53 protein-coding genes and 1 riboswitch (1 of these 54 running past the window's edge) are annotated in these 57,671 nt (G+C 67.2%); of the genes, 30 read left to right on the plus strand and 23 right to left on the minus strand.

Annotated elements, in window-relative coordinates:
- The first annotated feature begins 19 nt into the window (after positions 1-19).
- Positions 20-694 (plus strand): HU family DNA-binding protein, encoded by a 675-nt coding sequence (locus NV2_RS19585; protein WP_067876337.1) that lies wholly within the window; start codon positions 20-22, stop codon positions 692-694.
- Positions 695-791: 97 nt separating this feature from the next.
- Here NV2_RS19585 and NV2_RS19590 read toward each other — a convergent pair whose 3' ends face one another.
- The 3 genes from NV2_RS19590 to cofC all read right to left on the minus strand — a co-directional run bounded on the left by NV2_RS19590 (position 792) and on the right by cofC (position 4,814).
- On the minus strand, positions 792-1,691 hold the full coding sequence (locus NV2_RS19590) for an NUDIX hydrolase (protein ID WP_084475144.1): 900 nt from the start codon (positions 1,689-1,691) through the stop codon (positions 792-794).
- A 74-nt stretch (positions 1,692-1,765) separates the two neighbouring features.
- Positions 1,766-3,982: an RNA degradosome polyphosphate kinase gene (locus NV2_RS19595; protein ID WP_067876340.1), complete on the minus strand. Its 2,217-nt coding sequence runs from the start codon at positions 3,980-3,982 to the stop codon at positions 1,766-1,768.
- A gap of 70 nt (positions 3,983-4,052) precedes the next feature.
- Entirely contained in the window at positions 4,053-4,814 is a 762-nt protein-coding gene (gene cofC / locus NV2_RS19600) for a 2-phospho-L-lactate guanylyltransferase (protein WP_067876343.1), read from the minus strand.
- A 113-nt stretch (positions 4,815-4,927) separates the two neighbouring features.
- On the opposite strand from cofC, the gene NV2_RS19605 reads away from it, so the two are divergent.
- Together NV2_RS19605 and NV2_RS19610 are read left to right on the plus strand one after the other, a co-directional pair.
- Positions 4,928-5,923 (plus strand): NAD(P)H-dependent glycerol-3-phosphate dehydrogenase, encoded by a 996-nt coding sequence (locus NV2_RS19605; RefSeq protein WP_067876637.1) that lies wholly within the window; start codon positions 4,928-4,930, stop codon positions 5,921-5,923.
- The gene (locus tag NV2_RS19610; protein WP_373863591.1) at positions 5,920-7,065 is read left to right on the plus strand and encodes a D-alanine--D-alanine ligase family protein; all 1,146 of its coding nucleotides are present in this window, start codon (positions 5,920-5,922) and stop codon (positions 7,063-7,065) included. The genes NV2_RS19605 and NV2_RS19610 overlap by 4 nt, the downstream gene beginning before the upstream one ends.
- Positions 7,066-7,096: 31 nt before the next feature.
- Here NV2_RS19610 and NV2_RS19615 read toward each other — a convergent pair whose 3' ends face one another.
- Entirely contained in the window at positions 7,097-7,942 is an 846-nt protein-coding gene (locus NV2_RS19615) for a DUF3515 domain-containing protein (protein ID WP_084475146.1), read from the minus strand.
- A gap of 227 nt (positions 7,943-8,169) precedes the next feature.
- Between NV2_RS19615 and NV2_RS19620 the strand changes: the two genes are divergently transcribed.
- The 3 genes from NV2_RS19620 to NV2_RS19630 all read left to right on the plus strand — a co-directional run bounded on the left by NV2_RS19620 (position 8,170) and on the right by NV2_RS19630 (position 10,263).
- On the plus strand, positions 8,170-9,153 hold the full coding sequence (locus NV2_RS19620; RefSeq protein WP_281198546.1) for a thiamine-phosphate kinase: 984 nt from the start codon (positions 8,170-8,172) through the stop codon (positions 9,151-9,153).
- Between the two features lie 121 nt (positions 9,154-9,274).
- Positions 9,275-9,952, plus strand: a complete 678-nt coding sequence (locus tag NV2_RS19625) for a uracil-DNA glycosylase (RefSeq protein ID WP_067876346.1) — start codon at positions 9,275-9,277, stop codon at positions 9,950-9,952.
- Positions 9,953-9,990: 38 nt separating this feature from the next.
- Positions 9,991-10,263, plus strand: coding sequence for a hypothetical protein (locus NV2_RS19630; protein WP_067876349.1), 273 nt, complete (start codon positions 9,991-9,993; stop codon positions 10,261-10,263).
- Here NV2_RS19630 and NV2_RS19635 read toward each other — a convergent pair.
- Both NV2_RS19635 and rpmB read right to left on the minus strand, forming a co-directional pair.
- Positions 10,247-10,843, minus strand: a complete 597-nt coding sequence (locus NV2_RS19635) for a GNAT family N-acetyltransferase (RefSeq protein WP_084475109.1) — start codon at positions 10,841-10,843, stop codon at positions 10,247-10,249. The genes NV2_RS19630 and NV2_RS19635 overlap by 17 nt on opposite strands.
- A gap of 142 nt (positions 10,844-10,985) precedes the next feature.
- Positions 10,986-11,177 (minus strand): 50S ribosomal protein L28, encoded by a 192-nt coding sequence (rpmB, locus tag NV2_RS19640; protein WP_011210730.1) that lies wholly within the window; start codon positions 11,175-11,177, stop codon positions 10,986-10,988.
- 295 nt (positions 11,178-11,472) lie between these two features.
- Between rpmB and fakA the strand changes: the two genes are divergently transcribed.
- Both fakA and recG read left to right on the plus strand, forming a co-directional pair.
- A complete protein-coding gene (fakA, locus tag NV2_RS19645; protein ID WP_067876646.1) occupies positions 11,473-13,170 on the plus strand; it encodes a DAK2 domain-containing protein in 1,698 nt (565 codons plus the stop codon).
- Positions 13,171-15,462, plus strand: a complete 2,292-nt coding sequence (gene recG / locus NV2_RS19650) for an ATP-dependent DNA helicase RecG (protein WP_067876354.1) — start codon at positions 13,171-13,173, stop codon at positions 15,460-15,462.
- Positions 15,463-15,465: 3 nt separating this feature from the next.
- Here recG and NV2_RS19655 read toward each other — a convergent pair whose 3' ends face one another.
- Entirely contained in the window at positions 15,466-16,887 is a 1,422-nt protein-coding gene (locus NV2_RS19655; protein WP_084475148.1) for a short-chain fatty acyl-CoA regulator family protein, read from the minus strand.
- Between the two features lie 282 nt (positions 16,888-17,169).
- Positions 17,170-19,440 carry a 5-methyltetrahydropteroyltriglutamate--homocysteine S-methyltransferase gene (gene metE / locus NV2_RS19660; protein ID WP_067876358.1) on the minus strand — a complete coding sequence of 757 codons (2,271 nt, stop codon included), beginning with the start codon at positions 19,438-19,440 and terminating at the stop codon, positions 17,170-17,172.
- Positions 19,441-19,575: 135 nt separating this feature from the next.
- Positions 19,576-19,794, minus strand: a riboswitch (cobalamin riboswitch).
- A 214-nt stretch (positions 19,795-20,008) separates the two neighbouring features.
- Between metE and NV2_RS19665 the strand changes: the two genes are divergently transcribed.
- Positions 20,009-23,422, plus strand: a complete 3,414-nt coding sequence (locus NV2_RS19665) for a pyruvate carboxylase (protein ID WP_067876361.1) — start codon at positions 20,009-20,011, stop codon at positions 23,420-23,422.
- Positions 23,423-23,450: 28 nt separating this feature from the next.
- Positions 23,451-24,020 carry a 16S rRNA (guanine(966)-N(2))-methyltransferase RsmD gene (gene rsmD, locus NV2_RS19670; RefSeq protein ID WP_067876365.1) on the plus strand — a complete coding sequence of 190 codons (570 nt, stop codon included), beginning with the start codon at positions 23,451-23,453 and terminating at the stop codon, positions 24,018-24,020.
- Between the two features lie 33 nt (positions 24,021-24,053).
- Here the strand turns inward: rsmD and coaD are convergent, their stop codons facing one another.
- The 3 genes from coaD to NV2_RS19685 all read right to left on the minus strand — a co-directional run bounded on the left by coaD (position 24,054) and on the right by NV2_RS19685 (position 26,371).
- Complete coding sequence (coaD, locus tag NV2_RS19675; protein ID WP_067876367.1) at positions 24,054-24,539, minus strand: pantetheine-phosphate adenylyltransferase; 486 nt, start codon at positions 24,537-24,539, stop codon at positions 24,054-24,056.
- A 42-nt stretch (positions 24,540-24,581) separates the two neighbouring features.
- Complete coding sequence (locus NV2_RS19680) at positions 24,582-25,592, minus strand: hypothetical protein (protein WP_157102981.1); 1,011 nt, start codon at positions 25,590-25,592, stop codon at positions 24,582-24,584.
- 293 nt (positions 25,593-25,885) lie between these two features.
- Positions 25,886-26,371, minus strand: a complete 486-nt coding sequence (locus tag NV2_RS19685; protein WP_245662683.1) for a GtrA family protein — start codon at positions 26,369-26,371, stop codon at positions 25,886-25,888.
- 288 nt (positions 26,372-26,659) lie between these two features.
- Here NV2_RS19685 and NV2_RS19690 point away from each other — a divergent pair, with 288 nt between their 5' ends.
- The 7 genes from NV2_RS19690 (at position 26,660) to NV2_RS19720 (ending at position 31,691) form a co-directional block, all read left to right on the plus strand.
- Positions 26,660-27,406, plus strand: a complete 747-nt coding sequence (locus NV2_RS19690; protein ID WP_067876371.1) for a DivIVA domain-containing protein — start codon at positions 26,660-26,662, stop codon at positions 27,404-27,406.
- 115 nt (positions 27,407-27,521) lie between these two features.
- The gene (locus tag NV2_RS19695; protein WP_084475113.1) at positions 27,522-28,184 is read left to right on the plus strand and encodes a YceD family protein; all 663 of its coding nucleotides are present in this window, start codon (positions 27,522-27,524) and stop codon (positions 28,182-28,184) included.
- A 2-nt stretch (positions 28,185-28,186) separates the two neighbouring features.
- Positions 28,187-28,369, plus strand: coding sequence for a 50S ribosomal protein L32 (gene rpmF, locus NV2_RS19700; RefSeq protein WP_067876374.1), 183 nt, complete (start codon positions 28,187-28,189; stop codon positions 28,367-28,369).
- Between the two features lie 23 nt (positions 28,370-28,392).
- Positions 28,393-29,148: a ribonuclease III gene (gene rnc, locus NV2_RS19705; RefSeq protein WP_067876376.1), complete on the plus strand. Its 756-nt coding sequence runs from the start codon at positions 28,393-28,395 to the stop codon at positions 29,146-29,148.
- Positions 29,148-30,005, plus strand: coding sequence for a bifunctional DNA-formamidopyrimidine glycosylase/DNA-(apurinic or apyrimidinic site) lyase (gene mutM / locus NV2_RS19710; protein ID WP_067876379.1), 858 nt, complete (start codon positions 29,148-29,150; stop codon positions 30,003-30,005). The genes rnc and mutM overlap by 1 nt, the downstream gene beginning before the upstream one ends.
- 64 nt (positions 30,006-30,069) lie before the next feature.
- Positions 30,070-30,651: a dihydrofolate reductase family protein gene (locus NV2_RS19715; RefSeq protein ID WP_067876382.1), complete on the plus strand. Its 582-nt coding sequence runs from the start codon at positions 30,070-30,072 to the stop codon at positions 30,649-30,651.
- Positions 30,651-31,691 carry a PHP domain-containing protein gene (locus tag NV2_RS19720; protein WP_067876385.1) on the plus strand — a complete coding sequence of 347 codons (1,041 nt, stop codon included), beginning with the start codon at positions 30,651-30,653 and terminating at the stop codon, positions 31,689-31,691. Before NV2_RS19715 ends, NV2_RS19720 begins: the two co-directional genes overlap by 1 nt.
- A gap of 16 nt (positions 31,692-31,707) precedes the next feature.
- Here the strand turns inward: NV2_RS19720 and NV2_RS19725 are convergent, their stop codons facing one another.
- The 8 genes from NV2_RS19725 to NV2_RS31490 all read right to left on the minus strand — a co-directional run bounded on the left by NV2_RS19725 (position 31,708) and on the right by NV2_RS31490 (position 38,673).
- Positions 31,708-32,160: a DUF350 domain-containing protein gene (locus tag NV2_RS19725; protein WP_067876388.1), complete on the minus strand. Its 453-nt coding sequence runs from the start codon at positions 32,158-32,160 to the stop codon at positions 31,708-31,710.
- 34 nt (positions 32,161-32,194) lie between these two features.
- Complete coding sequence (locus NV2_RS19730; RefSeq protein WP_067876391.1) at positions 32,195-33,361, minus strand: glutathionylspermidine synthase family protein; 1,167 nt, start codon at positions 33,359-33,361, stop codon at positions 32,195-32,197.
- Entirely contained in the window at positions 33,362-34,237 is an 876-nt protein-coding gene (locus NV2_RS32305; RefSeq protein ID WP_245662684.1) for a hypothetical protein, read from the minus strand.
- A 25-nt stretch (positions 34,238-34,262) separates the two neighbouring features.
- Positions 34,263-34,544 carry an acylphosphatase gene (locus tag NV2_RS19740; protein ID WP_067876393.1) on the minus strand — a complete coding sequence of 94 codons (282 nt, stop codon included), beginning with the start codon at positions 34,542-34,544 and terminating at the stop codon, positions 34,263-34,265.
- Complete coding sequence (locus NV2_RS19745; protein ID WP_084475114.1) at positions 34,541-35,047, minus strand: OsmC family protein; 507 nt, start codon at positions 35,045-35,047, stop codon at positions 34,541-34,543. The genes NV2_RS19740 and NV2_RS19745 overlap by 4 nt, the downstream gene beginning before the upstream one ends.
- 61 nt (positions 35,048-35,108) lie before the next feature.
- On the minus strand, positions 35,109-35,834 hold the full coding sequence (locus tag NV2_RS19750; RefSeq protein ID WP_067876659.1) for a response regulator: 726 nt from the start codon (positions 35,832-35,834) through the stop codon (positions 35,109-35,111).
- Positions 35,835-36,004: 170 nt separating this feature from the next.
- A complete protein-coding gene (locus NV2_RS19755) occupies positions 36,005-38,521 on the minus strand; it encodes an ATP-binding protein (RefSeq protein WP_067876398.1) in 2,517 nt (838 codons plus the stop codon).
- Positions 38,518-38,673, minus strand: a complete 156-nt coding sequence (locus NV2_RS31490; RefSeq protein ID WP_157102982.1) for a hypothetical protein — start codon at positions 38,671-38,673, stop codon at positions 38,518-38,520. The genes NV2_RS19755 and NV2_RS31490 overlap by 4 nt, the downstream gene beginning before the upstream one ends.
- Positions 38,674-38,959: 286 nt before the next feature.
- On the opposite strand from NV2_RS31490, the gene NV2_RS32310 reads away from it, so the two are divergent.
- The 5 genes from NV2_RS32310 to NV2_RS19770 all read left to right on the plus strand — a co-directional run bounded on the left by NV2_RS32310 (position 38,960) and on the right by NV2_RS19770 (position 43,910).
- Positions 38,960-39,070, plus strand: coding sequence for a potassium-transporting ATPase (locus NV2_RS32310; RefSeq protein ID WP_245662704.1), 111 nt, complete (start codon positions 38,960-38,962; stop codon positions 39,068-39,070).
- Positions 39,067-39,153, plus strand: a complete 87-nt coding sequence (locus NV2_RS32710) for a potassium-transporting ATPase subunit F (RefSeq protein ID WP_281198548.1) — start codon at positions 39,067-39,069, stop codon at positions 39,151-39,153. Before NV2_RS32310 ends, NV2_RS32710 begins: the two co-directional genes overlap by 4 nt.
- The gene (gene kdpA, locus NV2_RS19760; RefSeq protein ID WP_067876401.1) at positions 39,154-40,824 is read left to right on the plus strand and encodes a potassium-transporting ATPase subunit KdpA; all 1,671 of its coding nucleotides are present in this window, start codon (positions 39,154-39,156) and stop codon (positions 40,822-40,824) included.
- Positions 40,825-40,924: 100 nt separating this feature from the next.
- The gene (gene kdpB / locus NV2_RS19765) at positions 40,925-42,988 is read left to right on the plus strand and encodes a potassium-transporting ATPase subunit KdpB (protein ID WP_245662699.1); all 2,064 of its coding nucleotides are present in this window, start codon (positions 40,925-40,927) and stop codon (positions 42,986-42,988) included.
- 16 nt (positions 42,989-43,004) lie between these two features.
- Positions 43,005-43,910: a potassium-transporting ATPase subunit C gene (locus NV2_RS19770; RefSeq protein ID WP_067876661.1), complete on the plus strand. Its 906-nt coding sequence runs from the start codon at positions 43,005-43,007 to the stop codon at positions 43,908-43,910.
- Positions 43,911-43,996: 86 nt separating this feature from the next.
- Here NV2_RS19770 and NV2_RS19775 read toward each other — a convergent pair whose 3' ends face one another.
- The gene (locus NV2_RS19775; RefSeq protein ID WP_067876405.1) at positions 43,997-45,250 is read right to left on the minus strand and encodes a L,D-transpeptidase; all 1,254 of its coding nucleotides are present in this window, start codon (positions 45,248-45,250) and stop codon (positions 43,997-43,999) included.
- A gap of 348 nt (positions 45,251-45,598) precedes the next feature.
- On the opposite strand from NV2_RS19775, the gene NV2_RS19780 reads away from it, so the two are divergent.
- Genes NV2_RS19780 through thpD form a run of 6 tightly spaced genes read left to right on the plus strand, consistent with a single transcriptional unit; the run spans position 45,599 to position 50,531 of the window.
- Entirely contained in the window at positions 45,599-46,309 is a 711-nt protein-coding gene (locus NV2_RS19780; protein WP_067876408.1) for a response regulator transcription factor, read from the plus strand.
- Complete coding sequence (locus NV2_RS19785; RefSeq protein WP_084475118.1) at positions 46,296-47,333, plus strand: HAMP domain-containing sensor histidine kinase; 1,038 nt, start codon at positions 46,296-46,298, stop codon at positions 47,331-47,333. Before NV2_RS19780 ends, NV2_RS19785 begins: the two co-directional genes overlap by 14 nt.
- Positions 47,334-47,382: 49 nt before the next feature.
- Complete coding sequence (gene ectA, locus NV2_RS19790; RefSeq protein WP_084475120.1) at positions 47,383-47,934, plus strand: diaminobutyrate acetyltransferase; 552 nt, start codon at positions 47,383-47,385, stop codon at positions 47,932-47,934.
- Positions 47,935-47,964: 30 nt separating this feature from the next.
- Positions 47,965-49,227, plus strand: coding sequence for a diaminobutyrate--2-oxoglutarate transaminase (ectB, locus tag NV2_RS19795; protein ID WP_067876417.1), 1,263 nt, complete (start codon positions 47,965-47,967; stop codon positions 49,225-49,227).
- 2 nt (positions 49,228-49,229) lie between these two features.
- Entirely contained in the window at positions 49,230-49,622 is a 393-nt protein-coding gene (locus tag NV2_RS19800; RefSeq protein ID WP_067876419.1) for an ectoine synthase, read from the plus strand.
- Between the two features lie 27 nt (positions 49,623-49,649).
- Positions 49,650-50,531, plus strand: coding sequence for an ectoine hydroxylase (thpD, locus tag NV2_RS19805; RefSeq protein WP_067876422.1), 882 nt, complete (start codon positions 49,650-49,652; stop codon positions 50,529-50,531).
- Between the two features lie 166 nt (positions 50,532-50,697).
- Here thpD and NV2_RS19810 read toward each other — a convergent pair whose 3' ends face one another.
- Positions 50,698-51,834 (minus strand): acyl-CoA dehydrogenase family protein, encoded by a 1,137-nt coding sequence (locus NV2_RS19810; protein ID WP_067876425.1) that lies wholly within the window; start codon positions 51,832-51,834, stop codon positions 50,698-50,700.
- Between the two features lie 3 nt (positions 51,835-51,837).
- Positions 51,838-53,070 carry an acyl-CoA dehydrogenase family protein gene (locus NV2_RS19815; RefSeq protein WP_067876427.1) on the minus strand — a complete coding sequence of 411 codons (1,233 nt, stop codon included), beginning with the start codon at positions 53,068-53,070 and terminating at the stop codon, positions 51,838-51,840.
- Between the two features lie 184 nt (positions 53,071-53,254).
- Here NV2_RS19815 and NV2_RS19820 point away from each other — a divergent pair, with 184 nt between their 5' ends.
- Both NV2_RS19820 and smc read left to right on the plus strand, forming a co-directional pair.
- Entirely contained in the window at positions 53,255-53,695 is a 441-nt protein-coding gene (locus NV2_RS19820; protein ID WP_157102984.1) for a hypothetical protein, read from the plus strand.
- 91 nt (positions 53,696-53,786) lie between these two features.
- Entirely contained in the window at positions 53,787-57,392 is a 3,606-nt protein-coding gene (smc, locus tag NV2_RS19825) for a chromosome segregation protein SMC (protein WP_067876433.1), read from the plus strand.
- Positions 57,393-57,533: 141 nt separating this feature from the next.
- Here the strand turns inward: smc and NV2_RS19830 are convergent, their stop codons facing one another.
- Positions 57,534-57,671, minus strand: the 3' portion of a protein-coding gene (locus NV2_RS19830; RefSeq protein ID WP_067876436.1) for a hypothetical protein. 102 nt of this gene lie beyond the right edge of the window; only the last 138 of its 240 coding nucleotides appear in the window; its start codon lies off the right edge, out of view; the stop codon is at positions 57,534-57,536.

The following is a 57,671-nucleotide window of genomic DNA, read 5'->3' on the forward strand; positions in this document are numbered from 1 at the left end:
TTAGTCTGCGGAGGATTCAATGAACAAGGCGGAACTGATCGATGTTCTGACCGAGAAGTTGGGTACTGACAGGCGCACGGCCACTGCGGCAGTCGAGCACATTGTCGACACTATCGTGCGTGCGGTGAACAAGGGTCAGAGCGTCACAATCACCGGATTCGGTGTATTCGAACAGCGCAAGCGGGCGGCACGGGTGGCGCGTAATCCCCGTACCGGCGAGACGGTCAAGGTGAAACCCACTTCCGTGCCGGCCTTCCGCCCGGGTGCGCAGTTCAAGGCGATCATCTCGGGTAAGCAGAAGATCGCGGCGTCCGGTCCGGCCGTGAAACGCGGTGTGGCAGCGCCGGTATCGGGGGCGGCGAAGAAGGCCGCCAAGAAGGCAGCGGCCAAGAAGACCGCCGCCAAGAAGACAGCGGCCAAGAAGGCGACTCCGGCCAAGAAGACGACCGCGGCGAAGAAGACCGCTGCGGCGAAGAAGGCCCCGGCCAAGAAGACAGTCAAGGCCACAGCCGCCAAGAAGACCGCCGCCAAGAAGACAACGGCAAAGAAGGCCCCGGCCAAGAAGACGGTCAAGGCCACAGCCACCAAGGCGCCCGCCAAGAAGACAGCGGCCAAGAAGACCACGGCCAAGAAGGCGCCCGCCAAGAAGACAGCCGCCAAGAAGACGGCGGCCAAGCGCACCGCACGGCGCTAGCGTGTGACGCGGCGTCGGAATGTGACGCGAAGACGGTGACCCCGGCCGGGATCCGGCCGGGGTCACCGTGCTTCCGTGACCGGCGCGGCCGCCGGGCTCAGCGTGCGCGCATCGCCCGGTCCAGGTGATCGGCGGCCACCAGGCGCCCGTCGGCGATCGACAGCACCCACACGCTGCCCTTGCGATTACGCGCGGGCGGGAGCGTGAATCCGGATTCGGCCGCCCATCGTTCGAGCAGGTCGGGAATAACCTTGCCCTGGCTGCATACCAGCGGCACGATATTCGGGGAGACCAGCTCGCGGAGCCGGGTCAGTGCCTGCTGTGGCGCTGCGGCATAGCCGGATTCCGAGAGCAGTGGCTCACGGCCGATATCGAGGCCGAGCGCGTCCGCGGCCGGTGCCACGGTCTGGACGCAGCGGAGCGGCGGCGCCGAATACACTGCTCCGGGGCCGAAAGTGAGCAGATTGGGCGTGAGCATCTCGACCTGCGCGTGACCGGCCTTCTCCAGGGGGCGTTCGTCGTCGGGACCGGTGAATCGTTCCCGGCGACCGGCCTTCGCATGCCGCACCAGCAGCAGCGTGGCCGTATCGGGCGGTAGCCGCAGGAAATTGCGGATGATTCGGCGGTCCATGGGATACGACAGCTCGTCCATCACCCGGTCGACCGGGTGCCACCGCAGTTCGTCGACTTCGGAATTGGTAATGAATTCACCGGCGGCAACGGTTGCAGACCAATAATCCGCACGTTTGAGTTTGCGATGTCCGGGTACGGGATATGTGACCCGGCCGAGATAGCGGCCCAAACGGCAGTCCAGACCGGTTTCTTCGGCTACTTCACGGACCGCGGCGACCATCGGGGTTTCGCCGGGATCCAGTTTTCCTTTCGGCAGCGACCAGTCGTCGTATTTCGGCCGGTGCACCAACGCGACCTCGACCGGGCCGCCGGACCGCGGCCGCCGCCAGACTACGGCGCCGGCCGCGTAGATGTTGGCCGTCACCCGCGGGTCGGAGATCCCGGTCCCGTCGGCGAGACCGTCGTCGGGGCGGTCGAAATCCGGTGTTGCCGACGTCTTCACTGCTGATCCGGTCGACGCAGTCGCATGAGGAACTCCTGATGGTCGCGCACCTGAACGCCGAGACTGTCGGCGTCGTGACTGGGTTGGGCGGCCCAGCCGCCGTCCGCCTGCAGGACCCAGCAGCGGGTCGCCGGGTCCAGGGCCGAATCGAAGACCCCGGCGAGACGCTCGCGCAGTCTGGGCTCCTTCACCTGTGCCATGACTTCGACCCGGCGGTCCAGATTGCGGTGCATCATGTCGGCGCTGCCGATCCAGTACTCGTCCTGGGCGGCGAAGTGCAGGATGCGCGAATGTTCCAGGAACCGGCCGAGGATCGAACGCACCTCGATGTTATCGCTCATTCCAGGCACGCCCGGACGGAGCCCGCAGATACCGCGCACCACGATCTGCACCGGAACACCGGCCTGGGAAGCGCGGTAGAGCGCATCGATGATCTGCTCGTCGACGATGGCGTTGGCCTTGAGGCGAATTCGGGCCGGCGCGCCCTCGGCGGCCAGTTCGGTCTCCCGCTGGATCCGCTCGACGATCCCCGATCGCACGCTGCTCGGAGCGACCAACAGGTTGCGGTAGTTGGCCTTTCGGGAATAGCCGGTCAGCGAATTGAACAGGTCGGTGAGGTCGGCGCCGATTTCCGGTGCGGCAGTGAGCAGTCCGACGTCTTCGTAGAGCCGAGCGGTCTTCGGGTTGTAGTTCCCGGTCCCGATGTGGCAGTAGCGACGGATGGTGGCGCCCTCGCGGCGTACCACCAGACAGGTCTTGCAATGGGTCTTCAGACCGATGAGGCCGTAGACGACATGTACCCCTGCTTGTTCCAGTGCCCGTGCCCATTTGATGTTGGCCTGCTCGTCGAAGCGAGCCTTGATCTCCACCAGCGCCACCACCTGTTTACCGGCCTCGGCCGCGTCGATCAGCGCATTGACGATGGGGGAGTCACCGGAGGTGCGGTACAGGGTCTGTTTGATCGCCAGCACCTGCGGGTCGGCGGCCGCCTGTTCGATGAAGCGCTGCACACTGGTGGAGAACGAGTCGTAGGGATGATGTACTAGCACATCACCTTCACGCAGGGCGGCGAAGACGTTGCGCGGGGTTTCCCGTTCGCCGAACGCCGGTGGTGTCGCCGGCACGTACGGTGCGTTCTTGAGGTTGGGGCGGTCCACACCGTAGACCTGCCACAGCGACGACAGATCGAGCAGTCCGGGCACCTGGATGACGTCTCCCGGATCGACGTCCAGTTCACGCAGCAGCAGCTCGAGCATGTGCTCGGTCATATCGTCGGAGACTTCCAGCCGCACCGGAGAACCGAAGCGGCGCCGGGCCAGTTCCCGTTCCAGGGCTTGCAGCAGATCCTCGTCGCGATCCTCGTCGACCTCGAAATCGGCGTTGCGGGTGATGCGGAACGAATGGTGTTCCACCACCTCCATCCCCGGGAACAGCTGTCCGAGATGGGCGGCGATCAGGTCTTCCATCGGCAGGAAGGCGGCCAGCGGAGGCAGGGCGGCCGGCTCGGTGTCGCGGCGTGGGCCGGATGTTTCGGTGGTCGAACGCCGGACCCGAACGAACCGGTCGACGTTGTCGGGTACCTTCACACGGGCGAAATGCTCCGCACCGGTTTCGGAATCCTTCACGGTGACAGCCAGATTCAGGCTGAGGCCACTGATGTAGGGAAAGGGGTGCGCAGGATCGACCGCGAGCGGGGTCAGCACCGGGAACACCTGATCGAGGAAATACCCCGAGAGCCGGCCGCGCTCGTCGGCGTCGAGATCGCTCCACCCGATGACGGCGACACCGTCGGCCGCGAGTGCGGGCTGCACCTGGTCCAGGAAGACCCGCGCATGCCGGTCGGCCAGCTCCTGGGTCCGTTCGGCGATGAGGGTGAGCTGTTCGGTCGGTGAGAGCCCGTCGGCGGAACGGACCGAGAGACCGGCCTCGGCACGGCGCTTGAGTCCGGCGACCCGGACCATGTAGAACTCGTCGAGATTCGAGGAGAAGATGGCCAGGAACTTCGCGCGTTCCAGCAGCGGTTCGGAGAGATCCTCGGCGAGGGCGAGAACTCGTGCGTTGAAATCCAGCCAGCTCAGTTCACGGTTCAGGTAGCGATCGGGGGGCAACTGGGGGACGGCCGCTGCGGTGGGCGGCGGGGTGGCCGCCGGTGGTGCCGCCGGTAGCCGGGGCTGTTGCGGGGCGGTCTCCGTATCGCTCACACTCACGATCATTCCTTACAACTCGGGTGCTGTCGTTGCCGACACCACCGCGTGGTGGCCTCTGCGCGGCCCCGGCGATCATCTAGCACACATGTGACGGGGTCGCGCACCTCCGGGTGAGATCCTCGTGAACAGCAACCGGCCAGCCGATGTCGCGCAGCAGTTGCGCGGTGGCCCGGCCTACCCCGAGGGAGATCGCGCGCTCGAGGTCGGCTGCGGTATCGACGTCGAGCCGTAGGCCGGGCCAATCGCCGCCGAGTTCGACCGCACCCGACTCCCGATGTAGCCGCGCCGAATCCGGTCCGAAGCGCGGCGCGAGTGTGGTGGTGCCAGTGTTCGGTGTGCCTGGCCTGCGCACTAGCAGCGCCGCTGTGCCGTGGCCGGTGTGATCGACCACCACAGACCGCCCGGCACGCGGTGCGGCGCGCACCATCGAGGTCAGTTCCTCGGCCTGCACCGCGGGCAGATCGGCTTGTAACGCAAGCAGATCGACCGCACCGTGGCGGCGATGGACCGCCTCCGCGGCCGCGGTCAGTGCGGTGTTGAGTCCGTCATCGGTGGGGGTCGCGGCCGGGGTGTCAGCCGTCGTGGCGATCTCGAGGAACGGCGCGGGATCCGGGTGGACCTCGGCGCCGAGCGCGCGGACCGCGTCGGCGACCCGCTCGTCGGGTGTCACCACGGTGACCGACCCCAGCCCCGCGGCCAGCGCTGCACCGACGGTATCTGCCAGCATGGCCAGCACCAGCCGCGACCGCTCCCCGGCGGGCAGGCGATCGGCGAGGCGGCTCTTGGCTCGGTCGAGGTTCTTGACCGCGATCACGGCGTGGACGGCATCCGGACGCATGCGCCCATCGTCCCACGTCGCTCCCGTGCACAACCGGTGAGCGGTGTCGCGCACGAACACGCGAACTCCCGAGTACCCGGCGGGCGCTCCGCGTCGAGTGGCATATTGAAATGATGACGAGGGCGGCAGTGATGGGCGCGGGGTCCTGGGGTACGACATTCGCGAAGGTGCTCCACGATGCGGGCACCGAGGTGACGATGTGGGCACGTCGGCCGGAGATCGCGACGGCGCTGGCGACCGAACACCGCAATCCCGCATACCTACCGGATGTGCGATTGCCCGGGATCTCCGCGACCGACGATTACCGGGTGGCGCTCGACGGCGCCGATATCGTCGTGCTGGCGGTGCCGTCGCAGTCGTTGCGGACCAATCTGGCCGGGTGGCGTGACCATATCGATTCCGATGCCACGCTGTTGAGCCTGATCAAGGGGATCGAGACCGGAACGCTGATGCGGATGAGCGAGGTCGTCGCCGAGGTCACCGGCGCCGAGCCGGAGCGGATCGCGGTGCTGTCGGGACCGAATCTGGCCGGCGAGGTCGCCGCCGAGCAACCCACCGCCTCGGTGGTGGCCTGCTCGGACGCCGCACGGGCCGAGGCCGTGCAGCACGCGTGCGCCACCGGATACTTCCGGCCGTATACCAACACCGATGTGGTCGGCTGCGAGGTCGGTGGCGCCTGTAAGAACGTGATCGCGATGGCCTGCGGTATCGCCGCCGGGATGGGGCTGGGTGACAATTCCGCCGCCAGCCTGATGACCCGCGGGTTGGCCGAGGTGATGCGACTCGGGGTCGCGCTGGGCGCGAATCCGGTCACGCTGGCCGGACTGGCCGGGGTGGGCGATCTGGTGGCAACGTGCACGTCGACGCTGTCGCGCAACCGGTCTTTCGGCTACGTACTCGGCACCGGCGGCTCGATGCAGGCCGCCCAGGATGCGACGAACGGGCAGGTCGCAGAGGGTGTGAAGTCGTGTACCTCGATCCGTGCGCTCGCGAAGAAGCATGAGGTGGAGATGCCACTGACGACCGCGGTACACCGGGTCTGCCACGAGGGGCTGGCGGTCTCGGATGCGGTCGGGCAATTGCTGGGCCGCCGGATCAAACCGGAATGAATGACAGCGCTGTGGCCAAGGTACGGTTTGCGACTATGACGAACCGGATCAGGGTCGCGGTGGTGTTCGGTGGCCGCAGCAACGAACACGCGGTGTCGTGCGTTTCCGCCGGCATGGTGCTGACCAATCTGGATCCCGAGCGGTATGAGTCGGTGCCTATCGGCATCACCCGGGAAGGGGCCTGGGTCCTCGCCGGTGCCGATGCCCGGGCGCTGGCAATCCACGAGCGTGCCCTGCCCACCGTCGATTCGTCCGGAACGGTGCTGACCCTGGCCGCCGATCCGAGCCGATCCGGCAGTCTGGTGGCACTCGACGGTGCCGAGGCGGTGCTGGACGTGGTCGATGTGGTGTTTCCGGTCCTGCACGGCCCCTGGGGAGAGGACGGCACGCTACAGGGTCTGCTGGAACTGGCCGGCGTCCCCTACGTGGGACCCGGTGTGCTGGCCAGCGCGACCGCGATGGACAAGGAGTTCACGAAGAAACTACTTGCCGCCGAGGGACTTCCGGTCGGCAGTCAGGTGGTGCTGCGGCCCGGTACCGATTCGATCGGGGAGGCCGACCGCGAGCGGCTCGGCCTGCCGGTCTTCGTCAAACCGGCCCGGGGCGGCTCCTCGATCGGGATCACCAAGGTGAACGACTGGAGTGACCTCGACGCCGCGATCGCCGCGGCCCGGCTGCACGACCCGAAGGTGATCGTGGAGGCCGGTATCGTCGGGCGCGAAGTCGAGTGCGGCGTACTGGAATTCCCGGACGGCCGAGTGCAGGCCAGTGCGATCGCCGAGATCCGGATGCCGGATGAGGGCGAAATCGCTGCCACCGCACCGCAGTTCTACGATTTCGACACCAAATACCTCGACGACGTCTGCGAATTCGATATTCCGGCGAAGCTGGACGACGATGTGTCCCAGCAGATCCGCGAGCTGTCGGTGCGGGCATTCCGTGCCCTCGACTGCCAGGGACTGGCCCGGGTCGACTTCTTCGTCACCGAATCCGGACCGGTGATCAACGAGATCAACACCTTGCCCGGATTCACCTCCATCTCGATGTATCCGCGCATGTGGGATGCCACCGGGGTGGACAACCGGACCCTCATCACGACCCTGATCGAAACCGCGCTGACCCGGGGAACCGGTCTGCGCTGAGGGGATCCCGGGTTCGGTTGCCGCGGATCGGCTAGTTGGGCACCGGACCCGGATCGATGGGCTTCGCGGGCAGTTGCGCGCTGATCGTGTTCGAGATTTCCTGGAGTGGAGACGGCCCCGACTCGTCCGGCATGGTGACCGCGATATAGGTGCCACGATCGACGGCGTACCAGGTGCCCGAGGTGACGCCGGTGGTGTCGTCGCGGATCTCGAACCAGTTCACCCCGTTGATCACCTGAAGTGCCGCGGACTTGGTGAAGTCCAGCGGGCGATCCAGGCCGCACCGCAGCACGATTGGATCTCCGCCGTCGGCGAGCTGCCAGGCCACCGAGCCGGGTGGGGCCGGTTCGACCAGTTCGGAACGGGTGTAGTCGCCGGCCAGAGTGGACGGGACGGCGGCCAGCAAGCGGGTGCAGTCCGCGCTGCCCGCGGCGGGAGCCGGTACCGACCCCAGCGCCAGCGGTTCGCGTTCGGTGGGCTGGCGCGACATGACGGCGATGACGAGGATCGCGACGATCAACGCCACCGGGAGCGCGACCGCGGTCGCAATCAGCGCCGGGTGTAGTTGGTGGGACTGCTCGGCCGGGGTCTCGGTGGAGGTCTCGGCCGAAGCCTCGGTGGAATCTGCGGCCGAACCGTCGCCGGTCGCGGCTGCGGTGCGAGCCCCCGGCTCGGCTGTCGAGTCCTCGGTCGTCGTTTCTGCTGTCCCGGCTGCCTCGGTCGCTGCAGTGGAGCTGTCCGGCTTGCCGCCAGTGGTCTCCGGCTCGCTGCGTGTCGTGTCCGGCTTGCTGCCAGTGGTGTCCTCGCGATGATCCGCCCCGGAATTCGCGCCGTCCGGCGAGGTGTCCGCGTTCGGCCCGTCCGCTTCTGCGCTCATCGGGAATTCGTCTCCACTCGTACCGTGCTCCGTGCTGGGGGTCACCGGATCCGCGGATCGTCGGTAACGTGCGGTTTCGAGGGTATCGAATCACGGTATCCGCTCCGCAGGGCGGCCGCATCGGCCCGGAGTACCGGTGAGTTCGGTACCGGGACGTCGGCGGCGCTGCGACCGGCATCGACGGGTAGCGTCGCACTGCTGTGTCACCGGCGGCACCAGGGCCGGGTGTGGAGAAGGAGAGCGACATCACCGACAACAGTCCGCGCACTGTGCGCGATCTGGGGGAATTCGCGTTGATCGAACGGATGAACGCCGGGCGCTCGTACGGTCCGGGCGTGCTCGTGGGCCCGGGCGACGACGCTGCCGTGATCGCCGCGCCTGCCGGTCGATACGTGGTCAGCACCGACATGCTCGTGCAGGATCGGCATTTCCGCCTCGACTGGTCCCGGCCCGAGCACATCGGCGCCAAGGCGATCGCACAGAACGCCGCCGATGTGGTGGCGATGGGTGCTGCGCCCAGCGCGTTCGTGGTGTCGCTGGGGTGCCCGGCCGACACCGCGGTGGATTTCGTGGACGGACTGGTGGACGGGATGTGGGCCGAGGCGGACCGGGCCGGAGCCGCCATCGCCGGCGGGGATGTGGTGCACAGTCCGCAGGTGGTGATCTCGGTGACCGCGTTCGGCGATCCGCGCGAACATTCGGTGCTGCGTTCGGGGGCGAGCCCGGGCGATGTGGTGGCCGTCGCGGGACGGCTGGGATGGTCGGCGGCCGGGCTGGCTGTGTTCACGACCGGAGCGAACCGTGATGCCTTCCCCGAAGTTGTTGCCGCGCATCGGGTCCCGCAGCCGGATTACGCTGCCGTCCTGGAGCTACCCGCGACCGCGGCTGTCACCGCGATGACCGACATCTCCGACGGCCTGCTCGCCGACCTCGGTCACATCGCCGAATCCTCGACTGTCCGCATCGATGTCGATGCCGCAGCGGTCGCCGATCCCGCGCTGCGGCCGGTGGCCGAGGCATTGGGCGCCGAGGCGCTGAGCTGGATCCTCACCGGCGGCGAGGATCACGCCTTCGCGGCCACTTTCCGGGCCGGAACCCCGCTGCCCGCCGGGTGGCGCCGGGTCGGGCGAGTGTGTTCGGGTTCCGGTGTGACGGTCGATGGTGCGTCGTGGGCGGGTGCGCCGGGCTGGGAGTCGTTCGTCGACGGGTAGTCGGAAGGTGAGCGAGGACAGCCGGGAGGTGGGCCGGGTGGCCCGGAGGCCGACCGGGGCGCGGCAGGTAACCGGAGGCCCGCGGTCCGAGACGGTGCACCCTGGACTATCTTGTCCGGACATGGGTGCGAAACCGTTGCCGGAGATCATCGATACGGGCTGGGCCGAGGCGTTGGAGCCGGTGGCCGACCGGATCGCCGAGATGGGGGAGTTCCTGCGGGCGGAGAATGCCGCCGGACGCGGGTATTTCCCCAAGGGGGACAACGTTTTACGTGCGTTCACCCGACCCTTCGACAAGGTGCGGGTGCTGATCGTCGGCCAGGACCCTTACCCGACTCCGGGGCATGCGATGGGCCTGAGTTTCTCGGTGGCACCGGATGTCTCTCCGGTGCCGCGCAGTCTCGCCAACATCTTTTCCGAGTATTCCCGTGATCTGGGGCATCCGACACCCACGTGTGGTGACCTCTCGCCGTGGTCGGATCAGGGGGTGCTGATGCTCAACCGGGTACTGACCGTCTCGCCCGGCAAGCCGGCTTCGCACCGCGGCAAGGGCTGGGAGACAGTGACGGAGCAGGCGATTCGTGCGCTCGTGGAACGAGATCAGCCGCTGGTGGCGATCCTGTGGGGGCGCGACGCCGCCACCCTGAAACCGATGCTCGGTGAGGTGCCGAGCATCGAATCCGTGCACCCCTCGCCGCTGTCGGCCTCGCGCGGATTCTTCGGATCGAGGCCATTCTCCCGGACGAACGAATTGCTCGGTACATTAGGGGCCGCCCCGGTCGACTGGCGCTTGCCCTGACCGTGGCACAACAAGTTCGACGAAACAGGAGCAGATGTATGCAGATCACATCCGTGCGCGGTGCCGTCGTCGCCGTTGCTGCGGGCGCGGCCGTTCTGGGCGCACCGGCAGTGGCTCAGGCCTCGGGTATCCCGCTGGAACCGGCGGTGCAGGAGCAGGCCGCACCCGCACAGGCCGAACCGGTACTGGCACTATGGGATCCGCAGACGGGTTCGTCGTCGCTGTCGTCCAATGTCAATGCCCGCGGGCTCTGCATTTTCCAGAGTCTCAGCGCACAGGGCGGACTGGACTGCTTCAACGGCGCTCAGTGATCCCGCGGCGGGCGACCATCCGGATTTCGCTCGCTGCAGAGAACGGTTCGATTCTGCGGGCCCCGTCGGCCGCGAATCCGAATTTTCGATAGAAACTCCGGGCGCGTGGATTCTCCTCGAACACCCATAGTGCGGTGTCGGTGTCGGGGAGGAGAATCGCACGCATCAATTCCTGGGCGATGCCGGTGCCGTATCGGGCAGCGCGGAGATAGAGCGCATACAGTTCCCGATCGGCTACCCGCGGGTTGTCGCGTGGTGGGCCTGCATGCGCGAACCCGAGGATCTCGGTGCCGCGGGGGCCGGGCCGCACCGACGCTGGGATCGCGGTCTCGGGCTTGCCGGCGACGGCCACCAGCAAAGTCCTGCGCTCCGCGGCGGCAGCCGAACTGTCCGTGGCGTTCGGCAATTCGGTGATGATCCGGGTCCACTGCTGCGTGCTGCGAGTGGTGTCGAACGCGTCGAGTAGATGGTCGGGCACCAGGCCCCGATACGCCTCCCGCCACGATTCGATATGGCACACCGCCAGGCCCTGAGCATCGTCCACCGTCGCCGGGCGGACGATCCAATCGGTTATCCGCATGTCGGCCTGCGCGGACCCGGATGTCCGCGGGAATACAACGCTCGCAAACACAACGCCCGGGAATACAACAATGCCCCGGTCACCGTGGGGGTGTTCCGGGGCATCGGGGTGCTGTGTAGTGCAGCACAGATGTCTACGCAGCTCAGCCGCGAACAACCTTTCCGGCCTTGAGGCAGGAGGTGCAGACGTTCATGCGGCGGGTGTTGCCGGGGGCAACCTGCGCGCGGACGGTCTGGATGTTCGGGTTCCAGCGACGGTTTGTGCGCCGGTGCGAGTGCGAAACCGACTTACCGAAGCCGGGGCCCTTGGCGCAGACGTCGCAGACGGCAGCCATAGTCGCGAGCTCCTTCATGTCATGGGGGACCGCTGTCGAAAACGACAGCCTGTCCGGAAACTTTATCCTCAATGCCTACCAGCGGAACCGCCGGTCAACGCAACCGACCAGCGGCCACGTGAGGCAACCCTGCAAGAATAGCGGGCGGCTGTCTGCGATGTCCAATCGCACCCCACGTTGTCCGCTTCGGGGCCGGTTCACGTGGGGATCGTCGCGTTCGGCGCTGTCGGTGCGGGCGACTACCCTGGCTGGCGAGGTGGCGGGTGTGCACGGCGGCGGTGGAAGGAAGGTGACGGTGCTCGAGGTCCGAGAGACACTCGATGCGGCGGCGCTGCGTCGGTGGGGGCTGTTGTGCGTCGACATGTTGTCCGCGCATCGCGACGAGATCAACGCACTGAACGTTTTCCCCGTGGCCGACTCCGACACCGGCACCAATCTGCTGATGACCATGCGGGCGGCGATGCACGCCGCCGAGACGGTGCCGCAGGATCACGCCGGCCCGGCGACGCTGCTGGCAGCGATGGCGCGTGCGGCCACGACCGGCGCCTGTGGGAATTCGGGAATCATCCTGTCCCAGGTGCTGCGGGCACTGGCCGAGGCCGGCGGTGACGAACCGCTGGGCGCCGCGGAAGTGCGGGCGGCGCTGCGCCGGGCCGCAGTCCTGGTGCGCGACGCGCTCAGTGAACCGGTGGACGGCACCATGCTCACGGTGCTCGAGGCGGCGGCCGATCGGGCCGCGGACGGTCCGGCGCAGACGGTCGAAACGGTCGCGATCGCTGCGGCGGAAGGGGCCGCCAAGGCGCTCGCCGAGACTCCGTCCCAGCTCGGTGTGCTGCGCGCGGCGGGGGTGGTCGACGCGGGGGCGCGGGGGCTGCTGGTGCTGTTGGACGCCTTGGTGCAGGTGTGTACCGGACGTGTGACGACGAGGCCCGCGTACGGGCGCGGGAGATCCGGCCCGGGCGCCGGGGTCGCGGCCGGTAGCGGTCGCCTCGACGGGGCCGGGAGCGGTGGCTTCGGCGCAGCCGGCCCTGATGTCCTCGACTCGAGCCCGGGACTGCCCGAAGCCGGCTGGGCCCCGCATTTCGCCGCTGCTGCCGGGCCTCGGTACGAAGTGATGTACGTGCTCGGGGACAGTGACCACACACGAGTCGGCGCGCTGAAGAAGGCACTTGCGGCACTGGGTGATTCGGTGGTCGTGGTCGGTGACGGCGCGAACACGTGGTCGGTGCACGTGCACAGCGCCGACGCCGGTGCGGCAGTCGAAGCGGGGCTCGCGGCCGGTACCCTGCGCAATATCCGTATCGAGGGCCTGGTGGTGGACCCGGCGGTCGTCTTCGGCCCCGCCGACCGCGGCATTCTCGCGATAGCCTCCGGTACCGGGGCGGTGCGGCTGTTCGAGGATTCGGGTGCGGTCGTGCTCACCGGCGAGGTGACGGCCGAGCGCCTGCTCGAGGCGATCCGGGCCATGCCTCAGCGGGAGATCCTGGTGCTGCCCAACGGTGCACTGCCCGCTCCGGACCTGGTCGCGATCGGTGTGGCGGCGCGTGAGGGCCGCCGGGAGGTGCTGATGCTGCCGAGCCTGTCGATGGTGCAGGGACTGGCGGCACTGGCCCTGCACGACAGCGGCAGCCTGGCCGTCGACGACGCGCTGACCATGTCGCAGTCGGCGGCGAGCACCCGCTGGGGGGCGGTCCGGATCGCCGCCGAGCGCGCGTTGACCATCGTCGGCACCTGCGACGAGGGCGACGGTTTGGGGTTGGTGGGCCACGACGTGGTCGTCATCGATCCGGACCTGGGCCGCGCGGCCCGGACTCTGCTGGACCGCATGCTCGGCCTGGGCGGAGAATTGGTCACCCTGCTGCTCGGCGCGCACGCGCCCGACGGGCTCGCGGACGACCTCACCACATACATCACCGCGGAATTTCCCGGCGTCGAGATCGTCACCTACGACGGTGGGCAGGCCGCGGACCTGGTTCAGATCGGGGTGGAATAGATGGCCACGTTGCATGATCGACTCGACCACGTGCTGGGCGTGAAGGCGGCCGAACCGCTGGCCGACGCGTTCGATATGCATATCGTCGAAGATCTGCTGCGCCACTATCCCGCGCGCTACGCGACCCAGGGGCAGCCCCTCACCGAGGAGGCCCCGGAGGAGGGCGCGCACATCACGGTCGTCGGCCGGGTGAGCAAAACCGAACTGCGCCCGATGCGTCAGCGTCGCGGCAAGCTGCTCAAGGTCGAACTGGACACCGGCTCCGCGAAACCGGTCGAGATCACCTTCTTCAACGGCGACAAGGTGAACTACCTCGTCAAGCAGGGCGTCCGCGCGATGATGTCGGGCACCGTGCACTGGTGGCGCCCGGACCGGTGGAACCTGTCGCATCCGTCGTATCTGATCATGCCGGAAACGGCCGAATCGGTCGATACTCTGACCTCGGTGCGTGGCGGCGGTGCGCTGCGCGGCTTGGCGGAGAGCGCGAAAGGCGCCGGTGGGGTGGATATCTCGTTCTTCGAGCGGGAATATATTCCGGTATATCCGGCGACGGCCAAGGTGCAGAGCTGGGACATTCTGGCCTGCGTACGCCAGGTCCTCGACCAACTCGACCCCGTCGCCGATCCGCTGCCGGAGGAGCTGCGTGACGAGCACGACCTGCTGGCGATCACCGATGCGCTGCGGCTGGTGCATCTGCCCGAGAGCAAATCCGATATCGAACAGGCCAGGCAGCGTCTTCGTTTCGACGAGGCGCTGGCCCTGCAACTGGTGCTGGCCCAGCGTCGCCGGGACGCGGCCGGACGCACGGCACGACCGTGCCCACCGCGCACCGACGGGATCGCCGCCGAATTCTCCCACCGGCTGCCGTTCGAGTTGACCGCCGGACAGCACAAGGTCATCGCCGAGATCTCCGACGACCTGTCGCGCCCGCATCCGATGCACCGGCTGCTGCAGGGCGAGGTCGGCTCCGGCAAGACGATCGTGGCCCTGCACGCGATGCTGCAGGTGGTCGACACCGGAATGCAGTGTGCGCTGCTGGCCCCCACCGAGGTCCTCGCCGCTCAGCACTACCGGTCGTTGCGCACCATGCTCGGAGATCTCGGCGAGGCCGGGGAACTGGGTGCCGCCGACCAGGCGACCAAAGTGGTCCTGCTGACCGGGTCGATGTCGGCGAGCGCGAAGAAGGCCGCACTGCTCGATGTGGTCACCGGGACGGCCGGCATCGTCATCGGCACGCATGCACTCATCCAGGATGCGGTGGAATTCTTCGACCTCGGGATGGTGATCGTCGACGAACAACACCGCTTCGGTGTGGAGCAGCGGGATGCGCTGCGCGCCAAGGCGAAGCAGGGCATCACCCCGCACCTGCTGGTGATGACCGCGACCCCCATCCCGCGCACCATTGCGATGACCACCCTCGGCGATCTGGAGACCTCCACCCTCACCGAACTCCCGCGCGGGCGCTCGCCCATCGCGACACGGGTGGTGCCCGCCCGGATGAAGCCCGCCTGGGTGGAGCGCGCGTGGGAACGCATCCGGGAGGAGGTCGCCGAGGGACGGCAGGCCTACGTGGTGTGCTCGCGCATCGGTGACGAGGAGGACGACGGGAAGGCTGGGCGTAAGTCCGAGGGAAAGGCCGGCGGCCGTAAGAAGCCGGCGCCGGAGGACAAGGAGGCACCGACCACCCACGCTGCCGTCGACGTCTTCGACACCCTGCGCGCCGGGCCGCTGGCGCAGCTGCGCCTGGGCCTGCTGCACGGCCGGTTGCCCACCGAGGACAAGGACCGGGTGATGCGCTCGTTCAACGACGGCGACCTCGACGTCCTGGTGTGCACCACGGTCGTCGAGGTCGGTGTCGATGTTCCCAATGCGACCGTCATGGTGATCGTGGACGCCGACCGATTCGGCGTGAGCCAGCTGCATCAGCTCCGTGGTCGGGTGGGCCGCGGCAAACATCCCGGACTGTGCCTGCTCATCACCGAAACCTCCCCGATGGGAACGGCGATGTCCCGGCTGGAATCCGTGGCGGGGACACTCGACGGTTTCGAACTGTCGGTAATGGACCTACGCCAGCGCCGGGAGGGCGATGTGCTGGGCTCCGCACAGTCGGGCACCGCGCGCAGCCTGAAACTGCTGTCGCTGCTCGACGATCTCGAGGTGATCAGTGCCGCATCGCAGCTGGCGCGTGAAGTAGTCGATGCCGACCCCGGGCTGGGGAATCACCCCGGCCTCGCTTCCATGATGCGCTCGGCTGTCGATGCGCAGCGCCTGGAGTATCTGGCCAAGTCCTGACCATCAGCGCACCGACGGTGGATACGGCAGATCCACACTGGTGTTCTCGGTGACGGCCAGCGGCCTGCCGATCTGCGGGAAGGCGCGCTGCGCGCAGTTCGGCCGCTCACACACCTTGCAACCGGCACCTATCGGCACCGCAGCGGCGGGGTCGTCCAGGTGCAGGCCCTGTGAATACACCAGGCGGTCGGCGTATTCGATATCGCAGCCCAGGCCGACCGCGAATTCCTTGCCGGTGTCGCCGAACCGGTGCGGAGTGGGGTTGGTGGTGCGCGCGATCCACAGATAGCGGCGCCCGTCGGGCATCGCCGCGACCTGGGTGAGAATGCGCCCGGGATGGGAGAACGCCTCGTGCACCACCCACAGCGGGCAGCTGCCGCCGACCCGGGAGAAGTGAAATGCGGTGGCGGACTGGCGTTTGGAAATATTGCCTGCCCGATCGGTGCGGACGAAGAAGAACGGCACGCCGCGCTGACCTTGACGCTGCAGTGTGCTCAAGCGGTGGCAGACCGTTTCGAATCCGACCTCGAAGCGCAGTGACAGCAGGTCGATGTCGTAGGACAGTTCTTCGGCCGAGCGCAGGAACTTGCTGTAGGGCAGCACCACGGCACCGGCGAAGTAGTTCGCCAGCCCGACCCGGGCCAGCGACCGGGATTCTCCGACCAGCGACGGGGTGGCGTCGAGGACTTCGTCGAGCAGGTCCGCGTGCAGCAGGAACGCCAGCGTCGTCGCGATCTGGAAGGCCCGCTGCCCGGGACGGAGCCGGCGAGCGAGGGTCAGGGTGCGGCTCTCGGGGTCGTAGCTCCGTTTCGGCACCGAGGCGTCCGCGCCGTCGCCGCGCACCAGCACGGTCACCTTCGCTCGTTCCTCGGCGATGCGCGCGAGTTGGCGATCGATCGATCCGATGGTCAGGCCGCAGTCCTCCACCAGGCGTTCGGCGGCCAGATCGAGCTGAGGAATGTGGTTGTGGTGGTCGTAGAAGAAGTCGCGGACATCCTCGTAGGGCATCGGGATCCCCGGTGCACCGGCGGGGGTGGCGACCTTCGACGACAGCAGATCGAGTTGATCGGTGGTGGCGCGCAGGCGCCGGTGCATGGCGACGATGGTCTTGGCGATCTCGGGCAGGCGCGTGGCCAGGTCCTCGACCTCGGCGGCCGGGGGGACAGTGCCGCCGGCCGCCTCCACCAGAACCTCGTGCAGATCCGAGACCAGCCGTGCATCGGAGTCGGCGGCGAAGAACTGCACATCCAGATCGAATGTCGAATTCAGTTTCAGTAGAACGGGAATGGTCAGTGGCCGCTGGTCTCGTTCGAGTTGATTGAGATAGCTGGGCGAAAGCTCCAACGATTTGGCCAGGGCAGCCTGTGTCATTCGTCGTTCTTCGCGCAACCGCCGCAATCGGGCACCCGCATACATCTTGCGCACTCGGCTGATGGTACCCACAAGCCTTCGCAATCATTGCAATTTCGGTGGTCATGGGTGTGGGGAGTCCGCTGCGGCAAGGTGTTTTGGTCACTCGCACAGATGCGTAGCGTGCGAAGTATCACCGATGTAGTCCAGGGGCCGCCCCGCCCGGGTCCGGTTCGGACGGATCGGGCGAGCCTGCTGAATCATCGCCGGAAGCGATCGGCGCGGACGCTGCTGATTCGAAGCCAGGCAGCTACGCAGGTCGGTGGCCCGGACCGATCCGGGCCACCGACCGCGCCTTCACCGCACCGACCGCGCGGCGCTCACCATATTTCGCAGCGACGCCTCCACCTCGGCGCGCCCGCGGGTCTTGAGCCCGCAGTCGGGATTGACCCACAGCCGTTCGGCCGGCACCGCCTCGATCGCCTCCCGCAGCGCGGCCTCGATCTCCGCGGCGGCCGGGACGCGTGGTGAATGGATGTCGTACACGCCTGGGCCGATCCCGAGGGCATAGCCGACGGCATTGAGATCGTCGAGGATCTCCATATGCGAGCGGGCCGCCTCCACCGAGGTGACATCGGCATCCAGGGCCGCGATCGCGCCGATGATCTCCCCGAATTCGGAGTAGCACAGGTGGGTGTGGATCTGCGTGTCGTCGCGCACACCGGAGGTCGCCAGGCGGAACGCGCCGACCGCCCAGTCCAGATACCGCTGCTGAGCATCGCGGCGCAGCGGCAGCAGTTCGCGCAGGGCCGGCTCGTCGACCTGGACCAGGCGGATCCCCGCCGCCTCCAGATCCACCGTCTCGTCGCGAATCGCCAGGGCCACCTGTCGCGCGGTATCCGCGAGCGGCTGGTCGTCGCGGACGAACGACCAGGCCAGGATCGTGACCGGACCGGTCAGCATGCCCTTGACCGGCTTGTCGGTGAGCGATTGCGCATAGGTGATCCAGTCCACCGTCATAGGGGCCGTGCGGACCACGTCGCCGTACAGGATGGGCGGCCGCACGCACCGGGTGCCGTAGGACTGCACCCAGCCGTTGTGAGTCGCGGCGAAGCCGTCGAGCTGCTCGGCGAAGTACTGAACCATGTCGTTGCGCTCGGGCTCACCGTGTACCAGCACATCCAGGCCCAGCGACTCCTGCAGCGCAATCACGTCGGCGATTTCGGCGCGCATCCGGTCCTCGTACTGCGCGGTGGTTATCTCTCCGGCGCGCAGCGCCGCACGGGCGGTGCGGATGGCGGTGGTCTGCGGATAGGAACCGATGGTGGTGGTCGGCAACAGCGGCAGCTGCAGATGCTCGCGCTGCAGGGCACGCCGCCGATCCGCATCCGCGCGCCGGGTGTGCCCCGCGTCGAGCCCGGCCAGGCGGGCGCGGACGGTGTCGTTGCGCAGCCGGGCATCGGCGCGGCGGCTCTCGGCGGCTGCGCGCGACGCGGCGAGCTCTGCGGCCACGGCCTCGGTGCCGGAACCGATCGCGGTGGCGAGGATCCGCACCTCGGCAATCTTTTCGGCGCCGAAGGCCAGCCAGGAACGCAACACCGGATCCAGATCCGGCTCGGCGGCCAGCGAATACGGCACGTGCAGCAGGGAGCTGGAGGTCGAGACCGCCAGTGCACCCACCGAGCCCAGCAGCGAGACCGCTTCGCCCAGCGCCGCTTCCAGATCGGTGCGCCAGATGTTGCGGCCGTCGACCAGTCCGGCCACGACCAGCTTGTTCGCCAGGGCCGGTAGTGCCGCGACCTCCGAAACCGTGGTGCCGGAGACGAAATCGAGCGCCACGCCCTCGATCGCGGTGGCGGCCAGGGCGTCCAGCGCCGGCCCGGGAGAACCGAAGTAGGTCGCGACCAGGAGCTGCGGACGGTGGGTGTCACCGCTCAGCGCGTCGTAGGTGGCCCGGACCGATTGCACCTCGGCGTCGGACAGGTCACGCACCAGCGCCGGTTCGTCGAGCTGTACCCACTCGGCGCCGGCATCGGCCAGTCGCGCCAGCAGATCGCGATACAGCGGCACGAGTTCGGACAGCCGGTCTGCCGGTGCGACACCGTCGACGCCCTTGGACAGGGCGAGGAACGTCAGCGGTCCGATCACCACGGGGCGAGCGGAAATACCCAGTTCGCGGGCCTCGCGCAGTTCGCCCAGCACCTTCACCGGATCCAGCGTGAAATGGGTGTCCGGCCCGATCTCGGGCACCAGATAGTGATAGTTGGTGTCGAACCACTTGGTCATTTCCAGTGGCTCGATGCCCTCGGCGCCGCGGGCCGCCGCGAAATATCGGTCCAGCGGATCGGCGATACCGGCCACTCGCGGCGGGAGCGCGCCCAGCAGGACCGCGGTATCGAGCATCTGATCGTAGAGCGAGAAGGTGCCGACCGGGACCGAGTCGAGCCCGGCGTCCTGGGCGCCGGTGAGGGCGTCGACGCGCAGCGCGCGCCCGGCTCGTTCGAGCTCGGCCGCATCGATGCGGCCGGCCCAGTAGCTCTCGATGGCTCGTTTGAGCTCGCGCCGGGGCCCGATGCGCGGCAGCCCCAGCACTGTTGCGGTGAAATGTTCATTCGTTGTGACAGTCACGGTGTTCTCCGGTGTCGAAGGCCACTGGTCACCGCCGCACGACGGACGAAGCCCCGAAATACGCTGCCGCACCGACTGTTCCGGTGTGCACAGGGTCCGCCCGCCCGATCCACGAGGCGGTGGCCGCCGGATACGGCGTATCCGGCACAACCGGCAGGTCTTCGGACTCACAGGCGATCGGTCGTACGGACCGGTCCGGAGATATATGCCCCGGAGGTGACCTACTGGCCGTCGCTTCCCGGAAAACCCAGTGCTCTTGACGGCGGTCGTTCCTGTTCACCGCTGCGGGACAGTCCCGGATTCTCACCGGGTTCCCTCTTGCCGGCCCGAGGGGCCGGTGTCGACGCTGGGCACGACGCTCGGGGCTCCAACTCGTCGGCCGCAGCGAACCAGCTGCACCGCCGAGCCTAATCCACACCGTTCGACATGTGAAATACCCGCCTGCTGCCACAGGCCGTGTTTCCAGCAGAAGTCCACAACTTCGCATCGTTGCCAACATTTGCTGTGAGGATCTTGCGAAGCCGTATTCGCTGTTCGGCTGCGACCGGCGGGCAGGTACCTTTGTCGAATGTTCTCCAAAGTGCTGGTCGCCAATCGCGGGGAAATCGCCATTCGTGCCTTCCGTGCCGCCTACGAGCTCGGTGTCGGAACTGTCGCCGTTTTTCCTTATGAGGACCGCAATTCGGTGCATCGGCTGAAGGCCGACGAGTCCTATCAGATCGGTGTTCCCGGGCATCCGGTACGCGCCTACCTGTCGATTCCCGAGATCATCGCGGCGGCGAAGTCGGCCGGAGCCGATGCCATCTATCCGGGGTACGGGTTCTTGTCGGAGAATCCCGATCTGGCTGCGGCGTGTGCGGCGGAGGCGATCACCTTCATCGGCCCGTCGTCGAGTGTGCTGGAACTCACAGGGAACAAGGCGCGGGCGATCGCGGCGGCGCGGGCGGCGGGGCTGCCGGTGCTGAATTCGAGTGAGCCGTCGGCGGATGTCGAGCAGTTGCTGGCCGTCGCGGAGTCGATGGAGTTCCCGGTGTTCGTGAAGGCGGTGGCCGGTGGCGGCGGTCGCGGGATGCGCCGGGTCGCCGATCGGGTGCAGTTGCGGGAGGCGATCGAGGCGGCGATGCGGGAGGCGGAGTCGGCCTTCGGGGATGCGACGGTGTTCCTGGAGCAGGCGGTGATCAATCCGCGTCATATCGAGGTGCAGATCCTGGCCGACGAGCACGGGAATGTGATGCATCTGTTCGAGCGGGACTGCTCGTTGCAGCGCCGGCATCAGAAGGTGATCGAGTTGGCGCCGGCGCCGAATCTGGATCCGGCGTTGCGGGAGCGGATCTGTGCGGATGCGGTGGCGTTCGCGCGTCAGATCGGATACTCGTGTGCCGGCACGGTGGAGTTCCTGCTCGACGAGCGTGGCAATCATGTGTTCATCGAGATGAATCCGCGGATCCAGGTGGAGCACACGGTGACCGAGGAGATCACCGATGTGGATCTGGTGCAGTCGCAGTTGCGGATCGCGGCGGGGGAGTCGCTGGCCGAGCTGGGGTTGAGTCAGGACGAGGTGTCGATTCACGGTGCGGCGTTGCAGTGCCGGATCACCACCGAGGATCCGGCCAACGGTTTCCGGCCCGACACCGGCCGCATCACCGCTTACCGTTCGCCCGGTGGTGGCGGTATCCGGCTCGACGGTGGGGCGAACCTGGGTGCCGAGGTGGGCGCGCACTTCGACTCGATGCTGGTGAAGCTGACCTGCCGTGGACGGGACTTCGCGCAGGCGGTGGCGCGGGCGCGCCGGTCGGTCGCCGAATTCCGGATCCGCGGTGTGGCCACGAATATCCCGTTCCTGCAGGCAGTGCTCGACGACCCGGATTTCCGGGCCGGTCGTATCACCACCTCGTTCATCGACGAGCGGCCCGAACTGCTGACTCAGCGCGGTTCGGCCGACCGTGGCACCCGCATCCTGCGCTACCTGGCGGATGTGACGGTGAACAAACCGCACGGTGAGCGTCCGACGGCGGTGTATCCGCACGACAAGCTGCCCGCGATCGATCCGAGCGCACCGCCACCGGACGGGACCCGGCAGAAGCTGCTGGCTCTCGGGCCGGAGGGGTTCGCGCAGTGGATGCGTGAGCGGGACGCGGTCGGTGTCACCGACACCACGTTCCGGGATGCGCATCAGTCGCTGCTGGCGACCCGGGTCCGTACCCGCGGCCTGCTGACCGTGGCCGGGCACGTCGCGCGCACGACCCCGGAATTGTTGTCGGTGGAGTGCTGGGGCGGCGCCACCTACGATGTGGCACTGCGATTCCTGTACGAGGATCCGTGGGAACGCCTGGCCGCATTGCGTGAGGCGATCCCCAACATCTGCCTGCAGATGCTGCTGCGTGGCCGTAACACCGTCGGCTACACCCCCTACCCCGAAGAAGTGACCCGCGCGTTCGTGCGTGAGGCCACCGATACCGGCATCGACATCTTCCGGATCTTCGACGCACTCAACAACGTCGACCAGATGCGGCCCGCGATCGACGCCGTCCGCGACACCGGCACCGCCCTCGCCGAGGTCGCCATGTCCTACACCGGCGACCTGTCGAATCCGGACGAGAACATCTACACCCTCGACTACTACCTGAAACTGGCCGAGCAGATCGTCGACGCGGGCGCTCATGTCATCGGTATCAAGGACATGGCCGGACTGCTGCGGGCCCCCGCCGCGCACACCCTGGTCACCGCGCTGCGCAGCAATTTCGACCTGCCGGTGCACGTCCACACCCACGACACCCCCGGCGGGCAGCTCGCGACCTACCTCGCGGCGTGGCAGGCCGGCGCCGACGCCGTCGACGGCGCCAGTGCGCCGATGGCCGGCACCACCAGCCAACCCGCACTCTCGGCGATCGTGGCCGCGGCCGCCCACTCGCGCTACGACACCGGCCTCGATCTGGAAGCCGTGTGCGACCTGGAACCGTATTGGGAAGCATTGCGGAAGGTGTATGCGCCGTTCGATGTCGCAGCGTCCGGACTGACCTCCCCGACCGGCCGCGTCTACGAACACGAGATCCCGGGCGGACAGTTGTCGAACCTGCGTCAACAGGCCAACGCTCTCGGACTCGGCGACCGGTTCGAAGAAGTGGAAGCCAAATACGCCGGCGCGGACCGGCTACTCGGGCGCCTGGTGAAGGTGACCCCGTCGTCGAAGGTCGTCGGTGACCTGGCGCTGTCGCTGGTCGGCTCCGGGACCGATGTCGACGCCTTCGCCGCCGATCCGGCCCGGTTCGATATTCCGGATTCGGTGATCGGGTTCCTGCGCGGTGAACTCGGCACCCCGGCCGGTGGCTGGCCCGAACCGTTCCGCACCCGTGCCCTCGAGGGCCGCGGCCCGGCGAAGCCGGAAGTGCCGATCACCGTGGAGGATTCGGCCGCGCTCGCCGGCACCTCGCAGCAACGCCGCGACACGTTGAACCGGTTGTTGTTTCCCGCGCCCACTGCCGAATTCCTCGCCCACCGCGAGAAATACGGTGACACCACCGGGCTGTCGGCGAATCAGTTCTTCTACGGGCTGCGGCACAACGAGGAACACCGCGTCGAGCTGGAGAAGGGTGTCACCCTGCTCATCGGCCTGGAAGCGATCTCCGAACCCGACGAACGCGGTATGCGTACCGTCATGTGCATTCTCAACGGGCAACTACGCCCGGTCCAGGTCCGCGACCGCTCCATCGCCAGCGAAGTCCCCGCCGCGGAAAAGGCCGACAAAACCAACGCCGGTCATATCGCGGCACCGTTCGCCGGTGTCGTGACCCTCATCGTCGGCGAGGGCGACACCGTCGCCGCGGGCGACACCGTCGGCACCATCGAAGCCATGAAGATGGAAGCCGCCATCACCGCACCCCGAGCCGGCACCGTCGCCCGCGTTGCCATCGGCTCGGTCCAGCAAGTCGAAGGTGGCGATCTCCTCGTCGACCTGAACCTCAACGAGACTGCGGCCCAGTGATCGCGGCAGTTGCGGAGCTGATGCGGCGGTGACCAGGATCGTCGCGGGTTCGGCCGGTGGGCGGCGGTTGCGCGTCCCACCGGCCGGGACCCGGCCCACCTCCGACCGGGTCCGGGAAGCGCTGTTCAATCTGCTCGGTGCGCGCGTGGATTTCGAGGGCATCCGGGTGCTGGATCTCTATGCCGGGTCCGGAGCGCTGGGGCTGGAAGCGTTGTCCCGTGGCGCATCCCATGCCCTGCTGGTCGAATCCGACCGCAAGGCGATCGCGGTGATTCGCGGCAATATCGCCGATCTCGCCGCGTCCGGCGCCGAATTGCGGCCGGGCACAGTGGCTTCCGTCCTGGCCACGACGCCACGTGAAAGGTACGACCTGGTCCTGTCCGATCCGCCGTATGCCGTGGCCGATGCCGCGGTCGAGGCGGATCTGCGAGCGTTGACGACCCACGGCTGGCTCCACGAGAACGCCCTGATCGTCGTGGAGCGATCCTCCCGCTCGCCGGAAACGGTGTGGCCGGACGGGTACTCGGCGCTGAAGTCCCGCAAGTACGGCGAGACTCGGATCGATCTCGCGGAGTTTGCGGGGCCCGGATCGGACTGACGCCGAGCGCAGGGCCACCCTGCTGTCGGGACTTCAGCCTCGGCGTTCGGCGATCCGGTCGAGCAGGCGCTTGTGCACCGGGCCGGGGAGCATCCCGGTGATGTCGCCGCCGAAGGTGGCGACCTCCTTGATCAGCGAGCTGGACAGGAAACCGTAGGCCGGGTTGGTCGCGAGGAAATAGGTGTCCACCCCGGACAGCTTCTTGTTCATCTGCGCCATCTGCAGTTCGTAGGCGTAGTCGTTGGCATCGCGCAGCCCCTTGACGATGGCCGTGATGCCCTGTTCCCGGGCGAAGTCGACGAGCAGGCCGTACCACGATTCGACCCGGACGTTGGGTAGCGCGGAGGTCGCTTCGCGCAGCATGTCGATCCGCTCGTCGACGCTGAACATGCCCTGCTTCTTCTTGTTGATCATCACGGTGACGACGACCTCGTCGAATTGCGCGGCGGCCCGCTCGATCACATCGATATGTCCGTTGGTCACCGGATCGAACGATCCCGGGCACAGTGCTCCAGCCATGGAGCGACGCTAACAGGTGTGCACCCCGCACACGCCGCGGGATCAGTCGCATCGACCCCGTGGACGGCCCGTTTCCACAGCCGCACCGCGGTCTCGGAGTGACCGTGATGTCAGTGGTTGTGACCCGGACAACGGTGCGGGCCGGATGAAACCGCGCGGACGGACCGCACGTGCCTCGCGTACCGCGGCCTGCAGGCGATACCCGGCGGTTCCGGTGGCGAGTTCGCGCCACGAGACGCGCACCGGGTGGAAACCGTAGTGGCGCAACACCGTGTCGGCCGGTGCTGCGCCGTGGTCGGCCCGGGGCGTATCCGGCCCGGAGCCGTCGACGGTGAGTACCACCCCCGGATGCTCGAGATACAGATCCACCGATCCGAGTACCGAGCCGTCCTCGGCGTGCACCAGTCCGCTCGCCGCCGCCGGCGGAAGACCCAGCCGCTGCAACAGCACCCGGATCCGGGAATGGTCCACACCGCGACTGCGTGGGTCGAGAAAGTCGATCACCCGGCGGGCCGCGTCGATGCCGCGGCGTCCCCGGGCCGCCTCCAGTTCCGCTGCCAGGGCCGCCACGGTGACACCGAAGTCGCGGCAGAGGGCGTCGCCGACGACGACCGCCGGTTCGAAGGCCACCGTGCGAGCCAGGTCGACGATCGTGCGTGCCGGGGTGGTGACCAGCACCGTGTCCCGCTCGGCGACGAGGTCGACCGGTGCGCAGTGCACCTGCAGATTCGCCTTGATCCGGCCGCCGTGGCGGCGGTTGCGGGTGACGTGCACCCGATCCAGCAGAGCGGGTGCCATCGGGGCGCCCAGCACGACCGCGGCGGACTGATGGCTGACCACGGCATCACACGCCATGTCGGGGAGCAGCGCTGCTATCGCCAGCCGGTGCCGCGCCACCGTATCCAGTCCGGCCAGTACCGACGACTCGGCATACGCGCCGCGGCGCACCCGGTGCCAGCTGCCGCCGGTGCACCGCCGCCGGATCTCGTGATCGGTGACCCCCACCGACATCACCTCCCGGCGCCGATGCAGGCGACCGGCCGCAGTACTCATCGTGGATCGGTATCGGTGTGCGGCCGGACCCGGCGCGGCAGCGTCGGATGCGCACAGGGGTCGAGGCGGCGGCGGTGCCTGAGACGAGGTGACGGAGCCGAACGCGAACCGGTGCGCGACGATGTGTGGCACCCAGGGCAGTACTGCATTGCCGAACCTCCCACGATGAGAACTAGCAACGACGTTTGCTGAGTTAGGACGTGGGGTAAGCGCGTACGGTTCCTTGCTCGAGTGACCAGCTTTCAGCCGCACCCCGTTCATCCGGCAATACTCGCCGGATCCGGAACCAACGCTCAGAAGACCCAGAGACGCAGGGTGAGGAAGCGCAGTGCTCCGACCGCCGCGGTGATACCGATGACGGCGGTGGCTTCCACGAGGTTGCTCAGTCCCGGTGCGACGAAGTCGAACAGTGCCAGCGCCGCGGAGGTGATCGCGAGTCCGGCCAGCGCCAGCCCGCCACCCTCGAGCTGGCCGGCGAGCCAGCCGACCCGGTCGGCGGCGTGGAAGGTCAGCCGGCGGTGCAGTTCGTTGGCCAGCACGGTGCTGGCCAGGGAGCCGGCCAGATTCGCGACCTGCGCCCCACCGCCGTAGCAGGCCATGAACAGCAGGAAATAGCCGATATTGCTGAAACCGCCGACGAGGGCGAACCGGATGAGTTGCGGCAGCCATTTGTCGCCGCGGAGGTATTCGGTGGACCGGGAGAGCAGATCGCGAGCGCGGAGACGGGGGGACGGCTGTTGCTGCGGCTCCGGGGCCGGTCCCAGCAGATCGCTGGGCACCACGGACCCTCTCGGGGGTGCCGGATATAGGACAGCCATTGTCGTTCCGATCGGACAGGGCCGGCGTCGAACGTCGACGGTCCGGCTGGTCTAACGCTCCGTAGAAAGATAGCACCAAGCGGAGAGATTTCCTCCACTTGGGCATTGTGGGATAGGAAACACCCTCCGACACACCGGTGGTGATCTGGGCAGGCCCGCCCGATACGGGCAGACTGGACCGAGGCAGTAATTGGCCGCCGCGGTTCGACAACGCCGCGAAAGGTTCGGCAGGAGAGTGGGGTCAGCAGGATGTACCGCGTTTTCGAGGCACTCGACGAACTGGTCGCGATCGTCGAGGAGGCACGGGGGATCCCGCCTACCCGCAATTGCATCGTGCCTCGCGGAGATGCGCTCGAACTGCTCGACGATGTGCGTGATGCGCTGCCCGGTGAGCTCGACGATGCGCAGGATGTACTCGATCACCGCGACCGGATCGTCACCGATGCCCGCAATTCGGCCGAGGCGACGGTCACCGGCGCCAACGAGCAGGCCGAGCAGACTGTCGGTGGTGCCCGTGAAGAGGCCGACCGGCTGCTCGCCGATGCGAAAGCGCACGCCGACCGGATGGTTGCCGAAGCCCGTGCCCACGCCGACCATCTGGTCGCCACCGCGCAGGCGGAGGCCGATCGGGTCGTCACCGAGGGGAAGGCCGAATACGAGGCGGTGACCGGCCGCGCTCGGTCGGAATCGGACCGGATGATCGCGGCAGGGCAGGCGTCCTACGAGCGGTCGGTCGCCGAGGGGCAGGCCGAGCAGGACCGTCTGGTGGCCCAGACCGAGGTGGTCCGGGCGGCGCACGCCGAATCGGCGCGTCTCATCGATTCCGCCCAGTCCGAATCCGACCGTCTGCGTGGGGAATGCGATCAGTACGTCGATTCCCAGCTGGCCGATTTCGAGGAGACACTGCACTCCACGCTGCGCACGGTCGGCCGGGGCCGACAGCAGCTGCGGTCCGGTGCCGGGGTTCCCGATTACGCCGCGGAGTTTCGCCGCTGACCGAGCTGTCCCGGTCCGGGTCGGTGATCACTGCTGAGATTTGGGGGAAAGTCGCAGTTCGCGTACTGTGGAGTGGTTGCCCGAACCCCCTGATTTCTCTGAATGTGAGTGAGTTATGTCCGCCCATTCCGGCTCCGGTCCGCGTCGTCGTCAGACCGACGCGGATTTCGTGCTGGACACCCGCAGTCTCGGCCGGGCCCCCGGCTCGATGCGACAGGTGCATCGGGTCGTCACCGCGCCGGAGAAAATCGGCCTGGATCTGATCGCGATTCCGGCAGGTGCCGAGATCGATCTCGATCTGACCCTGCAGGCCGTCTCGGAAGGTGTGCTGGTCACCGGTGCGGTGTCGGCACCGATCGAGGGGGAGTGCTCGCGCTGTCTGGAACCGTTCACCGACCGACTGGACATGTCGATCACCGAACTGTTCGCCTACCCCGACAGCGCGACCGAGCAGACCACCGAGGAAGACGAGATCCATCGTCTGGTGGACGACATGATCGATATCGAGCCGGTGGTGGTCGATGCGGCGGGTCTGGAACTGCCGCTGCAACCGCTGTGCGAGCCCGACTGTGCCGGCCTGTGCTCCGAATGCGGGGTACGGATGGCGATTGCGGGTCCGGATCACACGCATGAGATACTGGACCCTCGCTGGGCGGGGCTCGCGAATTTCGCGAGCGAAACCGCCGGCACCGGCGTCTCCGACGCCCGATCAGATGTAGACCGATCATCACTTGCCGACCGCAACGGGTCGGCAGGGTCGAAGACAGAGGAGAAGTAGTCGTGGCCGTTCCGAAGCGCCGGATGTCTCGTGCCAACACCCACTCGCGGCGCAGCCAGTGGAAGGCCGCTGCGCCGACCCTGATCACCTGCCCGAACCGGGCGTGCGGTCAGAAGACCCTCCCGCACATCGCGTGCCCGAACTGCGGCACCTACAAGGGCCGCCAGGTCACCTCGGCCATCTGATCCGGCGATCGGACAGCCACACCGTGACCGCCGGTAAGGAAGAAGTGGACGCACCCGCAGCGGGCGATGCCGCTGACCACGCCAGCCTTCTCGAAGCGCTGGGCGTGGAGGTGCGCCCGGATCTGCTCCGGCTCGCGCTCACCCACCGCTCGTACGCGTACGAGAACGGGAATCTGCCGACCAACGAACGCCTGGAATTCCTGGGCGATTCGGTGCTCGGCCTGAGCATCACCGAGCGCCTGTATCTCGAGCATCCGGACAAATCCGAGGGTGAGCTGGCCAAGCTGCGTGCCAGCGTGGTGAATATGCATGCCCTCGCCGAGGTCGCTCGCGGGCTCGGCGACGGTGGGCTGGGCCGCCATTTGCTGCTCGGCAAGGGTGAGGAGCTCACCGGCGGTCGCGACAAGGCGAGCATTCTCGCCGACGGAATGGAATCGCTGCTGGGCGCGGTCCATCTGGAGCACGGTATCGAGGTCGCTCGCACCGTGGTGTTGCGATTGTTCGCCGCGTTGCTCGAACGCGGTCCGCGGATGGGTGCCGGGTTGGACTGGAAGACCAGTCTGCAGGAACTCACCGCCGAACGCGGTCTCGGCGTACCCAATTACGAGATCACCTCGACCGGTCCCGATCACGACAAGGAGTTCACCGCCACCGCGGTGATCGGCGGTCAGGCCTACGGCCAGGGGGTCGGCCGGTCGAAGAAGGAAGCCGAACAGAAGGCTGCCGGCGCCGCCTGGCAGGCACTGACGGCCGACGGTCCCGCTCGAACCGGGGATTGATGCCCGAACTACCCGAGGTCGAGGTGGTCCGCCGCGGACTCGCCGAACACGTCGTCGGCCGGGTGGTCGACTCGGTAGTGGTCAAACATCCGCGCTCGGTGCGCAGGCACGAGCCGGGGGGCGACGATCTCGCGGCCAGGCTGACCGGTCTGCGTGTCGAAGCCGCGTGCCGCCGCGGCAAATTCCTCTGGCTCACCTTCGACGACCCGGAAGCCGCTCTCGTCGTCCATCTGGGGATGAGCGGGCAGATGCTGGTGCAGCCCGCCCATGCGCCGCTGGAAAAGCATGCGCACATCATCGCCGGACTCGACGACGGTGCGCAGTTGCGTTTCGTGGATCAGCGCACTTTCGGTGGCTGGGCCTTGAACCCGCTGGTCCATCTCGACGGTGACGACCTTCCCGAATCCGTGGCGCATATCGCCCGGGACCCGCTCGATCCACGGTTCGACAGCGAGGCCGTGGTCACGCGGATGCGGGCCAAGAACTCCGAGATCAAACGGATCCTGCTGGATCAGGCGGTCGTCTCGGGAATCGGCAACATCTACGCAGACGAAGCATTGTGGCGAGCGCGCATCCACGGTGAACGGATCGCGTCCACACTGACCGGGCCCGCAGTGCGCCGATTGCTCGGCGCGGTGCACGATGTCATGAGCGAGGCCCTGGACGCTGGCGGCACCTCATTCGATGCGCTGTACGTCCACGTCAACGGCAATTCCGGATATTTCGAACGTGCGCTGGCCGCCTACGGACGTGCCGAGGAGCCGTGCCTGCGCTGCGGCGCCCCGATGCGGCGGGAAAAGTTCATGAACCGCTCCTCGTACTCGTGTCCGCGGTGTCAGCCGAGGCCTCGCCGCTAGCCGCATTCACGCGCTACCGTTTTCAGTGTGTCCGATGACATCACTTCGCTCGAAGGGAAAACGGATGCGCACACTCACCTACTATGTGGCCTCGACCATCGATGGCTTCATCGCGACTCCGGACGGATCGGTCGATTTCTTCCCGGTCGGCGGGGATCACGGTCCGATCATCACCGCGCGGTATCCCGAGACGGTGCCGACCAAGATTCGTGAGTCGCTGGGTATCGACAGCCCGGGCGACACCTTCGATACCGTCGTGATGGGACGGAAAACCCATGATTTCGGGGTGCGCACCGGGACCTCGAGCCCGTATTCGCATCTGCGGCAGTTCGTGGTGTCGTCCACTCTCCCCGAGGCGCCGGACCCGCAGGTATCGTTGATCTCCGCCGATCCGCTCGGAAGTGTCCGGGCGCTCAAACAGGAACCGGGCGCCGGTATCTGGCTGTGCGGCGGTGGTGAACTGGCCCAGGCGCTGCTCCCGGAAATCGACCGGCTCTTCCTGAAAACCTATCCGATCGTGCTCGGGCACGGTCGTCCGCTGTTCGGCACCGGACCGCGCCTGCCGGAGCCGTCACTGTTCCGGGTGCTCGACAGTCGTGTGTTCGAGGACGGGGTGGCGTTCGTGGAATACAGCCGGGTTCGTTGATGCCGGGCGCGCAATCGAATGCGGTGGCGGCGTTGCGCGAGATCGCGTTCTGGATGGAACGCGCCCGCGCGCAGACCCATCGGGTCAAGGCCTACCGGCGGGCCGCCGACACTGTGGCCGCACTGTCCGCCGCAGAGTTCGAGCGCTACCGCGCGTCGGACGGATGGCGGGAACTCGGCGGGATCGGACCGAAGACCGCGAGCGCGATCGCCCAGTCGTGTTCCGGGGACGTGCCCGAACGGCTGGCGCAGGAGCGTCGCGCCGCGCAACCCGTCGCCCCCGCCGGTGCGCCGCTGCGCTCGCTCCTGCGGGGCGATCTGCACACCCACTCCGACTGGTCCGACGGTGGCAGTCCGATCGAGGAGATGATGCGAACCGCGGTTGCCCTCGGCCACGAATATTGTGCGTTGACCGATCATTCACCACGGCTGCGCGTGGCCAACGGGTTGTCGGCACAGCGGCTGCGACAGCAACTCGACGTGGTGGCGGAGCTGAACGAGCGGCTCGCGCCGTTCCGGATACTCACCGGGATCGAGGTCGACATCCTCGACGACGGCACCCTCGATCAGGAGCCCGGACTGCTCGAACAACTCGATCTGGTGGTCGCGAGCGTGCATTCGAATCTGCGGGCCGACGCCGCCACCATGACCAAGCGCATGGTGTATGCGGTGGCGAACCCGAATGTCGATGTACTGGGGCACTGCACCGGCCGGCTGGTAGCCGGTGAACGCGGCATCCGGCCGGAATCGTCGTTCGACGCCGAGCTGGTATTCGAGGCATGCCGGACCTACGGGACCGCAGTGGAGATCAACAGTCGTCCCGAACGGCGTGACCCGCCGAGCCGGCTGATGCGGCTGGCCGCGGAGATGGGGTGCCTGTTCAGCATCGACACCGATGCCCATGCCCCCGGACAGCTGGACTGGCTGGGCTACGGCTGCGAACGTGCCGTCGCAGCCGAGGTCGCGGCCGAACGGATCATCAACACCTGGCCCCTCGAACAGCTGCTCGCGTTCACCACCGACCGCCCGCACCGCAGCTGACCAGCGGCCCCGGGGATCAGAGGATCGCGAATGCGACCACGAGTCCGATCGCGAGATGTGCCGCCGCGACCAGCAGCGACTGCACGTGGAACGTGGACGACTTCAGCAGATCACCGATATGCACCCCGAGCAGCCATTCGAGCAACCGGATCGACGCCACCTGCGCGATGATCCCGACCAGGCCGTAGATGGCGGTGGCGATCAGCCCCTCGGCGAGTGCACCGCCGGCCGAATAGATCGCCAGCACCACGATCAGCGCCATACCGACCATGCCCGCCGCGGAAATGATCACCGCATTGGGGTTGCCGGAGGCGACCATCTTTCGCAGCGGGCCGGGCGTGGTGCTGTCGATGGCCTGGAATCCGACCAGCATCAATACCAATCCCAGCACCGCGTACAGCACGATCGCGCCGACGCCGTGCCCGACCGTGCTCCAGTACCCCGATTGCAGTGCGAGAGTGGACGACACAGATTCCTCCGGTGTGTTTGTCGGTCGCCGAATACTACCCGGTCGGTATGCGGTGCGGAACGAAGGTCGCGCCGTCGTCGGTGATCAACCCGGGAGATTCACGAATGCCGAGCCCCGCAGCGGTATCGCCGACGATCCAGGCACCGAGCACCGGGCGCAGGCCGTCGAAATCCGGTAGCGGGTCGAGCAGTTGGTAGACGAAACCCTCTTCGCCGTACACTCCGCCGGTCGCGGTCTCCATCCCGGCGCCCACGATCGTCATGTTGGCACCCTCGCGCCCGAGCTTGGGTTTGCGGATGTACTCGGTGAGTTCGTGCGGATCGTCGAGATAGGCGGGCAGCAGATTCGGATGGCCGGGATACATCTCCCACAGCACCGCCAGCAGCGCCTTGTTGGACAGCAGGGTCTTCCACAGCGGTTCGACCCATGCGGTCTCCGGAATCGAGGAGACCACCCGCTGACCGAACTCGTCGTCGAGGGCCCACTCCCACGGATACAACTTGAAGATCGATCCGATCGGTGACTCGGCGAGATCGACGAAACGCTCCAGCTCCGTATCGAATCCGAGCTCCTCGATGGGGAGGGAGATGGTGTCGAATCCGGCCTCTGCGGCGGTTTCCTGCATGTACGCCGTGGTGACGTTGTCCTCGCCGGAGGCGTCGGCACTCGACCAGGTGAAGTGCAACTCGTTGCTGGGCAACTGTTCCAGGAGTTCACCCCAGCGCTCGACGAGCTTCTCGTGCAAGGAGTTCCACTGGTCGTCGTCCGGGTACACATCGGTCAGCCAGTGCCACTGCACGATCCCCGCCTCCAGCAGTGAGGTCGGCGTATCGGCGTTGTACTCCAGCATCTTCGCCGGTCCGCGCCCGTCGTAGCGCAGGTCGAAACGGCCGTACACGTAGGGGTCGCTGCGCTGCCAGGACTGCTTGATCGGCTCCCAACTCCATTCCGGCAGACCGAAATCGGCGAACCGTTCGGTGAGCACGATCTGCTCCACCGCGTTCAGGCACATCGAGTGCAGTACCTCGACCTGTGCCTCCAGCGCGAGGATCTCGTCCAGATCGAATTCGTAGTGCACCGATTCGTCCCAATACGGCCGCACCTGGCCGTTGGCGTCACGCCCGGGGGAGCCGAAAACCAGCCCCTGATCGGCGATGATCTTCTGCCAGCCGGTACGTTGCCGGTTGCGCATCCGACGCATCTAGGAGCCTCCACTGGTTCCGGATTTGCTGCCGAGACCACCCCGGATGACGGTCCCGCTCTTGGTTTTGACGTTGGCGTTCTTGGGTGCCACGGTGCTACCACCCGTGGGCGGCTGTCCGACGGTGTTGTTACCGCCGTAGTAGTAGTGATACTGGCTGCCACCGAGGATGAAGATGCCCGGCATACCGCCGTAACCGCTCGACTGATTCTGCGCGCGCACGCACTGATCGTCGGGCGCGACCGTTTCCTGGCCGTCCTTCTCGACGACGCAGTAGGCGGTGACATCGGGCTTGCTCGCCGCTTGATAGGCCAGATAGCCGGCGCCGACCACCGCCGCGATGCCGGCCACGGCAACGCCGCCGATCAGCATCTTGCGGCGGGTGCGGTCCTTGTGCTCCTGTGCTTCGGCCGCGGCGCGCTCGGCCTCCTCGGCGCGCCGGCGGGCCTTGTCCCGCGCCCGGGCCTCGGCCACGGTAGGCGGCCGGGGCTGCGTGACACCGGCCTCCTGGCTCTGGATACTGCCGCGCTTGCGCGGGGTGGGCTCAGGGGTGCCGGAGACGTCCGGGGTACCGGGAGCATCGCTTCCTACGATGGGCGGTAACCCAGGGATCTGCGGTGCCGGTTCGCCGAAGCGCACGGTGGGGTCGTCGGCCGGGCCACCGGAGCCGGGCGCGGGGGGCGGCCCGGGTGGTGACGTCGGGAAGCGGACGGTCGGATCCGCGCCACCGATGTCCTCGTGCCCGCCGCTGCCGCTGCTGTTGTCGCCGGTACCGCTGCCGGAATCCCGGCTGTCGCTGCGGCTTTCCCCCGAGGGCGGCGGGGTGCCGGGATCACGCGGATCCCGGGGCCCGTCGCCCGGCTCATGTGTTGCCAACTTCTCGACTCCTGTTTCCCCGCCGCTACCGTTCCTCGAAGCCTGTGATCCCACCGAGGGCGGCGTCCCAGTTTTCCACAACCAGATCGACGTGACCCGGAGTATCACCCGACCGCAACAAACTCAGCAGTCGTTCACATTCCGGGCGCGGTCCCTCGGCCAGCACGTGCACGCGCCGGTCGCGGGTGTTGCGGGCATAACCCGTCAAACCGAGCTCCAGGGCGCGCGCTCGCGTCCACCAGCGGAAGCCGACGCCCTGCACCTGGCCGTGCACCCAGGCGCTGAGCCGGACGGGGTCCTCGGTCACGAGTCGATCTGGAAGGTCAGGTTCACCGTGGAGCCCGCTTTGAGCGTCCGGCCCACCGTGCACACCTTATCTATGGCGCGCTGCACGGTGACCAGCAGCCGCTGCCGGGCCGCCTCGTCCAACTCCGACAGATCCAGCTCCATGATCTCGTCCAGCTGCGGGTAGACCTCGTTCTCGCGATCGGCATCGCCGGAGACCCGGATGGTCGCGTCGTAGGTATCGCCCAGACGGTTGGACAACGGGAAGTCCGAACTCAAACCGGTGCACGCCGCGAGTGCGATCTTCAACAGCTCACCGGGGGTGAACACCCCCTCGACGCCGTCGGGACCGACGAACACCTCGGCGCCACGCGAGCTGTGGCCCGTGTAGCGCCGGGTTCCGGTCCGCTCCACCCACAGTTCGGTCGCGGCCTTCGCGGCCTGCGGCCGCGCTGCGCCGGTCGGAGATTCCGGCGCGCCGTCCGGGGAAGCAGTGGTGGAGCCGGGGGCGGTCTGTTCGGGCATACCTTCGATACTGCCATGCGCTGCGGGGTAGCCGACTGTGGGGAAAAGCGGGGACGTCCGGTCAGGCCTGGAAGCGGTAGCCCATGCCGGCCTCGGTCAGCAGATGCTTCGGTTGCGAGGGATCGTCCTCCAACTTGCGGCGCAGCTGAGCCAGATACACACGCAGGTAATGGGTTTCGGTCGCGTACGACGGCCCCCACACCTCGCGCAACAACTCCCGGCGACCCACCAGTTTGCCCGCATTGCGCACCAGCATCTCCAGCACACCCCACTCGGTCGGTGTGAGATGCACATCTCGGCCGCCGCGCACCACCTTCTTCGCCGCGAGGTCGACAGTGAACGACGCCGTCCGAACCACCGGTGCGACATCCTCGTTCAACGCGGTCGCTCGTCGTACCGCCGCCCGCAGCCGGGCCAGCAACTCGTCCATGCCGAACGGTTTGGTGACGTAGTCGTCGGCACCGGTGTCGAGCGCCTGCACCTTGTCCGCCGAATCGGTACGGGCCGACAGCACGATCACCGGCATCGAACTCCAGCCCCGGATACCAGCCAGCACCTCGATCCCGTCGATATCGGGCAGCCCCAGATCCAGCACCACCACGTCCGGATGTTTCGCCGCCGCCGCCCGCAACGCGGCCGCACCCGTCGCGGCGGTGACCACCTCGTAGCCACGCACCGACAGGTTGATCCGCAACGCCCGCAGCAGCTGCGGCTCGTCGTCGACGACCAGCACCCGGACCGCAGTGCTCTCGGCCGGTGCCGCCGCCGCGTCCTCGGGATCACGCAGCACCGGCTCGCCGACCGGTACGGCACTCACCGGGCCTGCTGTGGATTGCGGGGCACCCGCGCCCGGTCGGCCCTGTGAGTGGGCTACGCCAGTCTCACTCACAGGGCCTGCTGTGGATTGCGGGGCACCCGCGCCCGGTCGGCCCTGTGAGTGGGCTACGCCAGTGTCACTCACAGGGCCTCCTGGGGTGTGCGCATGTCTGTTCGGTCGGCAGGTAGTTCCACCACCATTGTGAGTCCACCTCCGGGTGTCGGTTCGGCACGGACGGTGCCGTTCATCGCTTCCACGAATCCGCGTACCACCGACAAGCCCAAACCCACTCCGGAGGAGTTGTCCCGGTCGCCGAGCCGCTGGAACGGTTCGAACATCTGGTCCTCGAGCCCCGACGGGACCCCGGGACCATGGTCTTCCACGGCGATCGACACCTGGCCCCCATCACGCTCCGCCGTCACCCGCACGGGCGTATCGGACTCGGTGTAGCGCAGTGCGTTGTCGATCAGATTGGCCAGGACCCGCTCCAGTAGTCCACCGTCCGCCCACGCGGAGACCTCACCGACCTCGACCCGTACCCGGTCCATCGTGGTCCGCCGCACACCACGGGTCCCCATTCCGACCCCGACCACCGCGCGATTCACCACCTCCTCGAGATACACCTGCTTGAGCTGGGGCTGCACCGCACCCGCCGCGAGACGCGAGGAGTCGAGCAGGTTGCCGACCAGCGCGGTCAGCTGATCGGTGGATTCCTCGATGGTCTCCAGCAACTCCGCGGTGTCGGCAGGGGAGAACTGCACGTCCTCGCTGCGCAGACTCGATACCGCCGCCTTCGCCGCGGCCAGCGGAGTGCGTAGGTCGTGGCTGACCGCCGAGAGTAGAGCCCGCCGCAGCCGATCGGCGGCGACCAGACCCGCGGCTGCCTCGGCCTGAGCCGCCAGCCGGCGCTGGCGCACCAGTCCTGCGGCCTGGCCGGCCACGGCGGCAAGGACACGCAGGTCACCCGCGGTGAGCGCCCGACCACGCAACAGCAGGGAGTGCTCACCGTCGCCCGCATCGATCGCGGTGTCGGCCGCAGCTGTCCGCTGCGGCGGATCGTTGCCGACCCCGGCGATCATCTCGGCGCCGCCGACGAAACTGACCGCGTGCTGCCCGTAGATCTCCCGCGCCCGCTCCAACAGGGCGGGCAGATCGGCGCCGTGCAATACCGCGCCGGCGAACAGCGTCAGTAATTCCGCCTCGCGCGACGCGGTGCGTGCCTCGCGGGCTCGCACCGCCGAGATGTCGACCAGCGCCGCCACCGCGATGGCGACCGCCGCCATCACCACGATCGTCAGGATGTTGTCCAGCTGAGCGACGGTGAAGCTGTACCGGGGGGTGGTGAAGAACCAGTTGAGCAGCACTCCGCCCAGCACGGCCGACAGGGCTGCCGGTGCCACGCCGCCGAGCAGCGCGACCGCGATCACGCCGATGAAGAACAGCGCGCTTTCCCCTGCCACATCCAGTATCGAATCCAGCCACAGGTAGCAGAGCAGTGTGATCAGCGTGGGGACCACGAGCGCGGCCGGCCACGACAGTGCCGAGCGCTGCTGTCGCATCGGTACCCGCCGGAATCCGCGCTGTGCCTCCTCATGGGTGACCATGTGCACGTCGATGGTGTCCGACCGTTGCACCACGGTCGCGCCGATTCCCTGATCCAGGATCCGAGCCCAGCGCGAGCGTCGGGACGTGCCGATCACGAGCTGGGTGGCATTGACCTGGCGGGCGAAATCCAGCAGTGCGTCCGGAACATTTTCCCCGGTCACCGTGTGCAACCCGGCGCCCAGATCGGTGGCCAGATCGCGCAGCCGTTGCAGGCGCCGGGTCGACACCCCGGCCAGGCCGTCGCCGCGCGCCACGTGCACCACGAGCAGTTCGGCGCTCGATTTGGCGGCGATCCGGCTCGCCCGCCGCACGATGGTCTCCGACTCCGGCCCGCCGGTGACGGCGACGACGACGCGCTCGCGCGCCTCCCAGGTCTTGGTGATCGCGTGCTCGGCGCGGTAGGCGGCCAGTGCGGCATCGACCTGATCGGCCAGCCACAGCAGCGCCAGTTCGCGCAGCGCGGTGAGATTTCCGGGCCGGAAGTAGTTGCGTAGCGCGGCGTCGACCTTGTCGGCGGGATAGACGTTGCCGTGCGACAACCGGCGCCGCAGCGCTTCCGGTGTGATGTCGACCAGCTCGACCTGGTCGGCGCCCCGCACCACCCGATCGGGCACGGTTTCCCGCTGCGTCACGCCGGTGATCTGCTCGACGACGTCGTTGAGGCTTTCCAGATGCTGGACATTGACCGTCGAGATCACATCGATCCCGGCATCCAGGAGTTCGTGCACGTCCTGCCAGCGTTTCTCGTTCTTCGCGCCGGGGGCGTTGGTGTGGGCGAGCTCGTCGACCAGCGCGACCGCCGGGGCGCGGTGCAGAACCGCTTCGAGGTCCAGTTCGCCGATCCGGGCACCTCGGTACATGTGGGTCTGCAAGGGGACCTGCTCGATGCCCGCGAGCAACTCGGCGGTTCTGCTTCGCCCATGGGTCTCGACGACCGCGGCGACCACGTCGCGCCCGCGACCCAGCCGGCGGTGAGCCTCACCGAGCATCGCGTAGGTCTTACCCACGCCCGGGGCCGCCCCGAGATAGATGCGTAGCTGCCCGCGCTTCACCGATCCATCATCGCGCGGCGCGCACGCTGCCCTCGGTGCGACATCCGCGGGGACGTACGCGGGGGTCTGCTTCGCCCGGCCGCGAGCCGCAACGCCAGCGCGCAACAGGCGAAGCCGATGATCACCATCGCGGCGACCGCGAAATCCGGCACTGTCGTCTCCTTGTCCCGCTCGAATCGAAGCCACCCGGTCGGATGATCGAACCGGTACCCCTCTGTGTACCGCCACCGGGGACCGATTCTGCGGATATTTACGACTTCTTGACGGGACGCCCGCTCACCTTGACGTCCTACCCGGCGTGGTGCCTGCCGCCGGTACTGCGACAGCGTCCCCGTAAGCACCGCGTCAATGCCGCGGCCATCGCCGCTAAGAAGCCGTCAACGCCGTCGAAATCGAGCCGGCGGAGAGCTTGACTCACAGCGGCGCGTCCGATTCGGGATGGGCGTCAACAGAGAGGTTTGCACTATGTCTGTCGCGGTGTTCACCGTCGTGACCGTGGCGATCTTCGCCCTGCTCGGCCTGCTGCAACGGGGGGTGGAACGGCTGTGACGCAGAACATCATCGGTCTGGTTCTGGCGCTCGGTGTCGCGGTGTTCATGATCGCGGCGCTGCTGTTCCCCGAAAGGTTCTAGGTGAGCACAACCACAGCCGGGGTCGTTTTCGCGGCGACCCTGATCATCGCCTTGGCGGCAGTGCACATACCGCTCGGCGACTACATGTACCGCGTCTACAACGGCCGCAAGCATTCGCGAGTCGAACGAATCATCTACCGCGGCATCGGGGTTCAGCCCGGGGTGGAACAGAGCTGGGGAGTGTATGCCCGCAGTGTGCTCGCCTTCTCCGCGGTGAGCGTGCTGGCGCTGTTCTTCCTGCAGCTGGTGCAGGGCCGGCTCCCGCTGTCCCTGCACGAGCCCGGCACCGAGATGACCGCCGCGCTGGCATGGAATACCGCCGTCAGCTTCGTCACCAACACCAACTGGCAGAACTACGCCGGCGAATCCACCCAGGGACACCTGGTTCAGATGGCGGGTCTGGCGGTGCAGAACTTCGTCTCGGCCGCGGTCGGTATGGCGGTAGCGGTGGCGCTGGTGCGGGGGTTCGCCCGGCGAAACACCGGTGAACTCGGCAACTTCTGGGTCGACCTGGTCCGCGGCACGCTGCGCATCCTGCTGCCCATCGCGTTCGTCTTCGCGATCGTGCTGGTCGCGGGTGGGCTGATCGAGAACTTTCACCTGCACGACCAGACGGCCCGGACGGTGGCCGGTGCGGCGCAGACGATTCCGGGCGGACCGGTGGCGAGTCAGGAGGTCGTCAAGCTGCTGGGAACGAACGGTGGCGGATTCTTCAACGTCAACTCCGCGCATCCGTTCGAAAACGCCTCCGCCTGGACCAACTGGGTCGAGATCTTCCTGATCCTGCTGATCGCCTTCTCGCTGCCCCGCACCTTCGGACGGATGGTGGGCAGCCGTAAACAGGGCTACGCCATCGTTTCCGCCATGGCCGTGCTGGCGGTGATCAGCGTGACGCTGCTCAATGTGTCGCAGCTGAGCCATCATGGCACCGTGCCGACCGCGGCGGGCTCGGCGCTGGAAGGTGTGGAAAACCGTTTCGGCGTGGCCGATTCGGCGACCTTCGCCACCGCGACCACGTTGACTTCGACCGGAGCAGTCGATTCCGCTCACGATTCCTACACCAGCTTCGGCGGCATGATCGCGATGGTGAACATGCAGTTGGGTGAGGTCGCGCCCGGCGGCGTGGGATCGGGGCTCTACGGCATGTTGATCCTCGCCGTGATCACGGTGTTCGTCGCCGGTCTGATGGTCGGGCGGACGCCCGAGTATCTCGGCAAGAAGATCACACCGCGCGAGATCAAGTTCGCTGCGGCATACTTCCTGGTCAGCCCGCTGATCGTGCTGGTCGGGACGGCGATCGCGATGGCGATGCCGGGACAGCGCGCCGCCATGGCCAATTCCGGGCCGCACGGACTGTCCGAGGTGTTGTACGCGTTCACCTCCGCGGCCAACAACAACGGCTCCGCCTTCGCCGGGCTCAGTGGCAACACCGTGTGGTGGAACACCGCGCTGGGCCTGGCCATGTTGCTGGGCCGGTTCGTTCCGATCATTCTCGTCCTCGCCCTGGCCGGTTCGCTGGCTCGTCAGGGGCACACGCCGGAATCGGTCGGCACCCTGCCGACCCATCGTCCACAGTTCGTCGGCATGGTCGTCGGCGTGACGGTGATTCTGGTCGCGCTCACCTTCCTGCCCATGCAGGCGCTCGGACCGCTCGCAGAAGGAATCCACTGATATGACCGCTCCTGCAACCGACCCCGTGGCCGACTCGGGGGCCGCGCCGACCGGCGGCGCACCCGCGCAGCCTGAGCGCCGCAGCGCATTCGATCCGGCGATGCTCGCCGCCGCACTACCCGAAGCATTGCGCAAACTGGATCCGCGCACCCTGTGGCGCAACCCGGTGATGCTGATCGTGGAGATCGGCGCCGTCTGGTCCACCGTGCTGGCCGTCACCGATCCCACCGTCTTCGCCTGGGCGATCGTGCTGTGGCTCTGGCTCACGGTGCTGTTCGCCAACCTGGCCGAGGCCGTCGCCGAGGGGCGTGGCAAGGCGCAGGCCGACACGTTGCGCAAGGCCAGAACCGACACGGTCGCCCGCCGTCTGCTCGGTTGGACGCCCGGCGCCGCGACAGTGGAGGAGGAGAGCGTCACCGCTCCCGAACTGTGCCGCGGCGATCATGTCCTGGTCGAGGCCGGACAGGTGGTGCCCGGTGACGGTGACGTCGTGGAAGGTATCGCCTCGGTGGACGAATCCGCGATCACCGGTGAATCCGCTCCGGTGATCCGGGAATCCGGTGGTGACCGGTCCGCGGTTACCGGTGGTACGACGGTGTTGTCGGATCGTATCGTCGTCGAGATCACCCAGGAGCCGGGCGGCAGTTTCATCGACCGGATGATCGCGCTGGTCGAGGGGGCCGGTCGGCAGAAGACGCCGAACGAGATCGCCCTGAATATCCTGCTCGCGGCGCTCACCGTCATCTTCGTGTTCGCGGTGGTCACCCTGCAGCCGGCCGCGATCTTCGCCAAGGCGAACAATCCGGGCGTGCCCGACAGCGCGGCGCTCGATCTGCACGGCGTCACTGGGATCGTCATGGTGTCGCTGCTGGTCTGCCTGATTCCGACCACGATCGGCGCGCTGCTGTCGGCGATCGGTATCGCGGGCATGGACCGGCTGGTACAGCGCAACGTCCTGGCCATGTCGGGTCGTGCGGTGGAGGCGGCCGGTGACGTGAACACACTGCTGCTGGACAAGACCGGAACCATCACGCTGGGCAACAGGCAAGCGGCACAGTTCATCGCGATGCCGGGGGTCGCCGAGGACGAGCTGGCCGATGCCGCACAGCTGTCCAGCCTGGCCGACGAGACGCCGGAAGGTCGCTCGATCGTCGTTTTCGCGAAAACCGCCTACGGCAAACGCGAACGCACCCCCGGTGAACTCGTCGGGGCGGACTGGGTGGAGTTCAGTGCACGCACCCGAATGTCGGGAGTGGATCTGGGCGACGGACATCGGTTGCGCAAGGGGGCGGCCGGTGCGGTATCGGAATGGGTTCGCGCGCAGGGTGGTTCGGTGCCCGAGGAGGCGAGCCGGACCGTCGATGCGATATCCGCCGCCGGTGGGACCCCCTTGGCGGTCGGTGAACTGGCCGACGGCAGAGCCAGGCTGCTCGGGGTGGTCCGCCTCGAGGACGTGGTCAAGCAGGGGATGCGGGAGCGCTTCGCCGAGATGCGTCGCATGGGTATCCGCACCGTCATGATCACCGGCGACAATCCCTTGACCGCCAAGGCGATCGCCGACGAGGCCGGGGTGGACGACTTCCTCGCCGAAGCCACTCCAGAGGACAAGCTGGCCCTGATCAAATCCGAGCAGGCCGGCGGCAGGCTCGTCGCGATGACGGGTGACGGCACCAACGACGCCCCGGCGTTGGCTCGAGCCGATGTGGGCGTCGCGATGAACACCGGAACCTCGGCCGCCAAAGAGGCCGGCAATATGGTCGATCTGGACTCGGATCCGACCAAACTGATCGAGATCGTGGAGATCGGCAAGCAGTTGCTGATCACCCGTGGTGCGTTGACGACCTTCTCGATCGCCAACGACATCGCCAAGTACTTCGCCATCATTCCGGCGCTGTTCGTGGCGCTGTTCCCCGGACTGGACGTGCTGAACGTCATGCGGCTGCACAGTCCGCAGTCGGCGATTCTGTCCGCGGTCGTCTTCAACGCCCTGGTCATCGTGGCATTGATTCCGCTGGCGTTGCGCGGGGTGCGCTACCGGCCCGCCGGCGCATCGGCACTGTTGAGCCGCAACCTGGCCGTCTACGGAGTCGGTGGCATCATCGCCCCGTTCGTCGGCATCAAACTGATCGACCTCGTCGTTCGCTATCTTCCTGGGATGTCCTGATATGCCGTCATTCTCGATGCGATACACCACCTGGTTCCGCCAGCATCTCGCCGCCGTGCGGGCCTTGATCGTGCTGACCGTTATCACCGGAATCGCCTATCCGCTGGCCGTTTTCGCGGTGGCCCAGCTGCCCGGCCTGCACGACAACGCCGAGGGATCACTGCGCTACCGCGACGGAACGCTGGTCGGCAGTAGCCTGATCGGCCAGTCGTTCACCGACGGAAACGGGCGGGCGCTGCCGCAGTACTTCCAGACCCGGCCGTCGAATTCCGCACCCGCCGACGGTAGCCGGCCCGACGGCTACGACCCGATGAACACCAGCTTCGGCAACAAGGGCCCCGAGGACATCGTCGACACCCTGGCTGCCGATCCGGACCACGCCGCCACCAGCCTGCTGACGACCGTGTGCACCCGGAGCAGGGAGGTGGGGGAGCGAGAAGGCGTCTCCGGTGCCCGGCCGTTCTGCACGCCCGGCGGTGTCGGGGCCGTGCTGGCCGTGTTCGGGGCGCGCGATGCGCGCGGCGATATCGGTGCACCCGTCCGGGTCGTCAGTGTCAACGAACAGTGCCCGCAGCATCCGTTCCTGGCCGCATATCGCGGTGTCCGGGTGCAGTGCGCGCAACCGGGTGAGGACTACTCGGCGGGGCTGATCGTGCCGATCCGTGGTGACGCACCGGCCGAGCCGGCCGTTCCTCCGGATGCCGTCACCGCGTCCGGCTCCGGACTGGATCCGGATATCTCACCGCGCTACGCCCAGATCCAGATTTCCCGGATCGCCGCGGCTCGGCAGGTCGGGGCGGATCGCATCGCCGCGGTCGTCGGCGACCACACCGCGAGCCGCACGCTGGGATTTCTCGGTGAGCCCCGGGTGAATGTGCTGGAACTCAATCTCGACCTGGACCGCCGGTTCCCGGTCCCGTGATCGAGCTCGGTGTATTCGGGACGGACAGGTGGCGGACGGGCCGCACGGGCCCACGCCACCTGTTCCGGCCGGGTGTGTTCGATCTCTCAGCGGGGCGCGTCCGGTGGTGCGTCGTGCAACGCGCTGCCGGCCTTCCACTCGTTCCACGGCACGATCCAGTCGCCGTTGTTCCAGGACGGCAGTGGTGGGCCGCTGGTGTTGCGCACCTCCACCACATCACCCGGCATCGAGAAGTTGTAGAACCAACTGGCGTTGTCCAGATTGAGGTTCAGGCAGCCGTGCGAGGTGTCGGTATTGCCCTGCGCCCAGACGGTGGAGTCCAGCTGATGCAGGTAGATGCCGTCACCGCTGATCTGCGTAGCCCAGCCGATCTCCTCCTTGTAGCCCAGCCGGGAGTTCACCGGCAGGCCGTAGGACGAGGAGTCCATGATGACCGGATTGCCCTTGCCCATCACCGTGTAGATGCCGGTGGGAGTGTTGAAGTAGATCGTCTTGTTGCCGACCTGCTCACTGCCTCCGCGGCCCATCGAGGTGGGCATGGTCCGGATCAGCTTGCCGTTCTCGAAGACCTGCACCTCATGGGTGTTGTCATCGGCGATGGAGACGTGCGAGTCGCCGATGACGAAGTTGGTCTTGGCGTCTTCCTGACCGTAGAGACCGGGCGCGAGCTGAGCACCGAAGATGTTGGCCGCAACCGACACCTTGGTGCCGGGAGCCCAGTATTTCTCCGGGCGCCAGTGCGCATTCTGGTCGTCGAGCCAGTACCAGGACCCCTCGACGTGGGGCTCGGAGGTGACCGACAAGCGCCTCTCGGCCTCGGCGCGATCGGCCACGGCCTCGTCGAAGTGGGCGACGATCACGGTGCCGACACCGTAGGTGCCGCCCTCCTCGAGCCACTGCCCCGCGGTGGTGGTCAGGTAGGCCTTGACCTGGTTACTGGGGGTGAGCGTGCTGAAAGTCGAGGTCACCGGGCCACTGGGGCCGGTGATGGTCACGCCTTGCGCGGTCATCGTGTAGGTGTGACCGTAGCCGAGGGGGACCTTCGGCTTCCACGCGGTCCGGTCCGGGTTGAGGGTGCCCTCGACCTGTTTGCCGTCCTCGTTGGTGACGGTCACATCCGTCAGGACGCCGTCGGCCGCGTTCACCTCGATCGTGCCGAGTGGATCGACGTCGGCACTACCCGTCGCCGGGATCATCGCGATGGCCGGTGCGACCGGTCCCGCGGTTTCCATCGTGCGTCCCGGAGCCGGGTCCGGGTCGGACGAGCACGCAGCCATCAGCAACGTCACCAGGGTGATGATTCCCAGCGCGGCACTGAGTCGGCAGCGGCGAGTGGACATGGTGTCTCCTGCGTTAGCCGTGCGCCCGGGCAACCCTCGCAGCGCACCAATCGCCTTACTGTCTTTCCGGCTAGCTTACGGGGCTTTTCCGGGTGCTTGCCATTCGGTGGTGTTGCCCCATGTTTACGCATCGCCGCTGCGGGTACTCCGACTACTGTTGTGTGCCCGAAGATGCTCGAGAGCTTCGGGGCGGTGCGTCCGGCGTCGAACCGGCCCCCGTCGGTGGCGGTAGAGGGATGAGGACATGAAACAGCGGCGCGAGAGGCAAGGCTGCGCGGGCACTCGCACGCGTGACGGACAGGTCGGCGAACCACGATCCGGAGAGGCGTTGCTGGACAAGGTGTAGTTATGAGCGCGAATTTGATGATCGTAGAAGACGACGACCGGGTCCGCAGTGCGCTGCGGCTTGCCATGGAGGACGAGGGCTACGACGTCGCCGAGGCCGAGGAGGCCGAGGATGCGCTCGAACATCTGCGTGACAACGGTGCACCGGATGTGATGATTGTGGATCTGATGCTGGGTGAGATGGACGGGTTCACCTGTATCCGGGAGATCCGCCGCGATCACGATGTGCCCATCATCGTGGTCAGTGCACGTGACGACACTCACGATGTGGTTGCCGCGCTGGAGGCCGGCGCCGACGATTTCGTCACCAAGCCGTTCGAGATCAAGGAGATCACCGCCCGGATGCGGGCTCTGCGCCGTCGCGCGCAGCAGACCGCCGAGCCACCGGCGCCGCAGGAGGTGGTCCTGGATGCCTGGCCCGAGGCGCCGTTGGTGTTGTCTCCCGACAGCGGCACGGTTCGTCGCGGTGACGAGGAACTCCATCTCACGCTGACCGAATTCCGTCTGCTGTGTGAGCTGGCCGAAACACCCGGGCGGGTGTTGTCGCGCAGCGTGCTGCTCGAAAGAGTCTGGGACCGGGGCTTCTTCGGTGACGAGCGGATCGTCGATGTCCACGTCCGCCGGTTGCGGACCAAGATCGAACGCGATTCGTCCGAGCCGGCGATCGTGGTAACCGTGCGCGGCCTCGGCTACCGCCTCGATGTCCAGCGCTAGATTTCCGCGCCTGCCCCGGCGTCAGTTCCTGCGCGGGCGGGTGGTCGTCGCCTTCACGGTGACGGGGCTGGTGTCGGCGTTGCTGGCGGTGCTGATCGCGACGGTCGGTGGCGGAGTGTGGCGTATCGCACTGGCGTGCGGGCTCGGAGGCACCGTGATCGGGGCCCTGTTCGGACTGTGGTTGTCACACCGTTTGCTGGAGCCGTTGCGCCAGGTCACCGGTACCGCGGCCAAGATCGCCTCGGGTGAACTGGGGTCGCGGTTGCCCGATACCGACGATCCCGATCTGGCTCCGACCGTCGATGCCTTCAACACCATGGTGGACTCACTGCAGTACCGTATCGATCGTGAGCGTCGTCTGGTCGGGGACGTCAGTCACGAACTCCGTACCCCGCTGACCACCCTGACCACCAGTGTCGGGGTGATGGCCCGATACGAGGACCAGCTACCCGAACGTGCCCGGCGCGCGCTCGACCTGGTGCGCGCCGAAATCGATCATCTCCGCAGATTGCTCGACGATCTGCTGGCCCTGGCACGTGCCGAAGCACGCATGCACGGGGCCGACGCCGAACCACTCTCGCTGGCAGAATTGCTCAAGCACACCCTTGCAGAAATGCATTATTCACCGGAGTTGCTGACGATCACCGAGGACGGGATCGTGACGGGGCGAAAACTGGAACTCGAACGAGCCGTCGTGAATTTGCTCGAAAATGGGCAACGGCACGGTGGTGGTGTGGTTGCGGTCGACGTCGCCCGCGATGGTGACGAAATGGTGGTTACCGTCGACGACGCAGGTCCGGGAGTTTCTCCGCAGGATCGGCAGCGAATCTTCGAAAGATTCGTTACGGTGCGACGAGGGAAACGTTCGGGTACGGGAATCGGATTGGCATTGGTGGCCGAAACCATCGCGGCGCACGGCGGGCGTGTGAAATGTGACACCAGCCCCGGGGGAGGTGCAAGATTTTCTGTGTGGTTGCCCACGGTGACTAAATTCACCGAACATGCATCTGTAACACGATCGTAAAGTAGTCGCACGATAAGCCTCAACGTTGACGGGGAACTCTTGATAGGTGATGCAGAACCGAACGGGGAGTAAGCCTTTCAGTTCTCCCGAGCCCGGCGAGTCCGACGGTCGGCAGAACCCCTCGAGTGCAGTGGTGATTCGTTCGCCACGGATCGAGGACGGAGCGCGGATCTGGCGAATCGCGGTCGATTCCCAGGTGCTCGACGCCAACACCAGTTACTCGTACCTGCTGTGGTGTCGTGACTTCGCCGCGTCGTCGGTCGTTGCCGAAATCGACTCGGAAGTAGCAGGTTTCGTCACCGGCTATCTGCGCCCGGATGCGCCGGCAACACTGTTCGTCTGGCAGGTCGCAGTGGACCACGCATTCCGCGGACGCGGTGTGGGTGTGAAGATGCTCGACAAGCTGGTCGAAAAAGTCGCCGGGCAAAATGTTTCTATACTGGAGACGACAGTTTCACCGGACAACGAAGCCTCGATCGCGATGTTCTCGTCGCTGGCGCGGCGCCGTGGAGCGGAAATGATCCGCGAAACGCTGTTCGAACCGAAAGATTTTCCGGATGGGCACGAATCAGAGGACCTGTACCGGATAACGCCGTTGTAAAGCGACGTAAAATGATAGGAAGGATCATCGATGACCACCGCTGAGATGACCATTTTCGAATCGCTCGAATCCAATGTGCGCGGTTACTGCCGTTCCTGGCCCGCGCTGTTCGACACCGCCTCCGGCTCCTGGCTGCGTGACGGTAACGGACGTGAATACCTCGACTTTTTTGCGGGCGCAGGTTCGCTCAACTACGGGCATAACAATCCCATTCTCAAAAAAGCACTCATCGATTACATCTCTCGTGACGGAATTACGCACGGACTCGACATGTCGACCGTTGCGAAGCGTGAACTGCTCGAGACGATCAACAATGTGCTGCTCGACCCACGCGGGCTGGACTACAAGGTGCAGTTCCCCGGCCCGACCGGTGCGAACGCCGTAGAAGCCGCGCTGAAACTGGCGCGCAAGATCACCGGCCGACCGGGCATCCTGAACTTCACCAACGCCTTCCACGGCATGACGCTGGGCGCGCTGGCGGTCACCGGCAACGCGACCAAGCGGGCCGGCGCCGGGGTACCGTTGAACCACGTCAACCCGATGCCTTACGACGGATATCTGGAAGGCGGTAACGACCTGGCATGGATGGAGCGCGTCCTCGACGACAATTCGTCCGGCGTGGAGAAGCCCGCGGCGGTGATCGTGGAAACGGTGCAGGGTGAGGGCGGCGTGAACGTCGCTCGTGCCGAGTGGCTGCGTCACCTGTCGGAGGTGTGCGCCGCGCGTGGCATCCTGCTGATCGTCGACGATGTGCAGATGGGATGTGGCCGCACCGGCCCGTTCTTCTCCTTCGAAATCGCGGGGATCACCCCGGATATCGTTACCCTGTCCAAGTCGATCGGTGGCTACGGCATGCCGCTGGCCCTGGTACTGATGAAGCGTGAGCTGGACCAGTGGGCGCCCGGTGAGCACAACGGCACGTTCCGCGGTAACAACCCCGCGTTCGTGACCGCTCGGGTGGCGCTCGAGCATTTCTGGACCGATGATCGCCTCGAGGTCTCGACCGCGGCCAAGGGTGACAAGATCCGACAGTCGTTCGAGAACCTCTCGGAGAAGTTCGACGGCGTGTCCACTCGTGGGCGCGGCCTGGTGCAGGGACTGGTGTTCGACGACTCTTCCGAGGCGAACAAGGTTTCCAGCATCGCCTTCGAGGAAGGCCTGCTGGTGGAGACCTCGGGCGCCGAGGACCAGGTGGTGAAGCTACTGCCGCCGCTGACAATTACCGATGATGAGCTCGCCCACGGTCTGGGCATTCTGGACCGGGCGGTCGCGATGGCCCGAGGAGGCAACTGAGAATGATCGTGCGCACCACTGCAGAGATCACCGGCACCGACCGTGAGGTAGGGGCCCAGGACTGGGTCAGCAAGCGGATCGTCCTCGGTGGCGACGGTGTGGGCTTCTCGTTCCACGAGACCACGATTCAGCCGAACACCACCCACGAGTTCCACTACGCGAATCACATCGAGGCGGTGTGGCTGGTCGAAGGCGAGGGCACGCTGCACGATCTGACCAACGATGTGACCTACGACCTCGCTCCCGGAACGATGTACCTGCTCAACGGGCACGAACGGCACCAGGTCAAGACCCGCACGCTGATGCGGATGCTGTGTGTGTTCAACCCGCCGGTCACCGGCAAAGAGGTACACGACGAGAACGGCGTCTATCCGCTGATCGCGGTAGGCGAATAGGAAGGCAGTTAGGAGGACGACCCCGCGATGACGTTGGCGGACAGTCGTATCGACCGCTACCGGACTCGTACGGCCGTAGCGGTACCGCCGGTGGAACGCACCGATCCCACGGTATGGGGCACGGTTTCGTCGCCGGTACTGGAAAGTTTCGACGCCGATGGTTACACGATCATCGACGAGCTGCTGACCCCGGTGGAGGTGGCCGACTACGCCACCGAGATGAATCGCCTGGCCGCAGATCCCGATCTGCGGCCGGACCAGCGGGTGATCATCGAGAAGACATCGAACCGGGTGCGGTCGATCTTCGAGGTGCACAAGATCAGCAGCGCGGTGGCTGAACTGGTACGTGACGAACGAGTCGCCGGACTCGCGCGTCAGGTACTCGGTTCGGAGGTCTACATCCACCAGAGCCGGGTCAACTACATGCCGGGATTCCAGGGCGCCGGTTTCTACTGGCATTCGGATTTCGAGACCTGGCACGCCGAGGACGGGATGCCGTCACCGCGCGCGGTGAGCTTGTCGATCGCGTTGACCGACAACTACGAGTACAACGGCAGTCTGATGGTGTTGCCCGGATCGCATCGGCGGTATATGCCGTGCCAGGGTACGACCCCCGACGAGCACTACCGGGAATCGCTGCGGGAGCAGCAGATCGGGGTGCCGGCGCAGGAGGATCTGGCCGAGCTCGCCGACAAGTACGGCATCGCCCAGTTCACCGGTAAGCGTGGCTCGGCACTGCTGTTCGACTCGAACATCATGCACGGGTCGTCCAACAACATCACACCGTTCGCACGCTCGAACATCTTCCTCGTGTTCAACAGCGTGGAGAACACCCTGGTGGAGCCGTACGCGGGAACGCGGCCGCGGCCTACCTACATCGCCTCGCGCGATTTCACTCCGCTGCGCTGACCGCCGCGTCGGCACGGCCGGGTGACCAGGACACGTCGGGACCGCGATACGCGGGCTCGCCCCGACGGTGGCGTGGGTGAGTATTTTATTGTTCCGCGCATCGCCGCCCGGCGCGTTTTCGGCCGGAATCCATTCGGGTTCCGGCCGAAAACATGTCCGGGGGAGGTTATCCGGCGATGCCCTCGGGGCGGGTCAACGCGGCATAGCGGGTGAGGTGCTGGTCTGCGGACCCCCACTCGTACTGCACCGCGGTCAGGCGCTTGAAGAAGTGACCGATCGCCAGCTCCTCGGTCATTCCCATCGCACCGTGCAGCTGCACCGCATGCTGTCCGATGAACGCCGCCGCGCGGGCGACGGTGACCTTCGCCGCTGCCGCGGCACGCGCGCGTTCCCGCGGTTCGGCATCGAGCTTCAACGTCACCAGGTACATCGCGGCGGTGGCCTGTTCCAGTTCCAGGTGCATATCGACCATCCGATGCTGCAGGACCTGGAAGCTGCCGATCGGCACTCCGAACTGCCGGCGCTGTTTGCTGTATTCGACGGTCTCGGTCAGGACCCGTCGCATGGCTCCCACCGATTCGGCGGCGATCGCCGCGATTGCCTCGTCGACCGCCCGATCGAGAGAATCGTCGGCCGCGCCCTCGCCACCCAGCAACGCGGTGGCGGGGAGGCGGACCCCCTCGAGAACCAGATCGGCCGCCCGGCGTTCGTCGATGGTCCGGTAGCTGTGCCGGGTCAGGCCCGCGGCATCGGCCAGCACCACGAACAGCGACAGCCCCGGCTGTTCGGTACGCGCGGTGACCAGGAGATGGGTGGCCAGTGGCGCGCTGGTCACGGTCGTCTTGGTGCCGTCGAGGACCCAGTCGTCACCGTCGCGGCGTGCCGTGGTGGTGATCCGGCGCAGGTCGTACCCGGAACCGGCTTCCAATGCGGCGAACGCGGTGATCACCGAGCCGTCGACGATTCCCCGCAGCAGTTCCTCGGCCGTGTCTCCGCCCGCCCGCCGCAACAGTCCACCACCCAGTACCGCGGTGTCGATGAAGGGCTCCAGCACCAGTGCACCGCCGAGTGCTTCGGCGATGAGCATGGTTTCGATGGGGCCGCCGTCGAAGCCGCCTACGCTCTCGGGCAGGCTCGCCCCCAGGATGCCGACCTCTTCGGCGAGGCCGCGCCAGATCTCGGGCTGGTTCCCGGCGCCGATGCGGGCCGCGTCGCGGCTTTTCTCCAGGTCGTATCGGGCCGCGAGAAATTCGGTGACCGTGTCACGGAGCAGTTGCTGTTCGGCAGTGAATTCGAAGTCCATCTCTCACAGTCCCAGGGTTGCCTTGGCGATGATGTTGCGCTGAATCTCGTTGCTGCCCGCGTAGATAGAGCCGGCACGATCGTTGAAGTACCGCAGTGGTGCCACGGCCTGCCACGGCTCTCCGCTGAGGTACTCGTCGGCCGGTGCGGTGAAGTCGGCGATCGGCCCGCCCGGCATCGCGGCATGCGGCTGATAGGCGCGACCGCGTGGTCCGGCGGCCTCGAGCGCCAGTTCGGTGAGCCGCTGGCTCAGTTCGGTGCCGAGGATCTTGATCGTCGACGCGGCCGGTCCGGGGTCCTTGCCCTGGGAGATCGCGGACATCGTCCGGTATTCCAGGATCTCCAGGACGTCGGCGCGGATGCGGGCGTCGGCGAGCTTGGCCGCGAAAGCCGGCTCGTCGAGCAGGCTGCCGCCGGAGAAGCCCGGCTGTCCGGCGGCGTGTTCGGCCAGCGATTCGGCGAGAACCTGCAGGGCAGGGCCGTACGCGGCGCCGCCACGCTCGAAGTTGAGCAGATGTTTGGCGACCGTCCAACCCTCGTCGATCCGGCCGATGACGTTGGACTTCGCGACCCGTACCTGATCGAAGAAGACCTGGTTCTGGACCTGCTCGCCCGAGGTCATGACCAGCGGCCGGATCTCGATGCCGGGGGTGTCCATCGGGATCAGGACGAAGGTGATGCCCTGCTGCTTGCGATCCAGCTTCGAGGTGCGGACCAGGGCGAAGATCCAGTTGGCCTCGGTGGCATGGGTGGTCCAGATCTTCGATCCGGTGCAGACCAGATCGTCGCCGTCGGACACCGCGGCCATGGTCAGCGAGGCCAGATCGGAACCGGCCTCGGGCTCGGAATAGCCCTGGCAGAAGAAGACCTCGCCGGTGAGGATGCGCGGCAGGAAGTAGTCCTGCTGCTCGGCAGTGCCGAAGGCGATGATCGCGTGCGCGACCATCCGGATGCCCATCGGGGACAGCGCGGGGGCGCCGGCGAGAGTGGATTCACGATCGAAGATGTAGTGCTGCGTCATGCTCCAGTCACAGCCGCCGTGGGCGACCGGCCAGGCCGGTGCGGCCCATCCGCGGGCGTGCAGGATGTGCTGCCACTGCATGCTGGCCTCGTGATCCGGGTACACGCTCGTGGCGAGCTGACCGGCGCGACGTAGTTCCGGGGTCAGATTCTCGTCCAGGAAGCGCCGCACCTCGTCGCGAAACGCCAGATCGGTAGGCGACCAGTCCAGATTCACGAAGAACTCCTTGTGCGATAAACGGGCTTCTACCTTCTCATTCAGTCCTACCAGAGCGCAAATGGTCGTTAACTTAATGGGGTGTCCGATCGGTTGCCCGACATTCGCGTGCCGGGCGCGGCGCGGCCGAAAAGCGCGGCGCGACTTGCGATCCTGCACCGAGTGTGAGGAAAGATGGGGTCCCATGTACGCATCTCGAGCACTTCGTCTCCTCGTGCGCGCCGTCCCGGCCGTGCTGGTCGCACTCGTTGCGGCCGCCACCTTCGCGGTCGCCGGAGGTGTCGCCTCGGCGGGCCCGACGCCCCAGCTGCCCTCTCTCGACAGCGGCGGTGTCACCCGGCTGGCCATCGCGCCCGGGCAGAACTCGACCGGCGGCAACGGCACTGTGGTCGACAACAAGGTCGCCGGCTACTCCATCCCCTCGGTCAACGGACAGAAGCTGATCTTCGACGTCACCTCGAACAACGGTGCCGCCCGCGTGAACGTGGCGCCGCTGGTCGGGCCGATGGCCGCCACCGAGGCCGAACACGCCGAGATCGTCGGCAACGGCTTCGACTACCAGATCACCGTCTACTCGGTCGACGGATCCGCCAGCGACTTCACGCTGAACGTCACCGTTGCCTGATTTCCTCGCCTCGACCGGTCGGACGCCGGGTGAACACACCTCGCCCGGCGTCCGACCGGCTACCCGCTCCGACCGGGTAGCCTGACCGACTGTGCACCTGAAGAGTCTGACGCTGAAGGGGTTCAAATCCTTCGCGTCCGCGACGACGCTGCGCCTCGAGCCCGGCATCACCTGCGTGGTGGGTCCGAACGGCTCCGGCAAATCGAACGTCGTCGACGCCCTGACCTGGGTGATGGGGGAGCAGGGCGCCAAGGCGCTGCGCGGCGGCAAGATGCAGGACGTCATCTTCGCCGGGACCGCCGGGAGGGCACCGCTGGGGCGCGCCGAGGTCACCCTGACCATCGACAATTCCGACGGTGCGCTGCCCATCGACTACTCCGAGGTCTCCATCACCCGCCGCATGTTTCGCGACGGCGCCGGCGAGTACGAGATCAACGGCAACACCTGCCGGTTGATGGATGTACAGGAGCTGCTGTCGGACTCCGGCATCGGCCGGGAAATGCACGTCATCGTCGGCCAGGGGCAGCTGTCGGCGATCCTGGAATCGCGGCCCGAGGACCGCCGCGCCTTCATCGAAGAGGCCGCCGGTGTGCTCAAGCACCGCAAACGTAAAGAGAAGGCCGTCCGCAAGCTGGACGCCATGCAGGCCAATCTGGCGCGCCTGACCGACCTCACCACCGAATTGCGGCGCCAGCTCAAACCGCTGGGGCGCCAGGCCGAGGTGGCGCGTCGCGCGGCCACCGTACAGGCCGATCTGCGTGATGCGCGCCTGCGCTTGGCCGCCGACGATCTGGTCGCACGGCGCCGCGAACTCGAATCACAGCAGAGCAAGGAAGCCTTCGCGCGCGAACAGCAGATCACCGTGCAGGCCGAACTCGATGCCGCCAACGCGGCGCTGGCACAGCAGGAATTCCAGCTGTCGCGCCTCACCCCCGGCGCCGAGGCCGCCGCGCAGACCTGGTTCCAGCTGTCGGCGCTGGTCGAGCGGGTCAATGCCACCATCCGCATCGCGCGTGACCGGGCTCGCAACCTCACCATCGAGCAACCCACCGGCAGTGGCCGCGATCCCGAACAGCTCGAGGCCGAGGCCGATCGGGTGCAGGCCGAGGAAGCCGAACTGCTCGAAGCGGTCGAGGTGGCCACCGAGACCCTCGAGACCGCACGCGATCAGCTCTACGACCGGGAGCAGGCCGCCAAGGCCGCCGAGCAGGCCCATCTGGCCGCGGTGCGCGCGATCGCGGACCGGCGCGAGGGGCTGGCACGCTTGGCCGGGCAGGTCGACAATCTGCGCCACCGGGCCCAGTCCGCCGAGGGCGATATCGCGCGGTTGTCGGAGGCCTTGGCCACCGCCCGGGAGCGCGGCGACACCGCCGAGGCCGAATTCGAATCGGTCCAGGCAGAGCTGAGTGAGCTGGACGCCGGTGAGGAAGGACTCGACGCCGCCTACGAGCACGCCGCCCAGGCCCTGGAGTTGGCCGATGCGCGGGTCGACGAATTGCGCGAACGTGATCGCGAGGCCGGTAAGAAGGTCGCCTCGCTGACCGCTCGCATCGAGGCACTCACCATGGGCCTGGCCCGTAAGGACGGCGGCGCCTGGCTGCTGGACAACCGTGCCGACGGGTTGCGCGGGCGTTTGTCGGGAATTCTGCGGGTGCACAGCGGATTCGAGGCGGCCGTCGCCGCGGCCCTCGGGCCCCTCGCCGACGCCATCACCGCCGAGGCGCACAGCACCGCGCAGGAGGCGGTCCGGGCGCTCAAGGAGGCCGACGGTGGGCGTGCCGCCGTGGTCTACGGCGATGCCCCCCGTGCCGGTGGCGATATCGGTGAGCTGCCGGCCGGTGCACGCCGCCTCGTCGACGTCGTCGAGTGCCCGGATCACCTGCTGGGAGCGGTCGCGGCGTTGACAGCCGGCACCGTCGTCGCCGACGATCTGGCGGGCGCCGCCGAAATACTGTCCGACAGGCCGGAATTGCGGGTGGTGACCCGTGACGGCGATCTCAGTGGTTCCGGCTGGTTGCTGGGCGGCTCCGATCGGGCCCCCAGCCAGATCGAGGTGCAGGCCGATATCGACGCCGCCGCAGCCGAACTCGAGTCGTGGCAACGGCACGCCGAAGAATTCGAGGCCGCGCTGTCCGGCGCCCTGGCCGAGCAGAACGACCGTAAACAGGCCGTCGACCAGGCGTTGCTGGCACTGCACGAATCCGATCAGGCGCTGGTCGCGATCTACGACCGGCTGGGCCGGCTCGGTGCCGCCGCGCGGGGCGCGCACCGCGACTACGAGCGGGCCCAGACCCAACGCGCCGAGGCCGAGACCGCACGCGACGAGAACCTGTCGGCACTGGCCGAACTCGAGGCCCGGCTGCGGCACGCCGAATCCGAATCCGATGCGGACCCCGATGCCGACGCCGGAACCGACACCGCCGCACAGGAACGCGAGCAGGCCGCCGCGGCGCTGGCCGAGGCCCGGGCCATGGAGGTCGAGGCCAGGCTGTCGGTGCGTACCGCCGAGGAGCGCGCGGAATCGGTGCGGGGCAAGGCGGATTCGCTGCGCCGGGCCGCACGCGCCGAACGCGAGAACCGCGCCCGCGCCGAACGAGCCCAGGCCGCCCGCCGCCGGGCCGCCGAAGTGGCGGCGGTGGTCGCCGGCTCCGCCGAGCGGATCGCCGCCGAACTCGAGACGGTCGTGGCCGAGGCGGGTGCGCGCCGCGACGAACTGGTGCGGCGGCGCACCGAATGCGCTGCTCAGGTCGACCAGACCAAGGAACGATCGCGTGCCCTGACCACCCAGCTGGCCCAGCTCACCGACGCTGTTCATCGCGACGAGGTGGCACGGGCGCAGTCGGCACTGCGGATCGAGCAGCTCGAAACCACGATCGCCGACCAGTTCGGCATCGCGCTCGACGAACTCGTCGCCGAATACGGCCCGCACGTCCCGATGCCACCGACCGCGCTCGAGATGCACGAGTACGAGCAGGCGCGCGAGCGCGGCGATCAGGTCAGTCCGCCGCAGCCGATGCCTTACGACCGCGCCACCCAGGAACGGCGCGTCAAGCGGGGCGAGAAGGATCTGACCACCCTCGGCAAGGTGAACCCACTCGCGCTCGAGGAGTTCGCGGCGCTGGAGGAGCGCTACAACTTCCTGTCCACCCAGCTCGAGGACGTCAAGAAGGCACGCCAGGATCTGCTGGACGTGGTGTCCGAGGTCGACGCGCGCATCCTGCAGGTGTTCACCGAGGCCTACGAGGATGTCGAGCGTGAATTCGTGCAGGTCTTCGGCCGACTGTTTCCCGGCGGCGAGGGCCGGCTGTTGCTGACCGATCCCGCCGATATGCTCACCACCGGTATCGAGGTGGAGGCCCGCCCGCCCGGGAAGAAGGTCAAGCGGTTGTCGCTGCTGTCGGGTGGGGAGAAGTCACTCGCGGCCGTCGCGTTCCTGGTATCGATCTTCCGCGCCCGCCCCTCGCCCTTCTATGTCATGGACGAGGTCGAAGCCGCGCTGGACGACACCAACCTGCGCCGCCTCATCGGCCTGTTCGAGCAGTTGCGCGAGAAGTCGCAGCTGATCGTGATCACGCACCAGAAGCCGACCATGGAGATCGCGGACGCGCTCTACGGTGTCAGTATGCGTGGGGACGGCATCACGCAGGTGATCTCGCAGCGGATGCGCGGCCAGAACCTGGTGGGCGCACAGAACTGACGCGGTCGGACGACGTCGGGAGACGCAGGAACCAGCGGCTCGAGGACGATTCGCTCGCGCGCGTCCCCGCCGTCGCCCGGTGCGGCTCACCGTGTCGGCCGATGTATGCAGGAAGTGCGGTCCGGGAAGCCTCGTGAACTGCTATGGGTGCCGTTCGTGGGGCTCGCCGACATCGGCGTGCTGATGCTGCGCGAGCGTGACCGTCCCGGCGGGCAGGTCGACGACGGGATCATCGCCGGAGAGCCGGTCGTCGACCTTGGCGACGGCGATCCACTCGTT

Source organism: Nocardia vermiculata NBRC 100427 (genome assembly GCF_001613265.1).
GTDB classification, from domain to species: Bacteria; Actinomycetota; Actinomycetes; order Mycobacteriales; family Mycobacteriaceae; genus Nocardia; species Nocardia vermiculata.

Coding starts and splice junctions, on each gene's coding strand:
- ectA (WP_084475120.1), top strand. CDS start 47,383: ATGCAGAACCGAACGGGGAGTAAGCCTTTCAGTTCTCCCGAGCCCGGC.
- NV2_RS19585 (WP_067876337.1), top strand. CDS start 20: ATGAACAAGGCGGAACTGATCGATGTTCTGACCGAGAAGTTGGGTACT.
- NV2_RS19610 (WP_373863591.1), top strand. CDS start 5,920: ATGAATGACAGCGCTGTGGCCAAGGTACGGTTTGCGACTATGACGAAC.
- NV2_RS19800 (WP_067876419.1), top strand. CDS start 49,230: ATGATCGTGCGCACCACTGCAGAGATCACCGGCACCGACCGTGAGGTA.
- NV2_RS32310 (WP_245662704.1), top strand. CDS start 38,960: ATGGGCGTCAACAGAGAGGTTTGCACTATGTCTGTCGCGGTGTTCACC.
- NV2_RS19690 (WP_067876371.1), top strand. CDS start 26,660: ATGTACCGCGTTTTCGAGGCACTCGACGAACTGGTCGCGATCGTCGAG.
- NV2_RS19715 (WP_067876382.1), top strand. CDS start 30,070: ATGCGCACACTCACCTACTATGTGGCCTCGACCATCGATGGCTTCATC.
- mutM (WP_067876379.1), top strand. CDS start 29,148: ATGCCCGAACTACCCGAGGTCGAGGTGGTCCGCCGCGGACTCGCCGAA.
- NV2_RS19630 (WP_067876349.1), top strand. CDS start 9,991: ATGCAGATCACATCCGTGCGCGGTGCCGTCGTCGCCGTTGCTGCGGGC.
- NV2_RS19770 (WP_067876661.1), top strand. CDS start 43,005: ATGCGATACACCACCTGGTTCCGCCAGCATCTCGCCGCCGTGCGGGCC.
- ectB (WP_067876417.1), top strand. CDS start 47,965: ATGACCACCGCTGAGATGACCATTTTCGAATCGCTCGAATCCAATGTG.
- NV2_RS19680 (WP_157102981.1), bottom strand. CDS start 25,592: ATGAGTACTGCGGCCGGTCGCCTGCATCGGCGCCGGGAGGTGATGTCG.
- recG (WP_067876354.1), top strand. CDS start 13,171: ATGGCCACGTTGCATGATCGACTCGACCACGTGCTGGGCGTGAAGGCG.
- NV2_RS19595 (WP_067876340.1), bottom strand. CDS start 3,982: ATGATCGTGAGTGTGAGCGATACGGAGACCGCCCCGCAACAGCCCCGG.
- NV2_RS19730 (WP_067876391.1), bottom strand. CDS start 33,361: ATGCGTCGGATGCGCAACCGGCAACGTACCGGCTGGCAGAAGATCATC.
- thpD (WP_067876422.1), top strand. CDS start 49,650: ATGACGTTGGCGGACAGTCGTATCGACCGCTACCGGACTCGTACGGCC.
- NV2_RS19745 (WP_084475114.1), bottom strand. CDS start 35,047: ATGCCCGAACAGACCGCCCCCGGCTCCACCACTGCTTCCCCGGACGGC.
- coaD (WP_067876367.1), bottom strand. CDS start 24,539: ATGGCTGGAGCACTGTGCCCGGGATCGTTCGATCCGGTGACCAACGGA.
- NV2_RS19695 (WP_084475113.1), top strand. CDS start 27,522: ATGTCCGCCCATTCCGGCTCCGGTCCGCGTCGTCGTCAGACCGACGCG.
- NV2_RS19665 (WP_067876361.1), top strand. CDS start 20,009: ATGTTCTCCAAAGTGCTGGTCGCCAATCGCGGGGAAATCGCCATTCGT.
- NV2_RS19785 (WP_084475118.1), top strand. CDS start 46,296: ATGTCCAGCGCTAGATTTCCGCGCCTGCCCCGGCGTCAGTTCCTGCGC.
- rpmB (WP_011210730.1), bottom strand. CDS start 11,177: ATGGCTGCCGTCTGCGACGTCTGCGCCAAGGGCCCCGGCTTCGGTAAG.
- kdpB (WP_245662699.1), top strand. CDS start 40,925: ATGCTCGCCGCCGCACTACCCGAAGCATTGCGCAAACTGGATCCGCGC.
- cofC (WP_067876343.1), bottom strand. CDS start 4,814: ATGCGTCCGGATGCCGTCCACGCCGTGATCGCGGTCAAGAACCTCGAC.
- NV2_RS19605 (WP_067876637.1), top strand. CDS start 4,928: ATGACGAGGGCGGCAGTGATGGGCGCGGGGTCCTGGGGTACGACATTC.
- NV2_RS19775 (WP_067876405.1), bottom strand. CDS start 45,250: ATGTCCACTCGCCGCTGCCGACTCAGTGCCGCGCTGGGAATCATCACC.
- NV2_RS19820 (WP_157102984.1), top strand. CDS start 53,255: ATGTACGCATCTCGAGCACTTCGTCTCCTCGTGCGCGCCGTCCCGGCC.
- NV2_RS19780 (WP_067876408.1), top strand. CDS start 45,599: ATGAGCGCGAATTTGATGATCGTAGAAGACGACGACCGGGTCCGCAGT.
- NV2_RS19615 (WP_084475146.1), bottom strand. CDS start 7,942: ATGAGCGCAGAAGCGGACGGGCCGAACGCGGACACCTCGCCGGACGGC.
- NV2_RS19635 (WP_084475109.1), bottom strand. CDS start 10,843: ATGCGGATAACCGATTGGATCGTCCGCCCGGCGACGGTGGACGATGCT.
- NV2_RS19810 (WP_067876425.1), bottom strand. CDS start 51,834: ATGGACTTCGAATTCACTGCCGAACAGCAACTGCTCCGTGACACGGTC.
- NV2_RS19625 (WP_067876346.1), top strand. CDS start 9,275: ATGGGTGCGAAACCGTTGCCGGAGATCATCGATACGGGCTGGGCCGAG.
- NV2_RS19720 (WP_067876385.1), top strand. CDS start 30,651: ATGCCGGGCGCGCAATCGAATGCGGTGGCGGCGTTGCGCGAGATCGCG.